We start from the raw sequence: 52,591 nt of genomic DNA, 5'->3' as shown, positions 1-52,591 counted from the left end.
CCCAACCGCTGCGCCTCGGCGAACAACGCCCCCACCTTCGCCGCACCGTCAAGCATCGAATACTCCGTGTGCACATGCAGGTGGACGAAGGGGTCAACAGGCACGGGAAAGTCCTCCTTCGCGACGGCTTCGGGGAGATTGCCAGCCTAACTCGCGCACCCGACGTGATCGCCGATTCCCCCGGCGTTGCGCGCGGTTCCCGCCGCGACGCGAGGTGCGCGGCTGCGCGCCCGCGCGCCCGCGGGCGGAAACACCGTGCCGTTTGCGCGCGGGAACCGCGGAGCGGGTAGCGTGGCACGACGTGGCTGGCCCTGATCCCGTGGACGTGCGACTGCTGAGCGTCGTCGCCGAGATGGGCCGAGCGGCGGTCCCCGAGATCGCCGGTCGGCTCGGCATGGACGTGCGCGACGTCGCCGCGCGCCTCGCTGCCCTCTCCACCACCGGTCTCCCGCTGATCGTCGGCGTCGAGTGCGATGCGCAGGCCATCCGCAACGCCGTCGCCGCGGCGCAGCACTGGGCCGCGCAGAACATGGCCAGCGGCCCCTACCCGGTGGCCGGCCCCAGCGGCGCGCACCAGGTCCCGCAGCACTCCGGCTCCTACCCGCCGCCCGGCGGCTACCCGGGCCAGACCGGCGGTTATGCCGCGCCCAACTACGGCGGTCCGAGCGGGCCGCAGCGGTTCGTCCCGACCGGCCCGCCGCCGACCTCGTTCCCGCAGCAGCAGCAAGCCGCCCCGCAGGACCCGATGAACGTCTGGGGTCCGCCGGGCTCGGCCGCGTGGGCGCGCGGTGACCAGCCCGCGCCGCAGGCCCCGCAGCCGCAGGCGCGCACCGGCAAGGTCGGCAGCAAGCTCGACGTGGACGGCCTGGAGGGCGAGCGGATCACGATCCTGCTGGTCGAGGTGGTCGACCCGGCCGACTTCCTGTTCACCGCGGCGGGCTACGAGCTCAAGGACGGCGAGCGCGCCGTGGTGGTGCACACCGAGCTGACCAACCGCGGCCAGACGCCCTTCACCTCGCTGCCCGACCTGTACCTGGAGCTGATCGCCAAGGACGGCTCGGCGATCGCGAAGTCCCCGGTCTCGCTGTCCTCCCGGCCCCCACACCGCATCGGCGTCCCGCCGGGCGAGACGGCGGGCGGGCACACCGTCTACGTGCTGCCGGAGTCCACCGAGCTGACGGCGGTGCGCTGGACGCCCCGCCCCGGCGACACCCAGCGCACCCTGCTCTGGGACATCACCGACCTGTGACCACTGGCTGTTATTACTGGGATCGCCCCCCGCCCGTACGTCTGTCCTGGTGATCTGCGGGCGTGTGCCCTTGCGGTTCGAGCCGCGTTGTGGACATCTGGAGTCATGACACCCCCTCGTGTCGACCGGAGCGCTGCTCAACCGCACCTCAAGGGACCGTGATGCAACCCAGCCACGAGGCACCTCGAAGCCCGAGCGTGGTTCCGGGTGCCACCACCGCTGGAGGTCGCGGGGCGGCGGGGCAGCCCACCAGCGTCGGTGTCCCGCGCGAGTCGGTGCCGGGTGAGCGCCGGGTCGCGCTGGTCCCCGGCGTGGTCGAGCGGCTGTGCGCGCAGGGCCTCCAGGTGGTCGTCGAGCCCGGCGCCGGGCAGGCCGCGCTCATCCCCGACGACGCCTTCACCAAGGCCGGGGCGCACCTCGGCGACCCGTGGTCGGCCGACGTGGTGGTGAAGGTCAACCCGCCGAGCGCGGCGGAGGTCGCCAAGCTGCGCCGCGGGTCGACGCTGATCGGTTTCCTCGCCCCGCTGACCGACCCGGACGTGGCGGTGCGGCTGCGCGAGGCCGGGGTGACCGGGTTCGCGCTGGAGTCGGTGCCGCGCATTTCCCGCGCCCAGTCGATGGACGCGCTGTCCTCCCAGGCCAACGTGGCCGGGTACCGCGCGGTGCTGCTCGCGGCCACCGAGTGCACCCGCTTCTTCCCGATGCTGACCACCGCGGCGGGCACCGTGAAACCCGCCTCGGTGCTGGTGCTCGGTGTCGGGGTGGCCGGGCTGCAGGCGCTGGCCACGGCCAAGCGGCTCGGGGCCCGCACCACCGGCTACGACGTGCGCCCCGAGGTCGCCGACCAGGTGCGCTCGGTTGGGGCGAAGTGGCTGGACCTGGGCATCTCGGCGGTCGGCGAGGGCGGCTACGCGCGCGAGCTGACCGAGGACGAGCGCGCCGAGCAGACCCAGCGGCTGAGCGCGGCGATCAGCGGTTTCGACGTGGTGATCACCACCGCCCTGGTCCCCGGGCGCCCGGCGCCGCGGCTCGTCCCCGCCGACGCGGTGCGCCGGATGCGGCCGGGCAGCGTGATCGTCGACCTGGCCGGATCGGCGGGCGGAAACTGCGAGCTCAGCCAGCCGGGCCGGACGGTGGTGGCGGACGAGGTCACCATCGCCGCCCCGCTGGACCTCCCGGCCACCATGCCGGAGCACGCCAGCGAGCTCTACGCCCGCAACGTCCAAGCCCTGCTGGAGCTGGTGCTGGTCGACGGCCGCCCCGCCCCGGACTTCTCCGACGAGGTCCTGGCCGCCGCCTGCGCCACCCGCACAGACCCAGGTGAGGGGGCACCCGTGACCTGACCGGGGCACGGGCGCCCCCTCACCCCGTCCCGGGAGGAGGGGCGATGTTCCTGGCTGACCTCGCGATCCTGGTGCTGGCCGGTTTCGTCGGCTTCGCGGTGATCTCCAAGGTGCCGAACACGCTGCACACCCCGCTGATGTCCGGCACCAACGCGATCCACGGCATCGTGCTGCTGGGCGGGGTGCTGGTGCTCGGGTCCGGTGTGGACGACCTCGGGTCGCAGCTGCTGGCCTTGGTGGCCATCATCTTCGGCACCATCAACGTGGTCGGCGGGTTCCTGGTCACCGACCGGATGCTGGGCATGTTCAAGGGCAAGCCGGAACCCGCGCGGAAGGACGCCGAGAAGTGATCACGCTGCGGTCGGTCCTCTACATCCTGGCGTTCGCGCTGTTCATCTACGGCTTGATGGGCCTGACCGGGCCGCGGACCGCGGTGCGCGGCAACGCGATCGCCGCCGCGGGCATGGCGGTCGCGGTCATCGCCACGCTGCTCACCCCCGGTCTCGGCAACTGGGGGCTGATCGCGCTCGGCCTGGTGGTCGGCACGGTGATCGGCGTCCCGGCCGCGCGGCAGGTGAAGATGACCGCGATGCCGCAGATGGTGGCGCTGTTCAACGGCGTCGGCGGCGGCGCGGTGGCGCTCACCGCCTGGGTCGAGTTCCGGGAGGACCCCGGGTTCCAGGGCGCGCCGCTGCACGTGCCGGTGGCCACGATGTTCGCCGCGATCATCGGCTCGATCTCGTTCTGGGGTTCGCTGGTGGCCTTCGGCAAGCTGCAGGAGCTCGTCCCCGGCCGCCCGATCACGGTCGGCCGCCTGCAGCTGCCGCTGAACGTGCTGCTGCTGGTCGGCGCGGTGGCGTGCGCCGTGGCGGTCGGGCTGGGCAGCGACGTCGAACTGCTGCTGGTGGCGGTGCTGGTGCTGGCCGGGCTGGGTGGGATCGCGGTGGTGCTGCCGATCGGCGGTGCGGACATGCCGGTGGTGGTGTCGCTGCTCAACGCCTTCACCGGGTTGTCCGCCGCGGCGGCCGGTCTCGCGCTGAGCAACACGGCGATGATCGTCGCCGGGATGCTCGTGGGCGCCTCCGGTTCGATCCTGACCGACCAGATGGCCAAGGCGATGAACCGCTCCATCCCGTCGATCATCGCCGGCGGCTTCGGCGGCACCGCCGCGTCCGCCCCGGTGACCAGCGGTGGCCCGGTGCGCTCGGTCAGCGCCGCGGACGTGGCCATCCAGCTGGCCTACGCGGGGCAGGTGATCGTGGTGCCCGGCTACGGGATGGCGGTCGCGCAGGCCCAGCACGCGGTGCAGGACATGGCGAAGCTGCTGGTGGACCGCGGCGTCGGCGTGGCCTACGCGGTCCACCCCGTGGCCGGGCGGATGCCCGGGCACATGAACGTGCTGCTCGCGGAGGCCGACGTGCCCTACGAGCAGCTCAAGGAGATGGACGAGATCAACGACGAGTTCGCCCGCACCGACGTGGCGCTGGTGATCGGCGCCAACGACGTCACCAACCCGGCGGCGCGCAGCGACCCGAGCTCGCCGATCTACGGCATGCCGATCCTCAACGTCGACCAGGCCCGGACGGTGGTCGTGCTCAAGCGCTCGATGCGCGCGGGCTTCGCCGGAGTGGACAACGCCCTCTACACCGACCCGAAGACGGCGATGCTCTTCGGCGACGCCAAGTCCTCGGTCCGGGAGATCGTCGAAGAGCTCAAAGCCCTCTGACCGCCGCGACTCCCCTGCGCGATCTCACGGGAAGTCGCGCCCGGCGACGGGGCTCAGCCTTCCTTCTTCCGGAAGAAGTCCAGCGGGCTGGAGCGCTTGGGGCGCTCCGGCTTGTTCCGGCTGCGGTACTCCAGCTTCGGCCAGTCCCCCGCCTCACCCGACGAGGGGGTGGGCTCCGGGGCGCCGAGGACCGAGGGCGCGGCCGACCCCACGTCCTCCGCGCTGATCACGTCGCCGAGGTTGGTGAACCCGCTGGGCGGGGTCTCCGCGTCAGCCCCGGGGTCGATCACCGGCATGCCGGTGGGCGGTGTCGGCGCATCCGAGCCCCCGAACGTTCCCGACTGTGCCATCAAGCCCCCTCCACGGGTAGGTCGTGCAGCAACGGTACCTGGTTCAGCGGTCCTGGTCGCGGAGCTCGTCGAGCGCGTGCTGCAGGTCGTCCGGGTACTGGCTCTCGAAGGTCACCCAGCCGCCCGAGGGGTGTTCGAAGGACAAGCTCCGGGCGTGCAGCCACTGTCTGGTGATGGCCAGCTTTCGCGCCAGGACCGGGTCCGCACCGTAGGTCAGGTCGCCGACGCACGGGTGCTTGATCGCTGAGAAGTGCACTCGGATCTGGTGCGTGCGACCGGTTTCCAGCTTCACGTCCACCAGCGAGGCGGCGCGGAACGCCTCCACCGTCTCGTAGTGCGTGATGCTCGGCTTGCCGCCGGTGACCACCGCGAACTTGTAGTCGTGGCGGGGATGCCGGTCGATCGGCGCGTCGATGGTGCCGCGGCTGGGGTCGGGGTGCCCCTGCACCACCGCGTGGTAGCGCTTGTCCACGGTGCGCTCCTTGAACGCCCGCTTGAGCACCGAGTAGGCGTGCTCGCTCTTGGCGACCACCATCACCCCGGTGGTGCCCGCGTCGAGCCGGTGCACGACGCCCTGCCGCTCGGCGGCGCCGGTGGTCGCGATGCGCACCCCGGCGGCGGCCAGCCCGCCGACCACCGTCGGGCCCTCCCAACCGGGGCTCGGGTGCACCGCGACGCCGATCGGCTTGTCCACCACCACGATGTCGTCGTCCTGGTGGAGGATCTCCAGCCCCTCCACCGGCACGGCGACGACCTGCAGCGGCTGCTGCGCGGCGGGCAGGGACACCTCCAGCCACGAACCGGCCACCAGCCGGTCGGACTTGCCCGCGGGGTTGCCGTCGAGCAGCACGTCACCGGACTCGGCGAGGGTGGCCACCGCGTTGCGGGACAGCCCCAGCAGCTTCGACAGGCCCGCGTCGACCCGCATGCCGTCCAGCCCCTCGGGCACCGGCAGAGTTCGAAGATCGCTCACGACTCGTTCCCCGCCGCCTTCTTCTTCCGGTGCACGGTGCCGTCGTAGTCACGGCCCATCAACGACAGCAGCACGACCAGCACGCCGCCGACGACGATGCAGCTGTCGGCGATGTTGAACACCGGCCACACCGCGCCACCGGGGGCGAGCAGCGACAGGAAGTCGACCACGTGGCCCTGCAGCGGGCCGGGCGCGCGGAAGATGCGGTCCACCAGGTTGCCGCACGCGCCGCCGAGCACCAGGCCGAGGCCGATCGCCCAGCCCGGCGAGCGCAGCTTCGGGGCCAGCCAGATGATCACGCCGACCACCGCGATGGCCAGCAGCGCCAGCAGCCAGGTCAGGCCGGTGGCCAGGGAGAACGCCGCGCCCGGGTTGCGCAGCACGTCGAGGTAGAGCAGTCCGCCGAGCACCTCCACCGGCGGCTCGCCCTCCAGCTCGGCGACCACGAGGACCTTGGTGAGGATGTCGAGCCCGAGCCCGACCAACGCCACCCCGAACAGCAGCGCCAGCAGCTTGCGCGGTGTGCGCGGTCGCTCACCGGGCGCTCCGCTGGACGTCCCGGCGGTCTCGGCCGGGGTCTCGGGCGCCTGCTCGACGGCTTCCCCGGGGTCGGCCGACTCCGGGGATGACTGCCTGGGTGTGGACTGGTCGCTGCTCACACCCCCATTGTCCCTGAACCGCACCGACCGGGTTCCGGCAGTCCCACTGCCCCGCCCCGCAGTTTCAATTGAAACTGCGGTCCGCCAGGGGCCCGAATCGCAGTTTCAATTGAAACTGCGACTCGACGCCGCACCGGGACCACGCCCACCCAACCCGGGAGGAGCCGCGGGGTGGGAGTGGTCAGGGGAGGAAGTCCGGGAGGGGGCGCAAGTCGTCGACCGGGGTCCAGCGGCCGTCGACCTGTTCGTAGCGCCAGGTCGGGCCGTTGGCGACCAGCTCGCGGAGGGCGCCCACCAGCCGGTCGACGTGCTCGGCCGTGGTGCCCAGGCCGATGCTGACGCGCACCGCGCGGTCCGCGTCCGCCCCAGCGCGGGACAGCAACCGCCGAGTGGCCAGGTGCGCGCAGAACAGCCCGTCGCGGACGCCGATGCCGTACTCGGCGGAGAGCGCGGCGGCGAGCAGTCCGGGGTCCTGGCCGTCGACGGTGAAGCTCACCACGCCGACCCGCTCGTGGTCGGGCCCGAACAGCCGGAGCTCGCGCAACCCCGGCACCTCGCGCAACCCGGCGCGCAACCGGCCCAGCAGCGCCTCCTCGTGCGCCACGACGTCCGACCAGTTCGCCGACAGCTCCGCGCAAGCCTTGGCCAGGGCGTGCACGCCGACCGTGTTCGGCGATCCCGCCTCGTGCCGCTCCGCTCCGCTGGTCCAGCTCACCGCGCGCTCGTGCACCTGCCGGGTCGCACCGCCTCCGGCCAGGTACGGGTCCGCGGCGTTGAGCCAGTCGGCGCGCCCGACCAGCGCGCCCGCACCGAACGGCGCGTAGAGCTTGTGCCCGGAGATGGCGACGTAGTCGATGTCGAGCTCGGCGATCCGCACCGGGCGGTGCGGGGCGAGCTGCGCGGCGTCCAGCACGGTCCGCGCACCGCGGCGGCGGGCGACCCGGGCGAGCTCAGCGACCGGCCACAGCTCGCCGGTGACGTTGGAAGCCCCGGTGATCACCGCCAGCCGCGGCCCCTCCGGGCACTCCGCCAGCGCCGCGTCCAGCGCGGCGACCACCTCGGCCGGGGTTCCCGGGGCCTCGATCCGCCGCACCCGCGGGCCGCCCCAGGGGAGCAGCGCGGCGTGGTGCTCGGTGTCGAAGACGACGACGGAAGTGCTGCGTGGCAGGGCCCTGGCCAGCAGGTTCAGCGCGTCGGTGGTGTTGCGGGTGAAGATCACCGAGTCGGTTCGGCGGGCCCCGACGAACTCGCGCAGGACGTCCCGCGCCCCCTCGTAGACCCGCGTGCACACCTGCGAGGCGAAACCCGCGCCGCGGTGCACGCTCGCGTACCACGGCAGCAGCTGGTCAACAGCCGTCCGGACGCTCTCCAGGCAGGGCGCGCTGGCGCCGTGGTCGAGGTTGGCGTAAGTGGCGCTGCCCCCGGTGACCAGCGGGACCCGCAGCGCGTTCCCGACCACGGCGGGCACGCGGTGGTCAGCAGTGGACTGCGTCGGAATGGTGACGACGGCAGACGTCATGATGCCCCTCCCAGGGCCTCATCGGACCCGTCCTGAGGGGTCCGCGCTTGCCGGGTCGCCCTGCGCGACCGGCCAGGTCCTCACCCGGGGCACCCCACCGCGGTTGGAGGGTTGCCGGCCAGCGAGCCGGGGCTTGGCGCTGGCACTCATGACCTTCGGAACAGGAGATTAGGAAAGGGCCCGCACCGCGAGCAACACCTCTTCCCGAAGCGTGGGAGAGGTCTGCGTCACAGCAACGTGGGCGGGCACCTCACGCGCGAGGTGCCCGCCCACGTCGGGGATCAGACCCGGGCGACCGAAACCTCGACCTCGGTGCCGTCCCCGACCGTGCCGGTGGAACCGCCGACCGCGGAACCGGGTTCGACCGCGTCGGCGAGGGTTTCGGCCGCGATGAACTCGCGGTGCGCAGTCACCGCCGACAGCACCTCCTCGGGCGCCGAGACGGTCACCGTGATCCGGTCGGAGACCTCGAAGCCCGCGTCCTTGCGCGCCTGCTGGACGACGCGGACCACGTCGCGGGCCACGCCCTCGGCGGCCAGCTCCGGGGTCACCTCGGTGTCCAGCACGACCAGCCCCAGGTCGCCGGGCAGCGGCGAAGCCGCACCGGAGTCGGTGGACACCAGCCGCTCGGTGAACTCGCCCTCCTGCAGCTCGATCCCGGCCGCGACGACCGCACCGCCCGGCGTGCGGCTCCACTCGCCCGCCTTGACCGCCTTGATCACCTTCTGCACGTCGCGGCCCAGCCGCGGACCGGCCGCCCGCGCGTTCACCGCGATCTCGAAGTGGCCGTGCGCGGCCACGTCGGTGGTCAGCTCCAGCTCCTTGACGTTGACCTCGTCGCGGATCAGCTCGGCGAAGGGCCGCAGCGCCTCCGCCTCCGCGGTGGCCACCACCAGCTTGGCCAGCGGCAACCGCACCCGCAGGTTGTTGGCCTTGCGCAACTTCGAGGCCGTCGAGCACACCTGGCGGACCTGGTCCATCGCGCTCACCAGCGCCGCGTCCGCGGGCAGCTCGTCGACCAGCGGCCAGTCGGCCAGGTGCACCGAGCGGCCCCCGGTCAGCCCGCGCCACACCGCCTCCGCGGTCAGCGGCAGCATCGGCGCCATCACCCGGCAGGTCACCTCCAGCACGGTGTGCAGGGTGTCGATGGCGTCGCGGTCACCGGCCCAGAAGCGGTCGCGGGAGCGCCGCACGTACCAGTTGGTCAGCACCTCCAGGAAGTCCCGGACGGTGCCGCACGCCCCGGCCAGGTCGAGCGAGTCCAGCGCGGCCTGCACGTCGCCGACCAGCTCGTGGGTCTTGGCCAGCACGTAGCGGTCCAGCACGTGCTGACTGTCCACCCTGGACTCACCGGTGACGCCCTCGGCGTTGGCGTACAGCGCCAGGAAGTACCAGGAGTTCCACAACGGCAGCACCGCCTGGCGCACCGCCTCCCGGATGCCCTGCTCGGTGACCACCAGGTCGCCGCCGCGCAGGATCGGGCTGGCCATCAGGAACCAGCGCATCGCGTCCGAGCCGTCGCGGTCGAAGACCTCGTTGACGTCCGGGTAGTTGCGCTTGGACTTCGACATCTTCAGCCCGTCGTGGCCCAGCACGATGCCGTGCGCCACCACGTTCTTGAACGCGGGCCGGTCGAACAGCGCGGTGGCCAGCACGTGCAGCGTGTAGAACCAGCCGCGGGTCTGGCCGTTGTACTCGACGATGAAGTCACCCGGGTAGTGGTGCTCGAACCACCCGGCGTTGTCGAACGGGTAGTGCACCTGCGCGAACGGCATCGAGCCGGACTCGAACCAGCAGTCCAGCACCTCCGGCACTCGGCGCATGGTGGACCTGCCGGTCGGGTCGTCCGGGTTGGGCCGGGTGAGCTCGTCGATCTCCGGGCGGTGCAGGTCCTTCGGCCGTACCCCGAAGTCGCGCTCCAGCTCGTCCAGCGAGCCGTAGACGTCGGTGCGCGGGTGGTTCGGGTCGTCGGAGACCCACACCGGGATCGGCGAACCCCAGTACCGGTTGCGGGAGATGTTCCAGTCGCGGGCGTTCTCCAGCCACTTGCCGAACTGGCCGTCCCGGATGTGCCCCGGCACCCAGTTGATCTGCTGGTTGAGCTCGACCATCCGGTCCTTGAACTTGCTGACCGCCACGAACCAGGACGACACCGCCCGCTGGATCAGCGCGTTGTCGCAGCGCCAGCAGTGCGGGTACGGGTGGTCGTAGGTCTCGTGCCGCAGCAGCAGGCCCGCGTCCTTGAGGTCGCGGGCGATCTGCTTGTTCGCCTCGAAGACCTGCAGGCCCTCGTACGGCGGCACCTCCGCGGTGAACTTGCCGTGCGCGTCGACCGGCACCACTGGCTCGATGTCGGCGGCGTCGGTGACGAGCTTGTCCTCCTCACCGAAGGCCGGTGCGATGTGCACGATCCCGGTGCCGTCGTCGGTGGTGACGTAGTCGGCGGCGAGCACCTGGTGGGCGTTCTCGCGGCCCACGAAGAAGTCGAACGGCGGTTGGTACCGGCTGCCCAGCAGGTCGGATCCCTTGAATCGCTCGACAACGTGGTCGGCGACGTCCTCGCCGAGCTCCCGCGCGTAGGCGCCCAACCGGGCCTCGGCGAGCACGTAGCGCTCGGTGCTGTTGCCCGGCGCGACGAGCACGTAGTCCACCTCGGGGTGCACCGCTGCGGCGAGGTTGGACGGCAGGGTCCACGGGGTGGTCGTCCAGACCAGGGCCAGCGCGCCGTCGAAGGCCTTGCCCGGGGCGGTGAGCCGCAGCCCGACCGTCACCGCCGGGTCCTGGCGCTGGCGGTACACGTCGTCCATGCGGGTCTCGGTGTTGGACAGCGGCGTCTCGCAGCGCCAGCAGTACCAGAGCACCCGAAAGCCCTCGTAGACCAGGCCCTTGTCCCACAGGGCCTTGAACGCCCACATGACGCTTTCCATGTAGTCCAGGTCGAGCGTCTTGTAGTCGTTGGCGAAGTCCACCCACCGCGCCTGCCGGGTGACGTAGTCCTCCCAGTCCGCGGTGTAGCGCAGCACCGAGGTGCGGCACGCGTCGTTGAACGCGGCCACGCCCATGCCCTCGATCTCGGACTTCGAGGTGATGCCGAGCTGCTTCTCCGCCTCCACCTCGGCGGGCAGGCCGTGGCAGTCCCAGCCGAACCGGCGCTCCACCCGGCGGCCGCGCATCGTCTGGTAGCGCGGCACCACGTCCTTGACGTAGCCGGTCAGCAGGTGCCCGTAGTGCGGCAGGCCGTTGGCGAACGGCGGGCCGTCGTAGAAGACGAACTCGTTGGCGCCGTCGGTCCCGGCCTCGCGGGCCTGCACCGAGGCCCGGAAGGTGTCGTCGCTCGCCCAGAAATCCAGCACCTGGCGCTCGATCTCCGGGAACGCGGGCTGGGCAGCCACGCCGCGCTCACCGGCGTCGCCGAACTGAACCTTGGGATATGACATCGCGGATGCGCTCCTCGCGGTGTGTGTCGTTGCCGCCGCACGGTCACCGAGACCTCGGTGCCCACGCGGGGACGACACCTCGTGCGCGTGCTCCGCACGAGATCCGCGGTACCACCCCGCTTGCCGCCGGCGGACGCCGACGACCCCTCGTTGCCAGCTGTGACGGGCTGGACCCGTCCGGTTCTACTGAGGTGCTGCGGGCACCCGTTCTTCCGGAGGCTCCCCGGTGATGGCCGGATCGTCGCCTGGTCGTTCCAGCGTACCGGGCCACCGCCACCAGTTTTCACCGACTCCGCCCGACCGGCTCAGGACGGCCGGACCTCGGCGGCGATGGTGGCGTTCGGCGCGCACAGGGCGCAGGGCGTGAAGCCCAGCTCCCGCGCCTCCCGCAGGCTCAGCTTGACCGTCTTGCGCGAGCCGATCCACTCGCAGGTGCGGACGTGGTAGCGCGGGCGCTCGTCGATCACCAGCACCTGCGCGTCCGGCCGCGCCGCCTCGGCCGCGTTGCTGCGCTCCTCCGCCGGTTCCTCGCCGATGTCGGCGAACGGCGGCTCGGCCGCGTCGCGCTTAACCGCCTCCCGGCGCCGCCGCACCCGGTCCGCCACCAGCAGGCCGACCGCGACCACGCTGGCCAGCACCGACAGCCACGCCAGCTCGGCGTCGCCGCCCACGACGGCGGCGACCAGCACACCCGCCGCGAGCAGGACCAGCAGCAGCACGACCAACAGCACGTGACCTCACACCCCTCGCGGTACGGGTCCCGACGCGCGCCAGCGGCGACGGGCGCGCCACCCGCCGCCGCTGGCTCACAGCGATTCCTCGATCCCGATCGCCCGCGTCACCGGTTCCACCGAGCGCGAGTCAGCACGGGTGGTCAGCCAGCTTCGGCTGCCCGCGCTCCGAAGCTGTAGCTGGCCTGCTGACCGGACGAGCGGCTGCCACTGCTCTCGGCGGGCGCCGCCGACCCCCGGTCCTGCAGTTCGCGCAGCTGCGACTCCAGGTAGGTCTGCAGTCGAGTGCGGTACTCGCGCTCGAACGTGCGCAGGGTTTCGATCTTCTTCTCGAGGGCGTTCTTCTCCGACGTGATGTTGCCCATCACTTCGGCGTGCTTGCGCTGCGCGTCGCGCTCCAGGTTGGCGGCCTTCTCGCGGGCCTGCCGCTCCAACGTCTCGGCCCGGGTGCGGGCGTCGTTGAGCATCGTCTCGGCCCGGGTCCGGGACTCGTTGACCATGCTGTCGGACTTCGAGCGCGCTTCCGAGAGCAGCTGCTCGGATTTCGTCCGGGCCTCGGCGAGCATGCCGTCGGCCTCGGCCTTGGCCTCACCGGTCAGCCGGTCGGCCATCTCCTGCGCGAGGCCCAGCACCTTGGCGGCCTGCACGTGGTGGTCGCCGCCGGGCGAGGTCTGCTCGGCAGCGGTCGGCGCCGGGACCGGGGTGAGCCGGCGCGGTTCCTCCGTCGGGGCGGCCGGGGTCGAGGAAGCGGACGCCGCCTGGCTGCGGGCGTCCTCCAAGTCGACCTGCGCGGTCTGCAGCTGGGACTCCAGCTGCTCGACCTGGCTGCGCAGATCGTTGTTCTCCTCCACCAGCCGGGCAAGCTCGGCTTCAACCAGGTCGAGGAATGCGTCCACCTCGTCCTCGTTGTAGCCCCGCTTACCGATCGGAGGTTTGCTGAACGCGACGTTATGCACGTCGGCGGGGGTCAGGCCCACAAGATCACCTCACGCACTCCTCGGCTGCGGGTAGCCCGGGTTCCCCGTCACCCGGGCTGCACCAGTCGCATCAGTATGAACACGACCAGCAGCAGCACCATAATCGATAGGTCCAGTCCGACGCCGCCGATCCGGACCGTCGGAATCACCCGACGCACCAACTTTACGGGTGGGTCGGTCACTGTGTAGATGCTCTCCAACGCGATTGCAACCCCCCCGACGGGCCGCCAATCGCGCGCGAACACTCGAACGAGTTCGATCACGATACGGGCCGTGAGCAGGAGCCAGAAGAAGAACAGAACGTAGAACAGGACGATCTGCACCGGGTTCACGCTTCAACTGTGCCACCACTCACCCGTAGTTGAAAAAGGCACCCTCGGCGAGCCGCCTCTTGTCCTCCGCCGCGACGTCCACGTTGGGCGGTGAGAGCAAGAACACGCGGTTGGTGACCTTCTCGATCGAGCCCCGCAGCGCGAACGCCAGACCAGCGGCGAAGTCGACCAGGCGCTTGGCGTCGGCCTCCTCCATCTCGGTCAGGTTCATGATCACCGGCGTGCCGTCCCGGTACTGCTCGCCGATCGTGCGGGCCTCGCTGTAGCTGCGCGGGTGCAGCGTTGTGATCTTGCTCAAGTTGAACTGGGTGCCGGTGTCGGTGACCGCCCGCAGCCGCGAGACGTTCTCGCGCGGCTGGTCGGTGGGCAGTGCACTGCTGCGCACCGGGGTGTCCGCCGCCCACTGCCGACGTGGGCGCGGTGCCGGTGGTTCCCGGTAGTCCTCGACGAAGTCCGGCTCCGCGTCGGCTTCCGCCTGGTACCCCCCGCGGGTGCCGACCCGGCGCCGCGGGGCCCGCTCGGCGGGTCCGTCGTAGGTGTCGCGGTCGGAGTCGGCGTACCGGTCGCGGTAGCCGACCTCGTCGTCGTAGTCGTCGACCTCGTCGGCCGGAACCATGCCGAAGTAGGCCTTCAACTTGTGCAAAGCGCTCATCGGCATGCCCTTCCTCTTGCGACTCCTACCACCAAGCACGAGGAGGCCGACCCTCGACCCCCTCTGTCCTGCGGCTACGGCGAGGTTAACCGCCGCCCACCGAGCAACGCGGTTCCGACACGCACCCGGGTCGAGCCGTGGGCAACGGCACTCTCCAGGTCGCCGGACATCCCCGCCGACACCTCGACAGCTTCGGGGTGATCTCCTCGTAACCGCTCGGAGATCTTGGAAAGTGTGTCAAAGGCCACATCGGGGTCGCCACCCAGGGGGGCGACTGCCATCACACCGCGCAATCGAAGATCACCCGTCAGCGTGATCATATCGGCCAGCGCGGCCACCTCGTCGGGCCGACAACCCCCGCGACCCTCCGACTCGTCCAGGCTGACCTGCACCAACACGTCCAGGGGGTGTGTTCGGTCACCCGCGTCGAGCGCGTTCGCCGCCGCCCGCCGCAGCGCCTCGACGAGCCGCTCGCTGTCCACCGACTCGACCACGTCGGCCCAACGGGCCACCGAGCGCGCCTTGTTCCGCTGCAGCTGCCCGACCATGTGCCAGCGCGCCTCCGCCGACGGCCGGAGCTCGGCGAACTCGGCGACCTTGCCGCGTGCCTCCTGCTCCCGGTTCTCCGCGAACTCGGTCAACCCCAGGTCGGCCAGCAGCGCGACGTCCGAGGCCGGGAAGGTCTTGGTCACCGCCAGCAGCTCGACCTCGCCGGGCTCGCGCCCAGCGGCCCGGCACGCCCGGTCCACCCGCTCGCGCACCTCGCGCAGCGATTCCGCCAGTTCGGCCCGGCGCAGCTCCTCGTTCACTCGGCGTCCTCCGGTTCGGCCCAGACCACCGCGGCGAACCGGCCGGTTCGCCCGTTGTCGCGGCGGTGGCTGTACAGCTCTGGCGATTCCATCGTGCAGCGCGGGTCCACCCCGATCTTGGCGATGCCCGCGGCGGCCAGCTGCTCCCAGAGCCCGGCGCGCAGGTCCAGCCCCGGGGTGCCCTTGCGCGTCCTGCACGCGCTGCCGGGCAGGTGCTGCTCCACGTCGGCCTGCATGTCGGCGGGCACCTCGTAGCACTCGCCACAGGCGGCCGGTCCCAGCAGCGCCTCGACGCGGTCGAGCCGGGCGCCCGCCTGCTGCATCGCCTTGAGCGCCGCCACGACGACCCCCACACGCGCCCCGACCCGCCCGGCGTGCACCGCCGAGACCACGCCGGTCCCCGGGTCGCCGAGCAGCACCGGCACGCAGTCCGCGGTCAGCGCGGCCAGCGCCAGGTTCGGTTGCGCGGTCACCAGCGCGTCGGTGGCCTCGACCGGTTCGGGCTGCGGGCCGTCGACGATCGTCGCGGTGCGGCCGTGGATCTGCTCCATCCACACCAGGCGTTCCTCGGGCAGGCCGATGCCGTCGGCCAGCTTGCGCTGGTTCGCGGCCAGCGCGGCCGGGTCGTCGCCGACGCGGCCCCCGAGGTTGAACGAGTCGAACGGCGGGCGGGAACTCCCGCCCTCCCGCGTGGTGATCACGCGCCGGATCCGCACTGCAGCTCAGCCTCCCTGAACATGAAGCGACACCGGGAGCGGTGGTGCTCCCGGTGTCGATTCTCGCCCATGCGCCGCCACCCCAGGCGTGCTCCGCCCGGTTCGGGCTTCAGCGGCGCATGAACGGCGGTATGTCGACGTCGTCGTCGGTGTCGTCGTTGACCGGCACGGCACCGCGGTTGCCCAGGCCGCCGGTCGGCCGCGTCGAGGTGCCGCCGTGCGCCGGGTAGCCGCCCGCCCGCGGGGTGGTGGGCACCGAGACGCCCGGCTGACCGGCCGCGGAACCGTCGCTTCCGAACAGCCCGGACCGCTGACCCATGTCCGGCCGCTGCCGCACCGGCTCCGGTTCCGGCTGCGCCGGGGGCTCCGGCTGCGCGGGCTGGGTCGCCTGCTGCGGGGCCTGCGGCGGCTGCGCGGGCGGGGTGGTCGGCTGCGCGGGCTGCTGCGGCGGCTCCGCGGTGACCGGCTGTTCCGCCTGCGGGGTCGGTGCCGGGGCCGGGGCCGACTGCGCCGGTTCGGCCCGGGACTCCACCACCTGCGGCTGGGCCTGCTTCTCGGTGCTCGCCGCGGGTTCGGCGTCCTCGGTGCGGCCGCCGACCTTGGTCGGTTCGAGCTTCTTGTGCGTCGGGGTGCCGGAGTCGAACCCGGCGGCGATCACCGTCACCCGCACCTCGTCGCCGAGCGAGTCGTCGATGACCGTGCCGAAGATGATGTTGGCCTCGGGGTGCGCGGACTCCTGGACCAGCGACGCCGACTCGTTGATCTCGAACAACCCGAGGTCGGAACCACCCGCTATGGCCAGCAGGACGCCGTGCGCGCCCTCCATGGACGCCTCCAGCAGCGGCGAGTTGATCGCCTTCTGCGCGGCCTGCACGGCTCTGCCCTCGCCGCTGGCCGAACCGATGCCCATCAGCGCGCTGCCCGCACCGGACATGACGCTCTTGACGTCGGCGAAGTCGAGGTTGATCAGACCCGGGGTGGTGATCAGGTCGGTGATGCCCTGGACACCGGAGAGCAGCACCTCGTCGGCGGAGCGGAAGGCGTCCATCAGGCTCACCCCGATGTCGCCCAGCTGCAGCAGCCGGTCGTTCGGGATGACGATCAGCGTGTCGCAGCAGTCGCGGAGCTCCTTGATGCCCTGCTCCGCCTGGGCCGCGCGGCGCTTGCCCTCGAAGGTGAACGGCCGGGTGACCACACCGATGGTCAGCGCGCCGAGCTTGCGCGCGATCGACGCGACGACGGGCGCACCACCGGTGCCGGTGCCACCACCCTCACCGGCGGTCACGAACACCATGTCGGCGCCCTTGAGGACCTCTTCGATCTCTTCCTTGTGGTCCTCGGCGGCCTTGTGGCCGACCTCCGGCGCGGCGCCTGCTCCGAGACCGCGGGTGAGCTCGCGGCCGATGTCGAGCTTGACGTCGGCATCGGACATCAGCAGGGCCTGCGCGTCGGTGTTCACCGCGATGAACTCGACGCCCTTGAGCCCGACCTCGATCATGCGGTTCACGGCATTGACGCCGCCGCCACCGATGCCGACGACCTTGATCACCGCGAGGTAGTTGTGCGGGGGCGTCATCGGATCCGCCTTCCTGATCGTGGCTGGAGTGCTCTCTGCGTCGACCGCCGGGATGGTCGCTGGCCGGTCGCCGCCGATTCCGGTCCCCCTGGTCGCCACGGCGCGGGCTCGTCCGGTGCGGCCGATCCCGTGCCTGATCCGGACCGTAGGCGGGGCGGTGACGTCGAGTCCAGCAGCCACGCCGGGATCCGTGCCAGGTGTGTTGCGCCGTGCACCTCGTCGCTTTCCGTCTCGACCGGTTCCGTCGTTGCCCAGCGGGTCCGCCGGCGGAGTCGCAGCGAGCCCAGTTCGTTCCTCCCCTTGTGGTGGTCACGTCGCGGACGCGATCACCACCGACACCGTACCTGGCCACCGCCTCACCCGGTCGAGGCAGGCAGCGGTGCGCACGGCGATTTCACCGCCAGCGGGCGCGGGACACCCGGACGCGCCGCGCGAATCCCGACCGGAGGTGTCCGGATTCGCTGGCACCGTCGGACCTCGACCAACGGAGCACCAGGAGGAAATCCAGGCATGACAGGACAACTGCACGGCAAGGTCGCGCTGGTCGCCGGGGCCACCCGGGGCGCGGGGCGCGGCATCGCCGTGGAGCTGGGGGCGGCCGGCGCGACGGTGTACGGGACCGGCCGCAGCACCCGGCAGCAGCGCTCGGACTACGACCGGCCGGAGACCATTGAGGACACTGCCGAGCTGGTGACCGCGGCGGGCGGCACCGGCATCCCGGTGCGGGTCGACCACACCGAGCCCGACCAGGTGCGCGACCTGGTGCGGCGGATCGAGGCGGAGCAGGGGCGGTTGGACGTCCTGGTCAACGACCTCGGCGGGGAGCACCTGATCCACTGGGGCAAGCGGCTCTGGGAGCACGACCTGGACATGGGCCTGCAGCGGTTGCGGGTCGGCGTCGAGGCGCACATGATCACCGCGCACTTCGCGCTGCAGCTGCTGAGCAAGCGGCCGGGTGGGCTGGTCGTGGAGCTCACCGACGGCACCGCCGAGGTGCACGAGCAGTACTACCGGAGCGACTGCGGGGCGTTCTTCGACGTCGCGAAGACGGCCATGCACCGGTTGGCGCGCGCGGAGGGCGAGGAGCTGCGGGAGTTCGGCGGCACCGCGGTGTCGCTGACCCCGGGGTGGCTGCGGTCGGAGATGATGCTCGACCACTTCGGCGTCTCCGAGGAGAACTGGCGGGAGTCCACCACCGCGCCGGAGGGCTTCGGGATCTCGGAGTCACCCGCCTTCACCGGTCGCGCGGTGGTCGCCCTGGCCGCGGACCCGGGCGTGGCGCGGTGGAATACGCAGTCGCTGTCCAGCGGGTACCTGGCGAAGGTCTACGGCTTCACCGACGTCGACGGCTCGCAGCCGGACGCCTGGCGCTACATCCAGGAGGTCGAGTGGCCCGGGAACCCGGGGGACCCGGCGGACTACCGGTGAGGTCGTGAGCGGCGGTGGTCGTTCCCACCACCATCGCCGCTCACGACTCGTAGAGCTCGGTGGCGCGGCGGGCGGCGCGGGCGAAGCGGGCGCGGAGCTCCGGCGGCGCGAGGACTTCCAGCTCGGGGCCCAGGCCGAGGAGCTGGTCGTAGGCGATGTCGAGGGACTCGACCGGGAGCCGGGTGCTGACCCAACCGGCGGCGTCCGGTTCGCCCGCCGCCGCTTCGGCCGCCTGCGCCCCCGCGGGATCCGCGACCGAGTGCAGCTTGCGCAGGCCGGACGGGCTGACCCGGATCTCGACGGTCTCGCGCAGCAGGGACCGGGCGAACTCCTCGGACTTCTCCTCCCAGAACGCCGCGAGGTCGAAGTCGGCGGCCCGGTCGAACGGTTCGCCGAGCACCTCGACGGCGCGGAAGCGGTCCACCCGGTAGGTCAGGAACCGCTGCTCGCGGCGCGCGATCAGGTACCAGACACCGGCCTTGAGCACGAGGCCGTGCGGTTCGAGCTCGCGCCGCACCTCCCGCCCGTCGCGCCCGTAGCACGCCGTGACCTTGAGGTCGGACCACACCGCGCGGCTCAGCTCGGCCAGTCCCGCCGGGGTTTCGGCCTCGCGGAACCAGCGCGGCGCGTCGAGGTGGAAGCGCTGCCCGACGCGCTCCGGTGCGTCCCGGAACGGTGGCGGCAGGGCCGCCGAGGCCTTGCGCCGGGCCGCTGCCACCGCCTCCCCCAGACCCATCTCGGCCGCCGCGGTGGGGACCCCGAACAGGAACAGGGCTTCGGCCTCGGCCTGGTGCAGCCCGGTGAGCTTCGACCGGTAGCCGCCGAGCAGCCGGTACCCGCCAGCCCGCCCGCGCTCGGCGTAGACCGGCACCCCGGCCTCGGCCAGCGCCAGCACGTCCCGGGCCACCGTGCGCTCGGAGACCTCCAGCTCGCGGGCGAGTTCCGGGCCGGTCATCGACCCCCGCGCCTGGAGCAGGGACAGCAACGAGACCAACCGCGACGCCCGCACCTCGCGAGGATATCGAGCGTTCCCTGTTTGATTCGGTTCGCCCCGGTCTGCGAAGGTTCAGCGCGTGTCAGTCACCGCACCTCCCGGATCCCAGCTGGCCCCGCGGTGGCGACGCGGCCGCCTGCTGCTGCTCCTCGCCCTCACCGTGGTCCCGCTGCTGGTCACCGGCTGCTGCGCGGCGATGGCCGCGATCGCGATGGCGGGCGGCAGCGGGCCGTGGGCCCTGCTCCCCGCCGCCGGGGCGCTGGTCCTGGTCGCGGTCCAGACCGGCTGGCTGGTGCACAGCGGTAGCAGCGACCCGTCGAACGCGCTGAAGGTCGCGTTCCTCGCCGGGGGCGCGACCGTCCTGGTCGGGCTGATCCCGTCGTTCGGCCTGGCTGGCACCGGGCTCGCCGGTGCGCTGCTCGGCCTTGGCTTGGTGCTGGTCGTGGTGAGCTGCGTCCTGGCCTCCCGCGGCCACCGCACGATGCTGCAACCGCTGGTGCCCGAGCTCGGTTCGGTGCCCGTGCGGCTGCGCTTGGCCGCGCGCTTCGCGCTCGACGGGCCGGACCTGGTCAGCGCCAGCCTGCTCATCGACGTGGACCGGGTGGGGTGGACGGCGCGGCGGCACCGCGCCAAGGGCGGCCCGCAGGTCGACGTGTCGGTGCCGTTCCAGCAGCTGCGCGGGGCGCGCCCGATCACCCTGCCGACACCGCAACCGTGGCTCTCGCTGCCCGACGGCACCGTGCTGCACGCGCCCGCCGGTCCCGCGGTCGTGCTGACCACGGTGACCGGTGAGCGGATGGTGCCGGTGCACGAAGCCGCCCTGGTGGTGGCCCTGCTGGAGCGGCGGGTCGGGCGCTGGCGACGAACCACACCAATGTGACGTGCAACTCAATTCGCCCACGAGTGGAACTCAGCGGGCCAGTCACCCACCCAAACTCGACGCCGAGCACTGACACCCCGGAGGAAGAGCATGATCAGCCAGGATCCGCTGAAGGCGGCGGAAGAGCTGGAGAAGTGGGCGCAGGGCTTGGAGCAGCGCGCCCAGCAGTACAACGAGCTGCAGGACCGGCTCAACGCCACCACCGCGCGGGCCACCTCCCCGGACGGGGCGGTCGCGGTGACCGTGGACTCCAACGGGGTGCCCACCGAACTCAAGCTCAACGAGCAGGCCCGCGGCATGGACCCGGCCCGCGTCTCCGAGCTCCTCATGTCCTGCCTCCGGCAAGCCCAGGCGCAGCTGCGCTCCGAGGTGACCGAACTGGTGCAGAGCACGGTGCCGGGCGAGGACGCGCCCGCGCTGAACATCATCGCCCAGTACGAATCCCGCTTCCCGGCCGCCGAGACCACCGAGCCCTCTGCGCCCTCCGCGCCGCCGGCCGACGACGACGAGGACTGGGGCAACCAGTCCTTCATGCGCTGAGGAGGCACCGATGAACGGATTCCGGATGGACCCGGACCGCGTCCGCCAGCACGCGGCGGAGGTGGCGGAGGTGGCCGGGAACGCCGACACCGCCGCCCAGGCCGCTGCCCACCTCGCCGACCTCAACGACGCGTACGGCCTGTTCTGCCAACCGTTCGCCATGATGCTCAAGGGACCGCAGGAGATCGGCGCCCAATTCCTGCAGATCTCGGCGGACGAGCTGCACCGGATGAACCGCGACCTCGAGGAGTCCGCCAAGACGACCGAGGAGATCGACCGGGACCAGGCGTCCAAGATCGAAAAGCTGTTCTCGCAGTTCCAGTGATTCGACCGCGACCGGAATGGGGAGTCCGCTGATGGTTCTGGGGATCGACGACTCGTCGAACAACCCGCTGATCGAGGACAGCACCGACGTCCGCAACAACTACCTCCAGGACGCCAACCCGCTGGAGAACATGGGCGCTCCTAGCCAGGACTCGGGCACCGGGTTCATGACCGGCGTGACCGCGTTCGAGGCGGGCTGGGCGATCGCCGAAGGCGTCGACAAGGGCGACTACAAGATCGCGGTCAGCGGCATGGTGGCGCTCGGCCTGGACGTGGCCGGTGCGGCGATCGACCCGATCGCCTACGTCGCGGGCCAGCTGTTCTCCTGGATGCTGGAGCACATCGAACCGGCCCGCGCCGCGCTCCACGCGCTGTCCGGCAACCCGGACATGGTCAAGGGCTACGCCGCGTCCTGGACCAACGTCGAAGAGCAGATGAAGAAGGTCAGCGGCCAGTACGAGGACGCGGCGGCGGGCACCAGCGAGCACTGGGAGGGCGAGGCCTCGGACGCCTACCGCCACCAGGCCACGACGCTGTCCAAGCTGTGCGAGGAGGCGGCTGGTGGCGCGCACGCGATCGCGAGCCTGACCACCGGCATGGCCGAGGTCGTCAACGGCGTGCGCACGGCGGTCCGCGACCTGCTGTCGGGCATCGCGGGCGCCCTGGTGAGCTGGGCCATCGAGCTCGCCTGCACCGTCGGCGCGGCGGCCCCGCTGGTCGTGGCCCAGGCGACGAGCAAGATCGCCCAGGTGGTCCGCATCGCGGGCCAGCTGATGAAGGCGCTCGGCAAGGCCCTCAGTGACGCCACCCTGTGGCTGGTGGTGATCCGCGACCTCTTCGACGGCCTGATCCGAGCGGTGAACGCGCTCCGGGGTTGATCGGGGTCAGCGCAGGCCGGTGGTCTTGAGCGAAGCCACCAGCCAGCGCTGCCCGAGGAGGAAGACCAGGACCGTGGGGAGGGCCGCCAGGACCGCTGCGGCGATCACGTAGTGCTGCTTGGAGGCGTACTGGCCCTGCAGGGAGGCGATGCCGACCTGGACCACGCGCAGCGACTCGTCCTGGGCCACCGCCAGCGGCCACAGGAACGAGTTCCAGTTCGCCAGGAAGAACAGGACCGCCAGCGCCGCCAGCACCGGGCGGCTCAGCGGCAGGACCACGTGCCAGTAGATCCGCCAGTGGCCGCAGCCGTCGAGGTGCGCCGCCTCCTCCAGCTCGCGCGGCACGCCCAGGTAGAACTGGCGCAGCAGGAAGATGCCGAAGGCGTTGAACAGGCCCGGCACGATCAGCCCCGCGTAGGTGTCGACCATGCCCAGCCCGCGCACCACGATGAACAGCGGGACCAGGATCACCGGCAACGAGATCAGCAGCGTGGCCACCACCGAGGCGAACGCCAGCCCCCGGCCGCGGAACGACATCCGGGCCAGCGCGTAGGCCGCCATCGAGTGCAGGAACAGGGCGATCACGGTCACCGTCACCGCGACGAACGCGCTGTTGGCCAGGTAGCGCAGGAACGGCACCTCGGTCAGCACGTAGAGCACGTTGGCCAGCGTCAGCTCGCTGGGCCAGCCCAGGTCGTAGAGCTCGGACTCCGGGCGGAACGCGCTCAACGAGAACCACAGCAGCGGGGAGACCACCAGGAACGCCAGCAGGTAGGCCGCGACCGCTCGCCCGCGCACCCTACGCATCGAACCGACCTCCCCTGGTCAGGGCGAACATCGCCGCGGTGACCGCGCCGAGCGCGACCACCAGCAGCGCGCAGATCGCCGCGGCGTAGCCGAACCGGCCGAACTGGAAGGCCTGCTGGTAGGCGTAGTACACGACGGTGGTGGTGGCGTTGGCCGGTCCACCGGAGGTGGTGACGAAGACCAGGTCGAACACCTGCATCCCGGTGACCGCGTTGATCGTCGAGGTGACCAGCACGAAGAAGCTGGTCGGGCGCAGCATCGGCCACGTCACGTGCCGGAACCGCTGCCACGGCCCGCCACCGTCCACAGTGGCCGCGTCGTGGTACTCGCGCGGGATGTCCTGCAGGCCACCGAGGAAGATCAGCATCTGGTAGCCCATCAGGAACCACACGCTGATCAGCACCAGGGTGAGCAGCGCCAGGTTCGGATCACCGAGCCAGGACACCCCGTCCAACCCGGTCAGCCGCGCCAGCACCCCGGTCTTGTCGGTGAGCAGGAACTGCCAGAGCAGGCCGATCACCACCAGGCTCACCGCGTTCGGCAGGAACAGCGCCGCGCGCACCGCACCCACTCCCGGGAAGTGGTCCTTCACCAGCAGCGCCAGCCCCAGCGCGGCGAAGAACGCCAGCGGCACGAACAACGCCGCGTACAGCGCGGTGGTGCCGAAGCTGCGCCACAGCAAGCCGTCCCCGGCCATCAGGCGGAAGTTGTCCAGCCCGGCCCACTCGACGTTGCCGAACCCGTCGACGTCGAACAGGCCCACCACCAGGGCCATCGCGGTCGGGACGAGGATGAACAGCAGCAGGCCGATGCCATCGGGGGCCAGGAACGCGAAGGCCGCCCCGGCGTCGGATCGTCGTCGGTCGCTCAATTGATCGGCGCTCCGTCGTAGGTGGACAAGAACGTGTCGATCTGCGCGGCCGCGGCCTCCGCCGCCGCCACCGGGTCACCGCCGTCGAGCTGGCAGGACTGCACCGCGTCGGAGATCGCCCGGTAGACCTCCGGTGGGTAGCGGGGTTCCGGCCGGGCCCGGGCCATCACCTCCTCGTTGAACACCCGCATCGGCCCGCTGTCGAACGCCCCGTGCTGCTCCGCGGCGCGCTGGACCGAGTAGCGCGGCGGCAGGTTGGTCTTGGCGACGGTGTTCCAGCGGCGCATCCGCTCGATGCACGCCGGGTCGGTGGAACCCAGCGCCCACACCACGAACTCGGCCGCGGCCCGCGGGTTCGCGCTGTGCGCGTTGGCCACCATCGCCCAGCTGCCCAGGGCCGTGGTGTAGCCGCCGCCGGACGGGGTGGGCATAGGGATGACGCCGTAGCGGAACTCCGGTGCCTGCTCGGCGAGCTCGGCGATGCCCCAGACGCCGAGCTGCTGCATGGCGCAGTAGCCACCGGCGATGTTGGAGATCGAGTCGTTGCCGCCCGCGCCCTTCACCCGGCGCGGGGCGACCCCGCTGGTGACGGTGTCCTGCCAGAACCGCAGCGCCGCGTGCACCCCCGGTCCGTTGACCGCCGCCCGCCGCAGGTCCGGGGTGAACACCTCTCCCCCGGCCATCCACATCGCCTGGTAGAAGGTGAAGTTCTGGTAGTAGCCGGGATTGGTCTCCAGCAGCAGCCCGAACCGGTCCGGGGTGGTCAGCCGCTCGGCGACCGCGATCAGCTGGTCCCAGGTGCGCGGCAGGTCGCCCTCGGCGAGCCGGGCCTGCTCGAAGGCGGCTTCGCTGTAGAAGAGCGCGAGCGGCTCGATCTCCATCGGCAGGCCGTAGACCCGGTCGCCGACCAGGCGGGTTTCCAGCACCTGCGGCAGGAAGTCCGCGCGCACCTCGGGGCTCAGGTGCGGCGTGAGGTCGAGCAGCGCGCCGCCGTTGTGGTAGCGCAGGAAGTCGCCGGGGCTGAGCAGGAACACGTCCGGTCCGGCGCCCGCGCTGAACGAGGTCTGCAGCGTCGGGCCGGAGGTGTAGTCCTTGGTGGGCACGTAGCGCAGCCGGACTTTGGTGTCGTGGGTGGCGTTCCACTCCTCGGCCAGCTGCACGAACCAGTCGCTCTGCGACTTCTGCTGCCCGCCGGGCCCGTAGAAGTTCCAGAAGGTGATCTCGTCCGGGTTCCGCGAGGGACCGCACCCGACCAGCGCCGGAGCGGCCAATGCCGCGGCACCGCCCAGGAACGAGCGTCGGCTGATCCTCCCGCGTGGACGATCCACCCCGATCACCCCCCGCCCTGGTAAACGATTGCTGAGGACGCTATTGAGCACGCCCCGCCAGGGTCAATGGGCCATTCGTGGCCATTCCTCGTGAGCGGCGACGGTCGCTCCTACCACCACCGCCACTCACGAGGTCGTGAGTGCATAACAGTGTTCCAACACCGTTTCGCACTCACGAGGGGAGGAAGGCCGTCTGGATCACCTGCGGACCGCCCCGCAGACCGCGGCTCACCAGGGTGCCGCGGCCCGCCGGGAGTCGGCGGGACTTGACGTTGCCCACGAGTCGGCCTTCGTCCTCGTTCGCGCTCATCGCCAGAGCCGGGGCCGACGTCTCGCGCAGCCTGCTGATCAGCGGCTCGTACAACGCACGCCCCGCGCCCCCGGAGCTGCGGGCCAGCACGATGTGCAGACCCACGTCGCTGGCCACCGGAACCAACTCCGCCAGCGGCGCCAGCGGATTGCCGCCCTGCGCTGCGACCAGCTCGTAGTCGTCCACCACCACGAACAGCTCCGGACCCTTCCACCAGGAGCGGTCCTTCAGCTGCTCCTGTGTCACGTCCGGACCCGGCAGGCGCTTCTTCAGCGACCCGACCACGTCCCTGACGTTGCCCTTGAGCTGGTCGGCACCCACCGAGTACTCCATCAGGTGGCCGGTGTTGAGGAAGCCCAGCATCGTGCGCCGGAAGTCCACCAGCAGGATGAGCGCTTCCTTCGGCGTGTACCGCTCGGTGATGCCCTTGACGATCGTGCGCAGCAGGGCCGTCTTGCCGGACTCCCGCTCGCCGAACGCGTAGAAGTTCGGCTCGGCGGCGAAGTCCAGGTACACCGGGTGCAGGCCGTCCTCGTTGATGCCGATCGGCACCAGCTTCGGGGTCGGCTGCTGCTCCGGCCGCGGCAACTGCTGGTAGGGCAGCAGCTCCGGCAGCAGGCGGACCTGCGGCGCCGGACGGCCCTTCCACGATTCCTTGACCCGGTTCACCAGGTCCGCGGCCCCGTCGCCCGCCTGCGGAAGCGCGAGCATGAAGTGCAGCTTCGACGGGTGCAAGCCGCGCCCCGGCCGCCCCTGCGGCACCCTCGCCGCCATCCTGCGGTCGATCTCCGACTCGCTCGGATCACCCAGCCGCAGCTCGATGCGGGTCTGCACCAGGTCCCGCACCGCCGGGCGGATCTCCGCCCAGCGCGCGGCCGTGACGAACACGTGGATCCCGAACGCCAAGCCGTTGGCGACCAGGTTCAGCACGTCCGACTCGAGGGCCTCGAACTCCTCGCGGAACGCCCGCCAGCCGTCGATGACCAGGAACACGTCGCCGTACGCGTCGTCGGAGAACTCGCCGCGCCGCCGACGGCTCCGGTAGTCGTCCATGCCGTCGACGCCGTGCTGCTGGAAGGCGACTTCCCGCTCGGCGAGCAGCGACTTGAGCTCGGCGACCGTCCGCCGCACCACGTCCGCGTCGCGGCGCCCGGCGACGCTGCCGACGTGCGGCAGGTCCTGCACCGCGAAGAGCCCGCCACCGCCCAGGTCGACGCAGTAGAACTGCACCTCCCGCGGGGTGTGGGTGAGCGCGGCCGAGGTGATCAATGTGCGCAGCGCGCTCGACTTGCCGGAACCGACTCCGCCGACGACCACGCCGTGGCCGCCCTGACCGCTCAGGTCCAGCACCATCCGGTCCTGGCGCTGGTGGTACGGCTCGTCGACCAGCCCCACGGGCACCCGCAACCAGCCCCTGTCCGGGAGGCCGTCGGCCGAGTAACCCCACTCGTCGTGGTGCCGCAACCGCGGCAGCACGGCGTCCAGGGTGGGTGGTTCGGCCAACGGCGGCAGCCAGACCTCCCGCGCTGGCGGCCCCTGGTCGCGGAATTCGGCCACCAACGAGGCCAGCAAGCTGGTGCTGGACCCCCCGCGGGGGCCGGACACGTACCCGGCGCGGAACCGCGTCATCCCGCCGGGCTGCTTGAGGTACCCGACGCCGGGCTGCTGCGGCAGCTCGTACGCATCCGGCACACCGAGCACGCTCCGGCTCTCCGCGGCGGAGAAGGTGCGCAGGCTGATCCGGTACGACAGGTGGGCGTCCAGGCCGCGCAGCCTGCCGTCCTCCAGCCGCTGCGACGCGAGCAGCAGGTGCACCTGCAGCGACCGCCCCACCCTGCCGATCATCAGGAACAGGTCGATGAAGTTTGGTTGCTGGGCCAGCAGTTCGGTGAACTCGTCGACGATGACCAGCAGGGCCGGCAGCGGTTCGCGGCACCGCTCGTCGCCGGACTCCCACAACTTGCGGTAGTCCGAGGCGTTCCTGGCCCCCGACCGGGTCAGCAGTTCCTGCCGGCGGTACATCTCGCCGGACAGCGCGTCGTGCATCCGGTCGATCAGCGACGCGTCCTCCTCGAGGTTGGACACCACCGCGGACACGTGCGGCGCCGCCGCGAACTCGGTGAACGTCGCGCCGCCCTTGAAGTCGACCAGCACGAAGTTCAGGTCGGTCGTGGGATGCGTGGCCATCAACCCGAGCAGGATCGTGCGCAGCAGCTCCGACTTGCCGGAGCCGGTCGCGCCGACGCACAGCCCGTGCGGGCCCATCCCGCCTTGGGCCGCCTCCTTGATGTCCAGCTCCACCGGTCGCCCCGACTCGTCGACGCCGAAGACGACCTTGTACCGCTCCTCGACGGGACGCCGCGCCCAGGCGCGCTGCACGTCGTAACCACCGCTGAGGCCCCACAGCGCGACGGGATCAACCGGGCTGTCCGCGGTGCTCTGCGGCGCCTCGATCGCGATCGGCGCGTGGCGCAGGTTCTCCAGGATCGCGGCGATGTCGCCGGGTTCGTCCGCCAGCTGCGGCAGTGCGACGCGGAACCGCTGGTTGCCGGACAGCGCCCAGCCCGGCTCGTCCGGCAGGGTCGCCGACAGCTCCGGGTCGATCCGCGAGCTCGCCGGGTCGTCCAGGGCCAGTTCGATGCAGCCCCGGAACAGGACCGCCACCGGGTGCGGGAGGTTCTCCCACTGCCGCGCGGTCAGGATGACGTGCACGCCGAAGCGAACCCCGCGCTCGGCGATCCGCCGGACCGCCTCGCCGAACTCCCGGCTGTCCTCGCTGAAGGCCTCCCAGCCGTCGACGACCAGGAAGACGTCGGCGTGGTCGTCGCCCGGCAGCAGGTCGGAGTGGCCGCGGCGCAGCAGCCGGTAGGTCTCCAGGTCAGCGATGCCCAGCCGGTGGAACAGGTTCTTTCGCCGGGCCACCAGCTGCTCGACGTCGCGCAGGACTCCCCGGGCGCTGTCGGTGTCGATCACGTGGGCCGCGACGTGCTCCTTGTGCGTCAGGCCCACCAGCGCGCCATCGCCGTCGAGGCAGTGGAACTGGACCTCGGTGGCCGACTGCTTCTCGCAGTGGCCCAGGATGAGCGTCCGCAGCAGCGTCGACTTGCCGGACCGGAACCGGCCGACCACGGCGAGGTGCCCGTGGTGGCCGAACGGGTCGACGTGCACCACCTCACCGCGGTGCCGGTCGACCTCGTGCGCCAGCCCGACCGGGACGAAGCTCCCGCCCCTGGCGATCAGCTCCTTCAGCTGCGGAGCGACGGCCTCACCGGAGAGCTGGCGCTGCGCGGCCCGGGCGATGCGGATCGACCCGTGCCCGGCCCCGCTGCTGGTCGGCGTCTGCTGCCCCTCCGCGCTCAACCTGCGGAAGGCGAACTGGTAGAGCTCCTCGGCGGTGATGATTCCGTCGCGGTCAGCGTCGGCGGCCCCGGTCCGCAGCGCCTCGATGAGCGTGGCGGTGAACGCGCTGGAGCTCACCGGCTTGTCGAGGACGAGCTTCTCCTGCTCGTAGGCGTACTCGATCTCGTTGGTCGCGGTCATCACGTACACCCCGGCGCCGAGCTGCTCCTCGATGTCGATCGCCGTGCCGCTGCGCGCGATGACATTGCTGGTGAAGGCCCCGCTGTAGCAGCAGTCGAGGATGACCGCGATCGACCGCGCCGGGCTCTGCTGGATCATCCGCTGCACCGCGTAGGCCGGGACCGCGGTGGAGTACGGCAACCCCATGTCGGTGGTGGAGGCGGCGAAGAACAGCTCGTTGTGGTCGTTCTTGATGCCGTGCCCGGAGATGAACAGCAGCACCTCGTCCTCCGGCCCGCAGTCCCGGAAGAACGACTCCAGCTGCCGCTCGACCTCGGCCTTGGACTGGTTGAGCACCGGCAGCACCGAGTCGAAGGCCCCGATGGCCTCGTTCTCCAGCAGCCGCCCGAAGTCGTGGGCTTCCTTCACCGGCGAGCGCAGCCGCCGGAGGCGGGCATCGGCGTAGAGGGAGGTGGCGACCAGCAGCGCGCGGCGGGTCCCCATCGCCTCAGCGCTCTGCGGCGGAGCTGGTCTCCCCGTCGGCGGCGAAGAACTCCGCCAGCTGGCGCTGGATGTCGGGCGAGGCGCCGTCGACGGTGATCTCGGCGCCGTCGGGCCGCTTGACCGTCACCGAGCGCTTCGCCGAGCGGTTGACCAGCGCGATGAGGACGCGGGTGACGGCGGCGGCCGTGCCACCGGAGAGCAGGCCGGTGATGATCAGCTCCGCCAGCTGGGCGCCCACGCCCGCCTTGCTGTCCTGCGGTGCTTCCTCCCGCGCACGCCGGATCTCGATCCCCGGCACCGCGCGGAGGTCCCGCATCAGCTGGTCGTGCAGCTGGTGCAGCCGCTGCGGCGGAAGTGCCGACTCGTGGATGCTGATCCTCGCCTCGGCCATGACCCGCCCCCGGAACACTTCTGCACGATTGGACGAGCCATGTATATCAAAACCCCGCTGCGGGGGGTGTGGGTTCGGTGACGGTCGCGGTCAGGAGACGGTGGGCAGGGCTGGGGTGGTCACGTCGAAAACCTTGCCCGGGCGGGTCAGGAGCGGCAGGAGGATCGCCGCCTTCTTCTCCGATTCCTCCTGGGAACCCCACTCGATCTCCCGGTCCCCCCCGAGGAGGAGGCGGATGTCGTTGGGGTTCTCGGCCAGGACCGCGGTGACCTCTGCTCGCACCTGTTCGGGGATCGCCGTGAGGACGTGCATCCCGGCCCGGGTCGCCGGGTCCGCCTGGGAAGCTTCCCGGACCTTGAGCTCGGGGAGGCCCGGTGGGGGTTGCGGGACCGTTTCGAACGGCATGCCCGTCCCGTCCACCAGCTGGATCCCGTTGCGGGCCACCAGGAACGCCGCCGGGGCCCGTTCGGTGATGCGGACCTGGACCGCCGAGGGCCAGGACAGCTCCACCTCGGCCGCCGCGACCTTCGGGACCTGCCGCAGGCGGTCCTGGACCTCGGCCGCGTCGACCTGCAGCATCGGGGTCCCGGTCTCGATGCCCGAGGCGCGCACCACCTCTTCGTGGTCGAGCGAGGTGGTGCCCACGACCTCCACCGAGCGGACGCCCAGCAGCGGGGTGAAGTAGAGGACCAGGGCCAGCACCGTCACCACGGCCAGCACGAGCGGCAGCGCCCAGCGGCGCCACTTCGGCGGCACCGGCGCGCCGCCCCGCACCGGGCGGCCCCGGGTGCTGCGCACCCCAGGTCGTTCCGCCGCGCGACGGCGCGTCGAGGTCACCCGCGGACCTCCGCGGCGTCCCGGTCGATCTCGGCGAGGATCTCCGCGCCGAGCATGGTCACGTCACCGGCGCCCATGGTCAGCACCAGGTCACCGGAGCGGGCCAGACCCGCGACCAGCGGCGTCACCTCGGTGAAGGACGGCTGGTAGTGCACCTTGCCCGCGGGCAGCGGCACCTGGTCGGCGATCAGCTTGCCGGAGACACCCGGCTGCGGGTCCTCGCGCGCGCCGTAGACGTCGAGCACCACCACCTCGTCGGCCAGCGCCAGCGCGTTCGCGAACTCCGCGGCGAAGGCCGCCGTGCGGGAGAACAGGTGCGGCTGGAACACCACGACCAGCCGACCGTCCGCGGCCACCGGGCGGGCCGCGCGCAGCTGGGCGTCCACCTCCGTCGGGTGGTGCGCGTAGTCGTCGTAGACGCGGACCCCGCGCGCCCGGCCGCGGAACTCGAACCGGCGCCGCACGCCGCCGAAGGCGGCCAGCCCGTCGAGCAGCCCGCCCAGCGGCGCACCGAGCTCCAACCCGGCCAGCAGCGCGGCGGTCGCGTTGCCCGCCATGTGCTCGCCCGGCACCGACACCCGCACGTCGATGCGCTCGCCGCCGAGCTCCACGGTCGCCACGCCGGTGCCCTGCTCGGCCCGGTAGTCCACCAGCCGCGCGTCGTCGGCGCCGGTCACGGTCCTGCCGTAGCGGCGCACCCGCACCCCGGCGGCTTCCGCCCGGTCGGCCAGCGCCGCCGAACCGGCGTCGTCGGCGCAGGCGATCAGCACCCCGCCGGGTTCGATGCGCTGCACGAAGTCCTCGAAGACCTGGGTGTAGGCCTCGGCGGTGCCGTGGTGGTCCAGGTGGTCGGGCTCCACGTTGGTCACCACCGCCACCGACGGGGAGAACACCAGGAACGAGCCGTCGCTCTCGTCGGCTTCGGCGACGAAGATGCTGCCGTCGCCGTGGTGCGCGTTCGCGCCCGACTCGTTGAGGTCACCGCCGATCGCGAACGACGGGTCGAACCGGCAGTGCTGCAGCGCCACGGTGAGCATCGACGTGGTCGAGGTCTTGCCGTGGGTGCCCGCCACGCAGGCGACCCGGTGCCCGGCCATCAGCGCGGCCAGCGCCTCGGCGCGGCGCAGCACCGTGATGCCGCGCTCCTGGGCGGCGACGAGCTCGGGGTTGTCCGGCCGGATCGCGGTGGACACCACGACCGCGGTCGGGTCGGCGTCGAACTGGTCCAGGTTCTCCGCCCGGTGCCCGACGCCGATGTGCGCGCCCTGCGCCCGCAGCGCGAGCACGGTCCGCGAGTCGCGGGCGTCCGAGCCCGACACCTGGTGCCCGCGGGCCAGCAGGATGCGGGCGATGCCGCTCATCCCGGCCCCGCCGATACCGACCAGGTGCACCCTGGCCAGCGCTGCCTCTGACGTCCCGGTCACTGGCCGGCCACCTCCAGCACGATCTGCGCCAACACGTGGTCGGCCTCCCGGTGCCCGCTGCCCAGCGTCGCGCGGCTCATCTCCTGCAGCCGCTGCGGGTCCAGCGCCAGCGGCAGGACCTCGTCGATCACCTTCTGCGAGGTCATGTCCGCGTCGGCCACCAGCCGCGCACCGCCCTGGGCCACCACCGGCTGCGCGTTGAGCGCCTGCTCGCCGTTGCCGTGCGGCAGCGGCACGAACACCGCGGGCAGCCCGAGCGCGGAAACCTCGGCCACGGTCATCGCCCCGGACCGGCACACCACCAGGTCCGCCGCGGCGTAGGCCAGGTCCATCCGCTCCAGGTAGGGCACCGCGTTGTAGACCGGCGCACCCGGCACCTGCTGCACCGCGATGGTGTTCTTCGGGCCGTGCGCGTGCAGGACGCCGACCCCGGCCCGGCCCAGCGCTTGCGCCGCGCCGGAGAACGCCGAGTTCAGCGTGCGCGCGCCCTGTGAACCGCCGAACACCAGGATCGTCGGCGCGTGCGGGTGCAGTCCGAAGTGCTGGCGGGCCTGCGCCCGCAGCGCCCAGCGGTCCAGCCGGGTGATGGACTCCCGCAGCGGGATCCCGATGGTCTGCGCGCCGGGCAGCCCGCTGTCCGGGGTCGCCGCCAGCACGCGCTCGGCGAACTTCGCGCCGACCTTGTTCGCCAGGCCCGCGCGCGCGTTCGCCTCGTGCACCACGATCGGCACCCGGCCGCGGGCGGCCAGGTAGGCGGGCAGCGACACGTAGCCGCCGAAGCCGACCACCACGTCCGCGCCGACCCGGTCGAGCACCGCGCGGGTCTGCTTCACCGACTCCCGCACCTTCAGCGGCAGCTTCAGCAGGTCGGCGTTGGGCTTGCGGGGCATCGGCACCGGCGGGATCAGCTCCAGCGGGTAGCCGCGCGCGGGCACCAGCCGGTTCTCCAGGCCGCGCTCGGTGCCCAGGGCCGTCACCCGGGCGTCCGGGCGCAGCCGGCGCACCGCGTCGGCCAGCGCCAGCGCGGGCTCGACGTGCCCGGCGGTGCCGCCACCGGCGACCACGACCGACAGCGGGCGCCGCGCCGCGGCAGCACCCCTGGGGTCGCCCAGCGCGCCCTGGTCGATGCGGGCCGTCTGCTCGCCGCTCAACGGTGTCCTCCTCGTGTCTGCGCCCGGGATCCGGGGCCGCTGCGCGCGCCGCGCGCGCGGGTGTCCCCGCCTCCCCGGCGTGTTGCCGCCGCGCCGGAACCCTTCGCTCCCGGTCGGCTTCGTGGGGTGGGTCGTGCCGGACGCCGCTTGGCGGGCGGCCGGTACGGCGCCGGGGTGGGCAGCCGCAGCAGCTTGCCGACCCGGCCCGGTCCCAAAGACCGTAGCGCGGCGATCGCCTCGGGTTCGTGCCGGGCGAAGTTCGCCAGCAGCCCGAACACCAGCATGCTGGTCACCACCGAGGACCCACCGGAGGAGATCAGCGGCAGCGGCAGCCCGGTGGTGGGCAGCAGGCCCACCACGTAGCCGATGTTGATGACCGCCTGGCCGACCAGGAACGTGGTCAGCGTCGCCGAGACCAGCCGGATGTAGGGGTCGGTGTTGCGGAACGCGATGCGCATGCCGACGTAGGCGGTGGTGCCGTAGAGCGCCAGCACGATCGCGCAGCCGACGAAGCCCAGCTCCTCACCGATCACCGCGAAGATGAAGTCGTTGTGCACGTTGGGCAGGTACTGCCACTTCGACCAGCCCTGCCCCAGGCCGCGGCCGAACAGCCCGCCGTCGGCGAGCGCGAACAGCGCCTGCCGGGCCTGGAAGCCGTTGCCGGTCGGGTCCGACATCGGGTCCAGGAACGCGGTGATCCGCGCCACCCGGTAGTCGGCGACCATGGCCAGCGTCAGCCCGGCGGTCAGCGCGCCCAGCAGCGCCATCAGGAACAACCGCAGCGGCGCCCCGGCGAACCACAGCAGCGCCAGCAGCACCAGGAACAGCGTGATCGTCGAACCGAGGTCGGGCTGCAGCATCACCAGTGTGAACATCAGCAGCGCGGCGGGCACCACCGGCACCAGCAGGTGGCGGTACTGGTTCATCAGGCCGCGCTTGGTGACCAACACGTGCGCGCCCCACAGCGCGAAGGAGACCTTGGCGAACTCGACCGGCTGGAACGACACCCCGGCGACCACGAACCAGCTCTGGGCGCCGTTGAGCTTGGTGCCCAGCGGGGTGAGCACCAGCGCCAGCAGCCCGAGGCAGATGGTGAGCAGGACCAGGCTGTACCGGCGCATCAGCTTCACCGGCACCCGCAGCGCCGCGTAGAACAGCACCAGCCCGGCGATGCAGTACATCACCTGCTTGGTGAAGACGGTGTAGGACGAACCGTCCTTGTTGAACGAGTCGACGCTGGAGGCCGAGAGCACCATCACCAGGCCGAAGACCGTCAGCAGGCCGAAGACGGCCAGCAGCAGGTGGAACGAGGCCAGCGGCCGGGTCAGCCACGCGGTCAGCGGGGACAGCACGGTCAGCCCGGCCCGCTTCGGGGTGCCGCGCGCGGTCTTGGTGGCGGTGGGCACTGCGGATCACCCGCCGTGGGCGGGCGCCGTCGGCGTGCCGGTCAGGACCTCGCGGACCGCGTCGGCGAAAGCGCGGCCCCGGTGGGCGTAATCGGTGAACATGTCCATCGAGGCGGCGGCCGGGGCGAGCAGCACCACCGAACCGGGACTTGCGAACTCGTGGGCCAACCGGACAGCTTGCAGCATGCCCGCATCGTCCCCCGCCGAGACCTCGCGGACCGGCACATCCGGGGCGTGTCGGGCCAGTGCGGCGGCGAACTGCGCCCGGTCCTGGCCGATCAGCACCGCGGCGGCGAGCCGCTCGGCGTTGGCCGCGACGAGCTCGTCCACCTCCGCGCCCTTGAGCAGGCCCCCGGCGATCCACACCACCTCCGGGTGGGCGCGCAGCGCCGCGTCGGCCGCGTGCGGGTTGGTCGCCTTCGAATCATCCACATAGGACACACCGGCGGATTCGGCCACCATGACCGACCGGTGCGCTCCGGGCTGAAACGCCCGCAGCCCCTCGGCCACCGCATCCGGCGGCACGCCGTGGGCGCGCGCCAGCGCCGCCGCGGCCAGCGCGTTGGCGACGTTGTGCGGGCCCGCGGGGTGGACGTCGGCCAGCGAGGCGAGCACCACCCGGTCGCCGAAGGCCCGGTCGACCAGCTGCCCGTCCTCGACGCCGAGCTGACCGGCCTCCGGCGCGCCGAGCGTGAACGGGACCGTCCGCCCGGTGGCCGCGCCGACCAGGCGGGTCGACCACTCGTCGTCGGCGTTGGCGACCGACACCTCGTTGCCCGCGTAGACCTTGGCCTTGGCCGCGCCGTAGGAGTCCAGGTCGCCGTGCCAGTCCAGGTGGTCGGCGGCGAGGTTCAGCACGACGGCGGCGCGCGGCGCGAGCGACTCCGACCAGTGCAGCTGGAAGCTGGACAGCTCCACCGCCAGCACACCGTGCCCGGCGCGGACCGCGTCCACCACGGGCAGCCCGACGTTGCCGCAGGCCACCACGTCGACCCCGGCGGCGCGCAGCACCGACTCCAGCATGCTGACCGTGGTGGTCTTGCCGTTGGTGCCGGTGACCGCGAGCCAGGTGGCCGGGGACTCCGCCTCCCGGTCCAGCCGCCACGCCAGCTCGACCTCACCGACCACCTCGACGCCCGCCGCGGCCGACGCCGCCAGCAGCGGCGCGTCCGGCCGCCAGCCGGGGCTGGTGACCACCAGGTCGGTGCCGGCCGGCGGCTCGACCAGGCCTGCCACCAGCTCCGCGCCCTGCGACTGCAGCGAGGCCAGGGCGGCGAGCCGGTCCGCCGAGCCGTCGGTCACGGTCACCGCCGCGCCCGCCGCGAGCAGCGCCTCGGCCGCCGAGCGGCCGGACACCCCGGCCCCGGCCACCAGCACCTGCAATCCCTGGAACCGGCTTGCCACGCCGTCCTCCTCATCGTCTCGTGAGCGGCAACGGTCGCCCTGACCACCATCGCCACTCACGACCCCACGCAACCAGCTCGTGAGCGGCAACGGTCGCCCCAACCACCATCGCCACTCACGACGTCACCGCGTCAGGGCCGCGGAGAGCCAGTCCGCGTAGAACAGGCCCACGCCGAACATGCAGCTGATCCCGGCCAGCACCCAGAAGCGGATGATCACCGTGGTCTCGGCCCACCCGGCCAGCTCGAAGTGGTGGTGGAACGGCGCCATCCGGAACAACCGGCGCCGGGTGGTCCGGAACACCACGATCTGCAGCACCACCGACAGCGCCTCGACCACGAACACCCCACCGATGATGATCATCAGCAGCTCGGTGCGGGTGACCATCGACAGCCCGGCGAGCAGACCGCCGAGCGCCAGCGAGCCGGTGTCGCCCATGAAGATCTTCGCCGGTGCGGCGTTCCACCACAGGAACCCGACGCAGGCCGCCATCGCCGCCGCCGCGACCACCGCGATGTCCAGCGGGTCGCGCACCGTGTAGCAGCCCGGGGCCGGGCCGGAGACGGCGAAGCAGTCGTTGCGCAGCTGCCAGAACGCCACCAGCACGTAGGTGGCCAGCACCATCGCCGCGGTGCCACCGGCCAGGCCGTCCATGCCGTCGGTGAAGTTGACCGCGTTGGACCAGCCGCTGATCGCGACGTAGGCGAAGATCACGAACCCGATCGCGCCGAAGGAGATCACCGAGATGTCGCGCAGGAACGACAGCTCCGTCGACGCGGGCATCACGCCGTGCTCGTTCGGGAACCGGATGGCCAGAACCGCGAACAGCACCGAGGCCACCAGCTGGCCGACCAGCTTCGCGGTCTTGTTCAGCCCGAGGTTGCGCTGCTTGCGGATCTTGATGAAGTCGTCCAGGAAGCCGACGATGCCCAGCGCGGTGGTCAGGCCCAGCACCAGCAACCCGGTGACGGTCGGCTGGTCGCCCAGGATCAGGTGGGTGGCCAGGTAGCCGCACCACATGGCGACCAGGATCGCCACCCCGCCCATGGTCGGGGTGCCGCGCTTGGCGGCGTGCTGGCTCTGCACCTCCTCGCGAATCTCCTGGCCGAAGCCCTGCTTGGAGAACACGCGGATCAGGTACGGGGTGAACAGGATCGAGACAACGAGGGCGACCGCGGCCGCCACCAGGATCGGCTTCACGCCGTCTGCCCTCCCGCCGTCAGCAACGCGTCGGCGACCCGCCACAGCCCGGCGGAGTTCGACGCCTTGGTCAGGACAACGTCACCGGGACGCAGCTCGGCGCGCAGCAGCGCGACAGCCGCATCGACGTCCGGCACCAGAACCGACTCCTCTCCCCACGACCCCTCCAGCGATGCCGCCTGGTGCACCACCTGGGCCTGTTCGCCGACCACCACCAGCCGGTCGATGTTCAGCCGGACGGCCAACCGCCCGATCTCGTCGTGCGCCTCCGCATCGGCCTCGCCGAGCTCGGCCATCGGCCCGAGCACCGCCCAGGCCCGGCCGGGGCGACCGCGGGTCATCGCGGCCAGCGTCTTCAACGCGGCGCGCACCGACTCCGGGTTGGCGTTGTAGGCGTCGTTGACGACCGTGACACCGTCCGGGGTCTCGCTGACCTCCATGCGCCGCGCCGAGACCCGCCGCACCGAGCTCAACCGCTCGGCGACCTCCTGGAGGGTCGCGCCGAGCTCCAGCGCGACCGCTGCGGCGGCCAGCGCGTTGCCGACGTGGTGCTCGCCGAACAGCGGCAGCACCACCCACGCCGAGCCCTCGGCGGTGACCAGCGTGAACGTGGGTCGCGCCTGCTCGTCGACGTCGATGTCCTCGGCCCGCACGTGCGCGTCGGGGCGTTCCCCGACCAGCACCACGCGCGCCCGCGTCCGCTCGGCCATCGCCGCGACCAGCGGGTCGTCGCCGTTGAGCACCGCCACGCCGTCCTCGGGCAGCGACTCGGGCAGCTCGCCCTTGGCTTGCGCCACCGCCTCCTGCGAGCCGAACTCGCCGAGGTGCGCGTGCCCGACGTTGAGCACCACGCCGATGCGCGGCGGGGCGACCTGGCACAGGTTCTCGATGTGCCCGACGCCGCGCGCGGAGAGCTCCAGCACCAGGTGCTTGGTGCGCTCGTCGGCGCGCAGCACCGTCCACGGGTGCCCGAGCTCGTTGTTGAACGAGCCGGGCGGCGCGACCGTCGGCCCCATCGGCTCGAGCAGCTGCGCGATCAGGTCCTTGGTGGACGTCTTGCCGGACGAGCCGGTCACACCGACCACGGTGAGCTGCGGCAGCCGGTCCACCACGTACCGGGCCAGCTTCGCCAGCCCGACCAGCACGGCTTCGCCGGAACCGTCGGCGTCCCCGGCGAGGGCCAGGGCGCCCGAGCGCTCCGCAGCGGGGATCGGGGGCACCACGACCGCCGGGGCGTCGACCTCGCGCGCGGCGAGCACGCCCACCGCTCCGTCGGCCACCGCCCGCGCGGCGAAGTCGTGCCCGTCGACCCGTTCGCCCGGCACGGCCACGAACAGCCCACCGGACTCGATCTCGCGGGAGTCGAACTCGACGCCCGCGCTGACGATCTCCGAGCCTTCCGCACGATGAAGCCCGCCGCCCACCGCACGCGCGATGTCAGCGAGGCTGAGCCGGATCAACTTGCCTCCACTCCGTCTTGCGGGTCACCCGCATCCGATCGGCATCCACGAGCGCGACGCGCGCACCCGATCGGCGGCGTTGAGCGGGTAGCTCACGTCGCCTCCTCGTTGACCTGCCCCCGACGAACATCGGTCCCTTCTGGGTCCCTAAGCCTATGGCGCAGCGCGGCGGCCAGTTCCTCCCGGTCGGAGAACGGGTGCACCACCCCGGCGACCTCCTGCCCCGTCTCGTGGCCCTTGCCTGCGACGACCACGATGTCGCCGGTCCCGGCGCGGTCCACCGCGGCCGCGATGGCAGCGCGCCGGTCGCCGATCTCGACGACCTCGCCGCGCTCGGCGGCCGGGACCTCCTCGGCACCGGCCAGCATGGCGGCCCGGATCTCGGCGGGGTCCTCACTGCGCGGGTTGTCGTCGGTGACGATCAGCAGCTCGGAACGGCGGGCGGCGGCCTCGCCCATCAGCGGCCGCTTCGCCACGTCCCGGTCGCCGCCGCAGCCCAGCACGACGATGACCTTCCCGTCGACCTGGGCGCGGGCCGCGTCGAGCACCGCGGCGACCGCGCCGGGCTTGTGCGAGTAGTCCACGACGGCGGTGAAGTCCTGCCCCATCGCGACCCGCTCCATCCGGCCGGGCACGTCGACCTCGGCCAGCCCGCGCTCGATCGCCCAGGTGGGCACCCCGGCTGCGTGCAGCGCGCCGATGGCCAGCAGCGCGTTGGCGACGTTGAACGGTCCGGGCAGCCGCAGCCGGACGTGCAGCTTGAGGTCGTCGGGCCCGTGCGCGGTGAAGGTCTGCTCGCCGGTGGCGAAGGCCTGCACGTCGGTGGCCGACCAGGTCGCGTCGCCCGTGGTGGACACGGTGGCGGTGCCGTCCTTGACGAGCCGGCGGCCCCAGTCGGAGTCGACGCAGACCACCTCGTGCTCGGCCCGGCCGTCGAACAGCAGCGCCTTGGCCTGGAAGTAGTCCTCCATGTCCCGGTGGAAGTCCAGGTGGTCCTGGGAGAGGTTGGTGAACGCCCCGACGGCGAACCGGGTGCCGGACACCCGGCCCATGGCCAGCGCGTGGCTGGAGACCTCCATCGGCACGAACGTGACCCCGTGCTCGACCATGACCGCGAGCAGCGCCTGCAGGTCGGGGGCCTCGGGGGTGGTGAACGCGCTGTCCAGCCGCTCCCCGGCGATGCGGGTCTCCACGGTGCCGACCAGCCCGGTGCAGAACCCGGCCGCCTGCAGCGCGGATTCCAGCAGGTAGGAGGTGGTGGTCTTGCCGGAGGTGCCGGTCACGCCGAGGATCTTCAGCTTCCGCGACGGGTCGCCGTAGATCAGCGCCGAAGCAGCCCCGAGCACGCCGCGCGGGTCCTCGTGCACCAGCACGGACACGCTGCCGTCGCGCACCGCCGGGTGCTCGCCGAGCTCGGCCCGGTCCACCCCGCCCTGGTCGGTGAGCACGGCCACAGCCCCGGCGTCGAGCGCGTGCTGGGCGAAGTCCGCACCGTGCACGCGGGTGCCAGGCAACGCGGCGAACAGGTCCCCGGGGCGAACGTGCTGAGCGCGCAGCGTCGCCCCGGTCACGGGCGCGGCATTGGCGCTGCGACCAGGGACGCGAAGCACTCGCGCACCGATGAGTTCGGCGAGTTTCTCGATCTCCACCGGCTCCACGTGGGACGGGCGCGGCGGAGCTGTGGCAACCGCGGAAGGCACGTCGCGACAGGCTACCGGTACCCCCCGAGCCCGCATCCCGATGGTCACCCCGGCACCCGGCCCAACATGCCTGGACCGACCGGCGCAATCGCCGTTCATCCGCACCTGCGTGCTCGGCGGGTGCAGTAGAACTCCCCTGGCTCGGAATTCCAGGGGGAGGAATGACGCAGGACTTCGGCACGGACCCGGCCCAGGCGGACCGCGCGGTCCGGGCGTGGGCGGAGGGGTTGCAGGAGAAGGCAAACCGCGTGGCGGCGATGCAGCAGGAGATCAGCCGCATCCGCATCACGGAGCGCAGCCGGTCGGTGACCGTGACCGTGGACGCCGAGGGCCTCCCGGTCGACGTGCGGTTCAACGATCGCCGAGCCACCGGAGCGGAGCTGAGCGCGGAGTTCATGGCCGTGCTGCGACGAGCCCAGTCGCGCATCCCGGACCAGGTGACCGAAGCCACCCGGACCACGCTCGGCGACCAGGACCCGACGACGGCGAACGCGGTGACCAGCAACTACCGGCAGCGGTTCCCGGCCGAACCACCGCCGCCGGGGCCCGGTTCGCCACAGGGCGCCGCCCCGCTGCCCACCACCGCTGCGCCTGGTGCCGCTCCGCCGCCCGGGCCCACTCCGCCGCCTGGCGCCACCGCGTCGCCCGACGCCGCTTCGCCACCCGGGCCAACCGCGCCGCCTCCGTCGCGCCCCGAGCCGACCACACCGCCCGGAACGTCCGCCCCGCCAACGCAGGACGGCCCGGAGCAGCCGCACGGCCCGCACGACGACGGCGACTTCAGCGACGAAACGTTCCTGCAGTGAGGGGGACCGATGGCGGAGGGGTTCCAGCTTTCGCCCGACCAGCTGCGCGCGCACGCGGGTCGGCTCGACGGCCACGCGGCAGCGCTCGGCCAAGCTGCCGACGCCGGGCGCAGCGTGCAACTGGGCACGGACGCCTACGGGGTGATCTGCCAGTTCCTGCCGCCGGTGCTGAACGGCGCTGGCGACGTGGTCCTGCAGACCACCTCAGCAGCGCACGACGCGGTGGCGGCGCTGTCGACCGCGCTCCGCGATGCCGTCGCGGACCACGAGGCGACCGACGCCGAGATCGCGGTGGCCCTGGACCGCATCGCCGACGAGCTCGGCGGGTGAGCGGGTGAGCCACAACCCGCTGATCGCCGAACCGCAGGACTCCTCCGAGTGGTACACCGGCATCGGCATCGTCGAAGCTGTCGCCGACGTGGGCGAGGCCATCGCGTCGGGCAACTGGGTCGAAGCCGGGTACGCCCTGCTCGGCGCGGGACTGGAGGCCCTGTCCGCGGTGCTGGACCCGATCGGCACCGGCATCTCCTGGGCCGTCGCCTGGCTGATCGAGTACGTCCAACCGCTCACCGACATCCTCGACTGGCTGGCGGGCAACGCGGACGCGGTGGCGGCCCACGCCCAGACGTGGCGCAACGTCGGCGATTCGCTGCAGGCCACCGCAGACGCGATGCAGGGCGACGTCAACCGCGACACGGCGGGCTGGACCGGCGCAGCTGCGGACGCCTACCGCGCCCGCCTGGCGACGACGACGGAACTCATCCGCGCCCAGTCCGAAGCGGCGAAGGCACTCGCCGCGGGGACCGAGATGTCCGGCATGCTCGTCGGGACGATCCGCGAGGTGGTCCGCGACCTGATCGCCGACTGCATCGGCAGGCTCGTCGCCTGGGCCATCGAAGCCAGCACCGGGATCGGCATCGCAGCGGTGGCAGTCCAGGCCACGGCCCGAGTGGCCCGCTGGGGCGCCCGGATCATGCAGGTGGTCCAGAAGCTCCTGACCAGCCTGAAGAACCTCCTCCCCCTCATCGACAGGCTCGCGGACCTGCTCACCCGGATCCGCAGGATCCTCAACAAGATCACCCAGGACAGCCCCCACCCCACCCCACCCGGAAAACCCCCGAACAACCCGAGCAACCCGGGAAACCCACCACCACGAGACCCCAACAACCCGAACGACCCACCAGACGACCCGCCGGACGATGACGACATCGGCCCAGCGGACACCCCGGAGGACCGCCAGCGACTGATCGAGGAAGCCTTGGCGCAAGGCCACAAGATCAGCCCGGACAAGGTCGTCGAAATCGGCAAGGACCCCAACGGGAGAATAGTCTGGCTGGAGGAGGGCAAAGGCGGAGAAGGAGGAAGGGGGCTGGAACACATCCACGAACGACACGACAAAGACTTCGCAAAATTCGAAGTTCCCCCCGAAGACATCGCCTCGCTTTCACACCGAGCCGCGACAGAAGGAGTTTACACCGGCTACCGGCTCGGCAAGGGAAAAACTCCGAGACCGATCTTCGAGGTAGACTATAATGGAAAGACCATACCTGTAGCAGTGACTGTGGGGTCTAACGGATTCATCGTTTCCGCGCAGCCCGTTTTCGACGACATGCTCAAACGTGCACGCCCAGATCCTGGATTTCACACGAATCCGCACAGCAGAGGATGGTAGGCATGGAACCTGAGATCACTTACCTCCGACTAGCTCCAGAATGGCAAGGGTTCCCAATTTCAATTCACAAGACCACCAGCGAATACCCGGACTACCTCTCACCCGAATCACTTTCCGAAGAGTTTGGGATATCCGCAATTCTAGCCAAGGAGATCGACGAATGGGATGATGAGTTCCAGGACATCTGGGACCCCGCCGACCCGGCATCGGCCGAATTTCCCAGCCCCGAGGCGAGGAAGCGATGGATCGCCCGCGGAAGGCAGCTAGCACACCAATTAGCAGGGGAACTGGGTCACACAGCCCAGGTGGACTACTTCCGGGAAACCATCCAGCCCGGCACGGCCAGCGAAGAACAGGACGATGACTGAATCAGGCGCGGACTTCATCAAGGCACGCCACGGAGCCGACTTCCAGCGGTTCGGGGTCGGCAGCGAGCAGATCAGCAAGCTGATCATGCGCACGGCGACCGGCGGTGGTGACGTGGCGGCAGTCGTCGGGCACAACCGACCGACCCGGCTGGTCAAGTTCGGGGGTCAGCGGATCCCGGTCGCGCTCAGCGTCGCCACCAGCGGTTACATCGTCTCCGCCCACCCCGAGCCACTGGCTCGTCTCGACGGCTCGCAGTGGCCGCCCGCCAACAGCCGCCCGGCCCGGGTGCGCCTCGCCGCCGAATGGGGCGCTGGCCCGCTCTGGATCTCCTTCGGCGAAGGTGCGGCAACTGCCGCGAACTACCTCCCCGAGGAAGTTCGGCAGTTCTTGCCCCTCCCACCTGACCTCCTGCTCGACATCGCCCGCTGGGACCACGGCTACCAGCGCATCCTCGACGAGAACTACCCGCCGGACTCGAAGTTCCCGTCCGAGCAGGCCGCCCTCCAGTTCCGACGCACGGGTTACGCCCTCGCGAAGCAGCTCCGAGCCGCGCTCCCACCCGAGATCACGGTTGAGTACGCGGAGAACTTCAGCGACCGCATCCTCACCCTGGAGGTGCCACGCCCGGCCGTGGTCGTGCACGAAGTCCGCCCGGACCGGCTCCCCGGACTCGCCCCCGCGCACGGCGCGATCCACGTGGACCTGCCGCACTCGCAGGTGAACAACTGGTTCCAGCAGCTCGGCCGGGCGCCGGGGCAAGCCATCGAGGTCGACGTCCGGAACGTCCCGTCCACCCGCGCTCTCGTCCACCAGATCTCCCCCACCGCGAGCACCCTCGCCGAAGCGATTGCCCAGGTCCCCGCGAAAGCGCTGCTGTTCACCAAGGTCGAGCAACTGGGCGTCAAGAACCGAGCGGTCCTGGTCGAGCTGCTGCACGCGCTGCCGATCGCCCTGACCACCCGCAGGGCCAACAACGCGCCGCTCCACATCGGACTCGTCGACCTCTCCTCGAGCAAGGCCGACACGGTCCTCGCGGAACTCCAGAACGCCCCAGCCGAAAACCTCGAGGAGCCGGTCACCGTCCACGACTACCCACCCATGCCGTGAGCGGTGGTTCCGAGCCCTGCACTGGCGCAGAGGACTGCGCGATCGACTACTTCAACTCCGACCCGAGGAGCAGTCCGCGCAACTCCGCCCAGATGCTTCACGACGAGTCCGTCCGCAAGTTCCTGGCCAACCACGCCGGGCTCCCACTCGGATCAAGATCGACTGTGCGGAACGCACCGAGGCGATCGCGGAAACCCACACCGAGATCGGCGGCGACCCCGCTGATGGTGGCTGAATCAGGCGCGACCACCGACCTGACGAACGGGTTGGCACATCGGTGCTGGTGGGCCGCCCAAGAACCGGCGGTGAGTGGAACTACCTGATTTCGCACCACCTCTCCCGAAGCGGTTGATGACCTCGGGAACTTTCGCCAGGGTTGGCGGGTCTCGTCCTTCGACTCTGGGGGGAACATCGATGGGGGCCACTGGGTTCCTCTTGTGCTCTGACTGCCGGGTGCTGATCTCGCTCGGGAAGCCGTTGCGGCGGCCCGATGGCAGCGTCAGCTGCTTCCACATCGCGTCCGGGCCGCCGCGGAACCCCGCGCGGCCGCTGTTGAACGACGCCATCTGGAAGTTCTTCGCCGACCACTACGGGCACCCGATCCGGGTGCTCGACGACCACGACGACGCGGACGGCGAACTCGACGGGTACGCGTGGATCGGCGAGGACGACATGGACAGCACCTCCTTCGAGGACTACCTCCGGGGCTGGGAAGGCCTCCGGGTCGGCACCGAGCTCACCGTCGAGCAGCTCGAAGCGCCTCCGACGCGGATCGCACCAGCCGTCGACGCAGCCGAGCAGCAGGACGTCGCCGTGCACGTCGCCTTCCCTCCTCGGATGCTCAACCGCTGGTCCGTGGAATTCGAGACGGGCAAGCTCCGCGTTGTGAGCGCTCGCGGCATGCGGAATTCCGACGGGCTCCTGCGCTTGATCGACGACCACCTGCTGCTCAGCGAATACCACGGGTTCGGCCAAGTGCGCGCCGAGCGCGTGGTGCTGCGGGACTTCGGGCGGTTGTGGGCGTCGAACCGGCCTTCGGCTGTCGAAATCCTGCGGGTCCTCCCCTGCTCCCTCGCCCACGCCCGCGACGAGCAGCGCAGCCTGCACTACGCCCTGATGGACCTCAACCCGTCCATCGTGGACGCGGTGCTCGCCGAGCTCCGCAGTGCGCCCGCCGAGGGGATGACCACGCCGATCGCGGTGTTCGACCACCGCTCCTCGCAAGCCCCCGCCGGGGACGCGCGTTTCGACTGGCACCCCCGCCGGTGGCCGGAGGACCCCGCGGTGGCTGAGGCGCTCAAGAAGTGGCTGGGCGGCGGAGGCGAGGACCTCTTCTACGCGCTCGTTGCGGACTTGAGCGGCTCGGACTTCACCGGTGGGCAGCTGGACCACGCGTGGTTCCTGTACAGCGACCTCAGCGGCGCAGTGCTGCGCGATGCGTCGCTTCGCGAGGCGGAGTGCACGGAAGCTCGATTCGTCCAGTGCGACCTCACCGACACCGACGCGACCGGAGCAAACTTCGACCAGGCGGACTTCACCCGCGCCCGGTTGGCCTGGGCAGACCTCACTGCGGCCTCGGCCGACGACGCGAAGTTCCGCGACGCCAGCCTCGCCGGAGCGCTGCTGACGAACACGTCCTTGGTACGAGCGGATCTGACGAACGCGGACCTGCGCGACTGCAGGTTCGACATGACCCGGTTGACCGGCGCCAGCCTCCACACCGCGAGGGTTTCCGGAGCGACGGGGTCGGTCATCGGACCAGCCATCGTCCGCGACGATGACCGGACCGCGCTGCTGGACGGCCCCGACCTCGCCGACTGGTTCCGACGGCGCGGCGCGCGCGTCCGCGCCGTGTCGGCCGAGGCTCCCGCAGCGGCACCGGAGAACCTCATCAGCCCCGCGCTCCGCCGCAAGCGGAAGCAGAACTCGGTCGTGAAGATCCGAATGATGATCGACTGGAACATGGACCCGTTCTGGATCAGGGAGCGGTGCGATTCGGTCTCCTACCCGGTTTCGGCGGCCGACCTGCGCGAGTACTGCGACATCCCGGACGACCTCGTCGCGGGGATCGACCGCTGGCACGCCGAGTGGGTCGCGCTCCTCGACTGGGGATGCCCGCCCGACACCGAGTTCCCCAGCCCCGAAGCCGAAGCGGACTGGTCCCGGCGCGGCCGGGAGTTCGCCGAACGCGTCGCCGCGCTCCTCCCACGGCACATCCGGTTCGAGCACTCGGGTGAGGTCCTGTGCAGCGGGCTCCCCGGCCTGGAGGACGCGGTCTCGGAGCGCTTCCGGCTCGCCCACGGATTCGGCTGAATGTCGAGGTTCATCGGCTGTTCAGGGCAACTTCCTGGTGTTCGGGCGGTGGTGATCGCTAGCGTGTGCCCCCTGGATGTTGCCGACCAACATTCTCCAGGAGGTTCTCGTGAACATTCGACGGATTGCTCGATTAGCCGGCGCCTGCGGTGTGGGTGCGGCGCTGGCACTCGCCCCACTCGCCGTCCCGACCGTGGTCGCCGAGCCCGCTCCGCAGGCAGTTCAGGTCGCCGCGGCACCCGGCGACGGCACCCCGGCGGGTGCCATCGAGTGGTACAAGGCGCGCATCGGCGACAGTTCCCTGGAGGGCTACTGCGAGATGGCCGCCGAGAACGCCTACGGCACCACCGGCATCTGGCCCTCCGCCATCGCCCACTGGAACGGCGCGATCAGCGCGGGCAAGGCCCACACCGACGGCTCCACCCCACCCAAGGGCGCGTTCGTCTACTGGAACACCAGCCAGTACGGCCACGTCGGCATCGCCGACGGTAAGGGTGGCTTCTACGCCACCAGCGTCGGCGGCGCGATCGGCCACGGCGACGACGTCTCCTACTACAACAACTACCTCGGCTGGAGCGACCCCCAGGTCCCCGGCCGGGGCTGACCACCGCGACTGGGCGGAGTCCCGACCGACGCCGGGACTCCCACCCCCACCAGTGGAGGTGCCGACGCGCCTCCGCTGCGAACCGCGGCAGTTCGCAGCGGGCCCCATTCGACGGCGTGCTCATCGACCGCCTCACTGCCCGGAGCGTGATTCCAATGAGAACCGCACGTGCGATTCCCATCGAAGGTGCGCTTCGACAACAGCGCACCGCCCAGGGCAACATTCCTCGGCAACGGCCTCAGCAGGAACCCGGGGCGGTCCGGGTCAGTGGCCGTCCCTGGGGACGTAGCTGCCGGAGCCGCCGACCAGGAAGTCCAGGTCCGCTCCTTCGGAGGCCTGCAGGACGTGGTCGTAGTAGAGGCGTTGGTAGCCGCGCGGGTGCGGGTTGAGCGGGGCCTGCCACGCGGCTCGGCGGCGTTGCAGCTCCTCCTCCGGGACCTCCAGGTCGAGGCGGCGGTTGGGGACGTCGATGCTGATCAGGTCGCCGGTGCGGACGAAGGCCAGCGGGCCGCCCGCCGCCGCTTCCGGGGTGACGTGCAGGACCACCGTGCCGTAGGCGGTTCCGCTCATCCGGCCGTCGGAGATGCGCACGATGTCGTCGAAACCGCGGTCCTGGACCTTCTTCGGCACCGGCACGTTGGCCACCTCCGGCATGCCGGGGTAACCCTTCGGGCCCGCGTTGCGGACCACCAGCACGGTGTTCTCGTCGACGTCCAGGTCGTCGTCCTGGCACACCGCGTAGTACTCGTCGACGTCCTCGAACACCACCGCCGGGCCGCGGTGCACCAGCAGCCGCTGCGAGGCCGCCGACTGCTTGACCACCGCCCCGTCCGGCGCCAACGAGCCGCGCAGCACCGCGGTTCCGGTGCCCACGGGCTGGAACGGCTCGTCGAACGGGGTGATCACCTCGCGGTTGTGCACCTCCGCGTCGGCGATGTTCTCACCCACCGAACGCCCGGTGACCGTGATCGCGGAGCGCACCACGAGGTCGCCGAGCTCCTTCAGGACCGCCGGGAGCCCGCCCGCGTAGCAGAAGTCCTCCATCAGGAACTTCCCGCTGGGCTGCAGGTTCACCAGCGTCGGCACGTCGCGGGTGTCGGTGTCGAAGTCGTCGACGGTCAGCTCCACCCCGACCCGCTTGGCGATCGCGATCAGGTGCACCACGGCGTTGGTCGACCCGCCGATGGCCGCGTTGGCGCGGATGGCGTTGCGGAACGCGTCGCGGGTGAGCACGTCGGACGGCTTGAGGTCCTCCGCCACCATCTCGACGATGCGCTGGCCGGTCTGCTGCGCGGCGGCGTAGCGGCGGGCGTCGACCGCGGGCCAGGACGCCGCGTGCGGCAGCTGCATGCCCAGCGCCTCCACGATGCACGCCATGGTGGAGGCGGTGCCCATGGTCATGCAGTGCCCGTTGGAGCGGGACATGCAGCCCTCGATGAAGTAGCACTCGTCCTGCGTGATGCGCCCGGCCACCAGGTCGGCCTCCGCCTGCCACACGGCAGTTCCGGACCCGATGTCGGCGCCCCGGTACTTGCCGTTGAGCATCGGGCCGCCGGTGAGCATCGCGGCGGGCAGGTCGACGCTGGCCGCGGCCATCAGCAGGCCGGGCGTGGTCTTGTCGCAGCCGGACAGCAGCACGACGCCGTCCAGCGGGTTGGCGCGGATGGTCTCCTCGGCCTGCATCGCCAGCAGGTTGCGGTAGAGCATCGTGGTCGGGCGCATCAGCGTCTCGCCCAGCGCCATGTTGGGGAACTCCAGCGGGAACCCGCCTGCCTGCCACACCCCGCGCTTGACCGCCTCGGCGATCCGCTGCTGGTGGGCGTTGCAGGGCGCCAGCTCCGACCAGGTGGTGCCGATGCCGATCACCGGCCTGCCGTCGAACACCTCGTCGCTGTAGCCCTGGTTCTTGACCCAGGACCGGGCGGTCATCCCGGCCCTGCCGTGCGCTCCGAACCAACTCGCGCTGCGCCGCGGCATGCGCCCTCCTCAATGAGTGCCTGGCCCGACGCTGCGACGAAACCAGTTCGACCACCACGGCGCAACAGTCCATCCGCGATGTCGAACAGCGGTTGCGATGCCGAACGGACGATCAGCTCCCGCCGCGCACCCCTCCGGGGCTCGTGACCCATATCACGGGCACAGTTCGGGGTATCGGACGCCAGGAGCCAGGGAGCACACCGGCCACCACAAGCCTCGCCCGCGCCCCGGAAGAGCTGCCGTGACCGACCTCGGCTGGGAGGTCAGGGCGTCGGGAGCTGGAGAACCTGGACCGGTGCTTCCTCCTTGGACAGGTCGAGCTGGTAGCGCTGGGTCAGGAAGGCCGCGATGTTGTGGAACAGCGGGGCCGCCGAGCTGCCCTCCTGGGTCCCGTAGGCCGGGCGGTCCAGCATCAGGCCGATCACGAAGCGGGGGCTGTCCGCCGGGACGACGCCCGCGAAGGTGATCCAGTGCTTGGAGTTGCTGTAGCACTTGCAGGCCGGGTCGTACTGCTGGGCCGTGCCCGTCTTGCCCGAGACCTGGTAGCCGGGCAGCGCCGCGCCCGGGCCGGTACCGCGGTTGGGCTGCGGGGCGTCCTGCACCACCGAGCGCAGCATGTCCTTCACCGTGTGCGCGGTTTCCGGGCTGACCACGCGGATGCCCTCCGGTCGGGGGCGCTCCACCCGCTTGCCGTCCGGGCCGATCTCGGCGGAGATGATCCGCGGCGGCACCCGGACCCCGTCGTTGGCGATCGCCTGGTACATGCTGGCCATCTGCAGCACGGTCATCGAGAAGCCCTGGCCGATCGGCAGGTTGCCGAACGACGACCCGGACCACTGGTCGGGCGGCGGCAGGACGCCCGCGCTCTCACCCGGCAACCCGACGCCGGTGCGCTGGCCCAGCCCGAAGGCGCGGGCGAAGTCGTACCACTGCTGCTCGCCGAGCTGCTGCGCGACCATCAGGGTGCCGACGTTGGAGGACTTGCCCATCACGCCGGTGAACGTCATCGGCACCGTGCCGTGCGGCCAGGCGTCGCCCACCGTGCGGTCCGCGACCTTGATGCTGCCCGGCACCTGCAGGACCGTGTCGGGCTTGACGACGCCCTTCTCGATCGCGCCCGCCGCGGTGATCAGCTTGGCCACCGAGCCAGGCTCGTACGGGGTGGTCACCGCCGGGTTGCCGGTGTTCTCCCCCCACGAGCCGTTCGGGTCGAAGGTCTTGTCGTTGGCCAGCGCGTAGACCTCACCGGTCCTGGCGTCCAGCACCACGGCGCTGGCGTTCTTGGCGCCCGCCTCGCGGGCGTAGTCGGCGAGCTCGCGCTGCAGCATGAACTGCACGTCGGAGTCGATGGTCAGCTCCACATCGGACCCCGGGACGGCCGGTTCCAACTCCCGGGTGCCGGGGATGACCAGGTCCGAGTTCAGCGCGGTGTCGGAGACCTGCTGGCCGTCCTTGCCGGCCAGCACCGAGTCCATCGAGGACTCCAGCCCGATCTGGCCACGCAGCTTGCCCGGCACCTCGTCCTTGCGCCAGTTCGCCGCACCGATGATGTTGGCGGCCAGGTCCCCGCCGGGGTACTCGCGGGTGGCCTGGTACTCGGCGCCGATCTGCGGGTACTCCTCGTTGATCTGCCGCGCCTTGCTCGGGTCGATCTTGGGGCCGAAGTAGGTGAACCCGACGTCGCGGAACAGCGCGTCGAGCACCTCCTGCTCGCTGATCACCCCCGGCAGCTCCTTGGCGATGTAGCGGGCGATCTCCTGCTTGTACTCCGCCGAGGTGGGCTTGCTGGGGTCCTTGGCGTGCTGCTCGTCGATGGTCTGGGTGAGCTGGCGCGGGTTGGCGTAGAGCTGCCGCGCCTCGCTGCTGAAGGCGAGCACGTTCCCGCCGCGGTCGGTGATGGCGCCGCGCTCGGCCCGGATGACCGAGCGGTCCAGCCGCTGCTTCACCGCCTTCTCGGACAGCGCGCTGGCTTGGAAGCCCTGCACCTGGATCAACTTCGCGCTGCTGAGCACGAGTGCGATCACCATGAGCAGCCGCCCGATACGCAGCCGCCGGTTGCTGCCCGCGACGTTGGTGCGCGCCGTGCGACCACGCATGATCTTGGTCGACCTGCGCGCCATCAACGTCCCCCTGCGGCAGCCTCGGTCGGCTGCTCAGCGGGCGGTTGCTCCCCTGCGGGCGGCTGCTGGTCGGCTGGCGCCTGGTCCGGCGGCTGCTCCACGGACGGCGGCGCGGCGGGCGGCGGAGGTGGCGGGGGTGGCGGGGGCGCGGTTGCCTTCTCCGGCTCGCCGACCACGAGCACAGTGCCGTCCGGCTGCGGCACCAGGTGCGCCGGTGCCGGACCCGGGACCATGCCGAGCTCCTCCACCGCGCGCCGCTGGATCACCGGCGGCGAGTCCAGCGTGCTGACCTCGCGCAGCAGCCGTTCCCGCTGCTCGTTCAGGGCCGCGATCTCGGCCTCCCCCTGCTGCAGCTGGTAGCTGCCGCTGACCGCCGCGATGGACAGCCACAGCGTGGCGGCGAGGCCGACGGCCAGCACCGACATCACCACGACCACCAGCGGCAGCCGCGCGGTGGCCACCCGCTCCTGCAGCTGCCTCGCCCGGGTCTTCGGCTTCGCCGAGGTGGGCCGCCGCTCCTCCGAGCCGGTGCGGATCTGCCGCGGTCGCCGAACCGACGGCTCCCGGGTGGACCGCTCCCGCCGCTCCTCGCGGCGCGCGTAGGCGCGTTCGGCCGCAGCCGACCGAGTTCGCGGCTTGTCCGACTTCGCCGTGGACTTGGTGCCGGTCTTCTTGGCGGCCGACTGCGCCCGCTCCGCGGAACCTGACCGCGCAGCGGACTTCTTGGACCGTGCGGGTGCTGTCATGCCGCCTCCCGTTCCTCGAAGTCCTCGTCGGTGGTCCCGTTCCGCGCGTGGTCGCTCACGTCTGCCCCCCACCGATCCGCTCCGCGGCGCGCAGCCGGACCGACGCGGCCCGCGGGTTCGCCTCCACCTCCCGCTCGTCGGCGACCTCGGCGCCGCGGGTGAGCAGGCGGAACTCCGGCCCGTGGCCGGGCAGTTCCACCGGCAGGTCGACCGGGGTGCGCGACTTGGCCCGCTCGGCGAGGGCGCGCTTGACCATCCGGTCCTCCAGCGAGTGGTAGGACATCACCACGACCCGGCCGCCCACCGCCAGCGAGTCCAGCGCCGCGGGCAGCGCGCGCTCCAGCACGTCGAGCTCGGCGTTGACCTCGATGCGCAACGCCTGGAAGGTGCGCTTGGCCGGGTGACCACCGGTGCGCCGACTGGCCGCGGGCACCGTGTCATAGAGCAGCTGCACCAGCCGCGCGCTGTTGGT

At 71.5% G+C, this 52,591-nt stretch carries 47 protein-coding genes and 1 riboswitch (1 of these 48 running past the window's edge); of the genes, 16 read left to right on the top strand and 31 right to left on the bottom strand.

Features of this window, described 5'->3' with window-relative positions; translation table 11 throughout:
• Window positions 1–104: PHP domain-containing protein (locus ABT324_RS07645; RefSeq protein ID WP_502949710.1), on the bottom strand; the 104-nt coding region annotated here is incomplete at its 3' end.
• A 197-nt stretch (window positions 105–301) separates the two neighbouring features.
• Between ABT324_RS07645 and ABT324_RS07640 the strand changes: the two genes are divergently transcribed.
• From ABT324_RS07640 to ABT324_RS07625, 4 genes are all read left to right on the top strand, one after another.
• On the top strand, window positions 302–1,249 hold the full coding sequence (locus ABT324_RS07640; protein WP_351173287.1) for an Lrp/AsnC family transcriptional regulator: 948 nt from the start codon (window positions 302–304) through the stop codon (window positions 1,247–1,249).
• A gap of 197 nt (window positions 1,250–1,446) precedes the next feature.
• The gene (locus ABT324_RS07635) at window positions 1,447–2,592 is read left to right on the top strand and encodes a Re/Si-specific NAD(P)(+) transhydrogenase subunit alpha (protein ID WP_351173284.1); all 1,146 of its coding nucleotides are present in this window, start codon (window positions 1,447–1,449) and stop codon (window positions 2,590–2,592) included.
• 44 nt (window positions 2,593–2,636) lie between these two features.
• Window positions 2,637–2,942 carry an NAD(P) transhydrogenase subunit alpha part 2 gene (locus ABT324_RS07630; protein WP_351173281.1) on the top strand — a complete coding sequence of 102 codons (306 nt, stop codon included), beginning with the start codon at window positions 2,637–2,639 and terminating at the stop codon, window positions 2,940–2,942.
• Window positions 2,939–4,318, top strand: coding sequence for an NAD(P)(+) transhydrogenase (Re/Si-specific) subunit beta (locus ABT324_RS07625; protein ID WP_351173278.1), 1,380 nt, complete (start codon window positions 2,939–2,941; stop codon window positions 4,316–4,318). Before ABT324_RS07630 ends, ABT324_RS07625 begins: the two co-directional genes overlap by 4 nt.
• A gap of 53 nt (window positions 4,319–4,371) precedes the next feature.
• On the opposite strand, the gene ABT324_RS07620 is transcribed toward ABT324_RS07625, so the two are convergent.
• From ABT324_RS07620 to ftsZ, 12 genes are all read right to left on the bottom strand, one after another.
• Window positions 4,372–4,668: a hypothetical protein gene (locus ABT324_RS07620; RefSeq protein WP_351173275.1), complete on the bottom strand. Its 297-nt coding sequence runs from the start codon at window positions 4,666–4,668 to the stop codon at window positions 4,372–4,374.
• A 43-nt stretch (window positions 4,669–4,711) separates the two neighbouring features.
• On the bottom strand, window positions 4,712–5,596 hold the full coding sequence (locus ABT324_RS07615; protein ID WP_351173315.1) for an RluA family pseudouridine synthase: 885 nt from the start codon (window positions 5,594–5,596) through the stop codon (window positions 4,712–4,714).
• A 41-nt stretch (window positions 5,597–5,637) separates the two neighbouring features.
• Window positions 5,638–6,300 (bottom strand): signal peptidase II, encoded by a 663-nt coding sequence (lspA, locus tag ABT324_RS07610; RefSeq protein ID WP_502949707.1) that lies wholly within the window; start codon window positions 6,298–6,300, stop codon window positions 5,638–5,640.
• A gap of 181 nt (window positions 6,301–6,481) precedes the next feature.
• Window positions 6,482–7,819 (bottom strand): aminotransferase class V-fold PLP-dependent enzyme, encoded by a 1,338-nt coding sequence (locus ABT324_RS07605; protein ID WP_351173272.1) that lies wholly within the window; start codon window positions 7,817–7,819, stop codon window positions 6,482–6,484.
• A gap of 38 nt (window positions 7,820–7,857) precedes the next feature.
• A riboswitch (SAM riboswitch) is annotated at window positions 7,858–7,973 on the bottom strand.
• A 127-nt stretch (window positions 7,974–8,100) separates the two neighbouring features.
• Window positions 8,101–11,256, bottom strand: coding sequence for an isoleucine--tRNA ligase (ileS, locus tag ABT324_RS07600; RefSeq protein ID WP_351173269.1), 3,156 nt, complete (start codon window positions 11,254–11,256; stop codon window positions 8,101–8,103).
• Window positions 11,257–11,561: 305 nt separating this feature from the next.
• The gene (locus ABT324_RS07595; RefSeq protein ID WP_351173266.1) at window positions 11,562–11,987 is read right to left on the bottom strand and encodes a hypothetical protein; all 426 of its coding nucleotides are present in this window, start codon (window positions 11,985–11,987) and stop codon (window positions 11,562–11,564) included.
• 143 nt (window positions 11,988–12,130) lie between these two features.
• Window positions 12,131–12,964 carry a DivIVA-like cell division protein Wag31 gene (wag31, locus tag ABT324_RS07590; protein WP_351173263.1) on the bottom strand — a complete coding sequence of 278 codons (834 nt, stop codon included), beginning with the start codon at window positions 12,962–12,964 and terminating at the stop codon, window positions 12,131–12,133.
• A 47-nt stretch (window positions 12,965–13,011) separates the two neighbouring features.
• Complete coding sequence (locus ABT324_RS07585; protein ID WP_093160639.1) at window positions 13,012–13,296, bottom strand: YggT family protein; 285 nt, start codon at window positions 13,294–13,296, stop codon at window positions 13,012–13,014.
• A 19-nt stretch (window positions 13,297–13,315) separates the two neighbouring features.
• A complete protein-coding gene (locus ABT324_RS07580) occupies window positions 13,316–13,948 on the bottom strand; it encodes a cell division protein SepF (RefSeq protein ID WP_351173260.1) in 633 nt (210 codons plus the stop codon).
• A 74-nt stretch (window positions 13,949–14,022) separates the two neighbouring features.
• Window positions 14,023–14,757, bottom strand: a complete 735-nt coding sequence (locus ABT324_RS07575) for a YggS family pyridoxal phosphate-dependent enzyme (RefSeq protein WP_351173257.1) — start codon at window positions 14,755–14,757, stop codon at window positions 14,023–14,025.
• The gene (pgeF, locus tag ABT324_RS07570; protein WP_351173254.1) at window positions 14,754–15,458 is read right to left on the bottom strand and encodes a peptidoglycan editing factor PgeF; all 705 of its coding nucleotides are present in this window, start codon (window positions 15,456–15,458) and stop codon (window positions 14,754–14,756) included. The genes ABT324_RS07575 and pgeF overlap by 4 nt, the downstream gene beginning before the upstream one ends.
• A 124-nt stretch (window positions 15,459–15,582) precedes the next feature.
• On the bottom strand, window positions 15,583–17,049 hold the full coding sequence (ftsZ, locus tag ABT324_RS07565) for a cell division protein FtsZ (protein WP_351173251.1): 1,467 nt from the start codon (window positions 17,047–17,049) through the stop codon (window positions 15,583–15,585).
• A gap of 510 nt (window positions 17,050–17,559) precedes the next feature.
• On the opposite strand from ftsZ, the gene ABT324_RS07560 reads away from it, so the two are divergent.
• Entirely contained in the window at window positions 17,560–18,477 is a 918-nt protein-coding gene (locus ABT324_RS07560) for an SDR family oxidoreductase (protein WP_351173248.1), read from the top strand.
• A 40-nt stretch (window positions 18,478–18,517) separates the two neighbouring features.
• On the opposite strand, the gene ABT324_RS07555 is transcribed toward ABT324_RS07560, so the two are convergent.
• Window positions 18,518–19,486, bottom strand: coding sequence for a helix-turn-helix transcriptional regulator (locus tag ABT324_RS07555; RefSeq protein ID WP_351173245.1), 969 nt, complete (start codon window positions 19,484–19,486; stop codon window positions 18,518–18,520).
• 64 nt (window positions 19,487–19,550) lie between these two features.
• Here ABT324_RS07555 and ABT324_RS07550 point away from each other — a divergent pair, with 64 nt between their 5' ends.
• From ABT324_RS07550 to ABT324_RS07535, 4 genes are all read left to right on the top strand, one after another.
• On the top strand, window positions 19,551–20,351 hold the full coding sequence (locus tag ABT324_RS07550; RefSeq protein WP_351173243.1) for a hypothetical protein: 801 nt from the start codon (window positions 19,551–19,553) through the stop codon (window positions 20,349–20,351).
• A gap of 90 nt (window positions 20,352–20,441) precedes the next feature.
• Complete coding sequence (locus ABT324_RS07545; RefSeq protein ID WP_351173240.1) at window positions 20,442–20,891, top strand: YbaB/EbfC family nucleoid-associated protein; 450 nt, start codon at window positions 20,442–20,444, stop codon at window positions 20,889–20,891.
• A 10-nt stretch (window positions 20,892–20,901) separates the two neighbouring features.
• Window positions 20,902–21,216, top strand: a complete 315-nt coding sequence (locus ABT324_RS07540) for a type VII secretion target (protein ID WP_351173237.1) — start codon at window positions 20,902–20,904, stop codon at window positions 21,214–21,216.
• Window positions 21,217–21,247: 31 nt separating this feature from the next.
• Window positions 21,248–22,093 carry a WXG100 family type VII secretion target gene (locus ABT324_RS07535; RefSeq protein WP_351173234.1) on the top strand — a complete coding sequence of 282 codons (846 nt, stop codon included), beginning with the start codon at window positions 21,248–21,250 and terminating at the stop codon, window positions 22,091–22,093.
• 6 nt (window positions 22,094–22,099) lie between these two features.
• Here ABT324_RS07535 and ABT324_RS07530 read toward each other — a convergent pair whose 3' ends face one another.
• From ABT324_RS07530 to ABT324_RS07470, 13 genes are all read right to left on the bottom strand, one after another.
• Window positions 22,100–22,900: a carbohydrate ABC transporter permease gene (locus ABT324_RS07530; protein ID WP_351173231.1), complete on the bottom strand. Its 801-nt coding sequence runs from the start codon at window positions 22,898–22,900 to the stop codon at window positions 22,100–22,102.
• A complete protein-coding gene (locus tag ABT324_RS07525; protein WP_351173228.1) occupies window positions 22,893–23,771 on the bottom strand; it encodes a carbohydrate ABC transporter permease in 879 nt (292 codons plus the stop codon). The genes ABT324_RS07530 and ABT324_RS07525 overlap by 8 nt, the downstream gene beginning before the upstream one ends.
• Window positions 23,768–25,099 carry an ABC transporter substrate-binding protein gene (locus ABT324_RS07520; RefSeq protein ID WP_351173225.1) on the bottom strand — a complete coding sequence of 444 codons (1,332 nt, stop codon included), beginning with the start codon at window positions 25,097–25,099 and terminating at the stop codon, window positions 23,768–23,770. Before ABT324_RS07520 ends, ABT324_RS07525 begins: the two co-directional genes overlap by 4 nt.
• Window positions 25,100–25,271: 172 nt before the next feature.
• Window positions 25,272–29,432, bottom strand: coding sequence for a type VII secretion protein EccCb (gene eccCb, locus ABT324_RS07515; RefSeq protein ID WP_351173222.1), 4,161 nt, complete (start codon window positions 29,430–29,432; stop codon window positions 25,272–25,274).
• A gap of 4 nt (window positions 29,433–29,436) precedes the next feature.
• On the bottom strand, window positions 29,437–29,823 hold the full coding sequence (locus ABT324_RS07510; protein ID WP_351173219.1) for an effector-associated constant component EACC1: 387 nt from the start codon (window positions 29,821–29,823) through the stop codon (window positions 29,437–29,439).
• 90 nt (window positions 29,824–29,913) lie between these two features.
• Complete coding sequence (locus ABT324_RS07505; RefSeq protein WP_351173216.1) at window positions 29,914–30,660, bottom strand: cell division protein FtsQ/DivIB; 747 nt, start codon at window positions 30,658–30,660, stop codon at window positions 29,914–29,916.
• Window positions 30,657–32,084 (bottom strand): UDP-N-acetylmuramate--L-alanine ligase, encoded by a 1,428-nt coding sequence (gene murC / locus ABT324_RS07500; protein ID WP_351173213.1) that lies wholly within the window; start codon window positions 32,082–32,084, stop codon window positions 30,657–30,659. The genes ABT324_RS07505 and murC overlap by 4 nt, the downstream gene beginning before the upstream one ends.
• Window positions 32,081–33,211 (bottom strand): undecaprenyldiphospho-muramoylpentapeptide beta-N-acetylglucosaminyltransferase, encoded by a 1,131-nt coding sequence (gene murG / locus ABT324_RS07495; protein ID WP_351173310.1) that lies wholly within the window; start codon window positions 33,209–33,211, stop codon window positions 32,081–32,083. Before murG ends, murC begins: the two co-directional genes overlap by 4 nt.
• A gap of 20 nt (window positions 33,212–33,231) precedes the next feature.
• Window positions 33,232–34,641, bottom strand: a complete 1,410-nt coding sequence (gene ftsW / locus ABT324_RS07490; protein ID WP_351173210.1) for a putative lipid II flippase FtsW — start codon at window positions 34,639–34,641, stop codon at window positions 33,232–33,234.
• 6 nt (window positions 34,642–34,647) lie between these two features.
• Window positions 34,648–36,045: a UDP-N-acetylmuramoyl-L-alanine--D-glutamate ligase gene (gene murD, locus ABT324_RS07485; RefSeq protein WP_351173207.1), complete on the bottom strand. Its 1,398-nt coding sequence runs from the start codon at window positions 36,043–36,045 to the stop codon at window positions 34,648–34,650.
• 123 nt (window positions 36,046–36,168) lie between these two features.
• Window positions 36,169–37,245 (bottom strand): phospho-N-acetylmuramoyl-pentapeptide-transferase, encoded by a 1,077-nt coding sequence (gene mraY, locus ABT324_RS07480; protein ID WP_351173204.1) that lies wholly within the window; start codon window positions 37,243–37,245, stop codon window positions 36,169–36,171.
• Window positions 37,242–38,705 (bottom strand): UDP-N-acetylmuramoyl-tripeptide--D-alanyl-D-alanine ligase, encoded by a 1,464-nt coding sequence (locus ABT324_RS07475; protein ID WP_351173202.1) that lies wholly within the window; start codon window positions 38,703–38,705, stop codon window positions 37,242–37,244. The genes mraY and ABT324_RS07475 overlap by 4 nt, the downstream gene beginning before the upstream one ends.
• A gap of 92 nt (window positions 38,706–38,797) precedes the next feature.
• Window positions 38,798–40,441, bottom strand: coding sequence for a UDP-N-acetylmuramoyl-L-alanyl-D-glutamate--2,6-diaminopimelate ligase (locus ABT324_RS07470; protein WP_502949709.1), 1,644 nt, complete (start codon window positions 40,439–40,441; stop codon window positions 38,798–38,800).
• A 125-nt stretch (window positions 40,442–40,566) separates the two neighbouring features.
• Between ABT324_RS07470 and ABT324_RS07465 the strand changes: the two genes are divergently transcribed.
• The 7 genes from ABT324_RS07465 to ABT324_RS07435 all read left to right on the top strand — a co-directional run bounded on the left by ABT324_RS07465 (window position 40,567) and on the right by ABT324_RS07435 (window position 47,276).
• Entirely contained in the window at window positions 40,567–41,211 is a 645-nt protein-coding gene (locus tag ABT324_RS07465; protein ID WP_351173196.1) for a YbaB/EbfC family nucleoid-associated protein, read from the top strand.
• Window positions 41,212–41,220: 9 nt separating this feature from the next.
• On the top strand, window positions 41,221–41,541 hold the full coding sequence (locus tag ABT324_RS07460) for a type VII secretion target (RefSeq protein WP_351173193.1): 321 nt from the start codon (window positions 41,221–41,223) through the stop codon (window positions 41,539–41,541).
• A gap of 4 nt (window positions 41,542–41,545) precedes the next feature.
• A complete protein-coding gene (locus ABT324_RS07455; RefSeq protein WP_351173190.1) occupies window positions 41,546–42,883 on the top strand; it encodes a WXG100 family type VII secretion target in 1,338 nt (445 codons plus the stop codon).
• 2 nt (window positions 42,884–42,885) lie between these two features.
• A complete protein-coding gene (locus ABT324_RS07450) occupies window positions 42,886–43,251 on the top strand; it encodes an immunity protein CdiI family protein (RefSeq protein WP_351173188.1) in 366 nt (121 codons plus the stop codon).
• Window positions 43,244–44,359 (top strand): immunity protein CdiI family protein, encoded by a 1,116-nt coding sequence (locus ABT324_RS07445; RefSeq protein WP_351173185.1) that lies wholly within the window; start codon window positions 43,244–43,246, stop codon window positions 44,357–44,359. The genes ABT324_RS07450 and ABT324_RS07445 overlap by 8 nt, the downstream gene beginning before the upstream one ends.
• A 453-nt stretch (window positions 44,360–44,812) precedes the next feature.
• Window positions 44,813–46,672: a pentapeptide repeat-containing protein gene (locus tag ABT324_RS07440; RefSeq protein WP_351173182.1), complete on the top strand. Its 1,860-nt coding sequence runs from the start codon at window positions 44,813–44,815 to the stop codon at window positions 46,670–46,672.
• A 109-nt stretch (window positions 46,673–46,781) separates the two neighbouring features.
• Window positions 46,782–47,276 (top strand): CHAP domain-containing protein, encoded by a 495-nt coding sequence (locus ABT324_RS07435; protein ID WP_351173179.1) that lies wholly within the window; start codon window positions 46,782–46,784, stop codon window positions 47,274–47,276.
• A gap of 264 nt (window positions 47,277–47,540) precedes the next feature.
• On the opposite strand, the gene ABT324_RS07430 is transcribed toward ABT324_RS07435, so the two are convergent.
• The 4 genes from ABT324_RS07430 to rsmH form a co-directional block, all read right to left on the bottom strand.
• The gene (locus tag ABT324_RS07430) at window positions 47,541–49,253 is read right to left on the bottom strand and encodes an IlvD/Edd family dehydratase (protein WP_351173176.1); all 1,713 of its coding nucleotides are present in this window, start codon (window positions 49,251–49,253) and stop codon (window positions 47,541–47,543) included.
• Between the two features lie 263 nt (window positions 49,254–49,516).
• The gene (locus tag ABT324_RS07425) at window positions 49,517–51,373 is read right to left on the bottom strand and encodes a peptidoglycan D,D-transpeptidase FtsI family protein (RefSeq protein ID WP_351173173.1); all 1,857 of its coding nucleotides are present in this window, start codon (window positions 51,371–51,373) and stop codon (window positions 49,517–49,519) included.
• Window positions 51,373–52,119, bottom strand: a complete 747-nt coding sequence (gene ftsL / locus ABT324_RS07420; protein ID WP_351173170.1) for a cell division protein FtsL — start codon at window positions 52,117–52,119, stop codon at window positions 51,373–51,375. The genes ABT324_RS07425 and ftsL overlap by 1 nt, the downstream gene beginning before the upstream one ends.
• Before the next feature lie 55 nt (window positions 52,120–52,174).
• On the bottom strand, window positions 52,175–52,591 hold the final stretch of the coding sequence (gene rsmH, locus ABT324_RS07415; RefSeq protein WP_351173167.1) for a 16S rRNA (cytosine(1402)-N(4))-methyltransferase RsmH. It continues 570 nt past the right edge of the window; the window shows 417 of its 987 coding nt (coding positions 571–987); its start codon lies beyond the right edge, outside the window; its stop codon occupies window positions 52,175–52,177.

This window comes from Saccharopolyspora sp. NPDC000359, from assembly GCF_040300525.1.
Classification (GTDB): domain Bacteria; phylum Actinomycetota; class Actinomycetes; order Mycobacteriales; family Pseudonocardiaceae; genus Saccharopolyspora.
Note: the sequence above shows the minus strand (reverse complement) of the source record. Positions and strands in the feature narration are given on the sequence as shown.

Bases quoted from the DNA above. Each gene is read 5' to 3' on its own strand.
- ABT324_RS07630 (WP_351173281.1), top strand. From the start codon at position 2,637: ATGTTCCTGGCTGACCTCGCGATCCTGGTGCTGGCCGGTTTCGTCGGC.
- ABT324_RS07620 (WP_351173275.1), bottom strand. From the start codon at position 4,668: ATGGCACAGTCGGGAACGTTCGGGGGCTCGGATGCGCCGACACCGCCC.
- ABT324_RS07615 (WP_351173315.1), bottom strand. From the start codon at position 5,596: ATGCGGGTCGACGCGGGCCTGTCGAAGCTGCTGGGGCTGTCCCGCAAC.
- ABT324_RS07605 (WP_351173272.1), bottom strand. From the start codon at position 7,819: ATGACGTCTGCCGTCGTCACCATTCCGACGCAGTCCACTGCTGACCAC.
- ileS (WP_351173269.1), bottom strand. From the start codon at position 11,256: ATGTCATATCCCAAGGTTCAGTTCGGCGACGCCGGTGAGCGCGGCGTG.
- ABT324_RS07580 (WP_351173260.1), bottom strand. From the start codon at position 13,948: ATGAGCGCTTTGCACAAGTTGAAGGCCTACTTCGGCATGGTTCCGGCC.
- ftsZ (WP_351173251.1), bottom strand. From the start codon at position 17,049: ATGACGCCCCCGCACAACTACCTCGCGGTGATCAAGGTCGTCGGCATC.
- ABT324_RS07560 (WP_351173248.1), top strand. From the start codon at position 17,560: ATGACAGGACAACTGCACGGCAAGGTCGCGCTGGTCGCCGGGGCCACC.
- ABT324_RS07545 (WP_351173240.1), top strand. From the start codon at position 20,442: ATGATCAGCCAGGATCCGCTGAAGGCGGCGGAAGAGCTGGAGAAGTGG.
- ABT324_RS07540 (WP_351173237.1), top strand. From the start codon at position 20,902: ATGAACGGATTCCGGATGGACCCGGACCGCGTCCGCCAGCACGCGGCG.
- ABT324_RS07535 (WP_351173234.1), top strand. From the start codon at position 21,248: ATGGTTCTGGGGATCGACGACTCGTCGAACAACCCGCTGATCGAGGAC.
- ABT324_RS07530 (WP_351173231.1), bottom strand. From the start codon at position 22,900: ATGCGTAGGGTGCGCGGGCGAGCGGTCGCGGCCTACCTGCTGGCGTTC.
- eccCb (WP_351173222.1), bottom strand. From the start codon at position 29,432: ATGGGGACCCGCCGCGCGCTGCTGGTCGCCACCTCCCTCTACGCCGAT.
- ABT324_RS07510 (WP_351173219.1), bottom strand. From the start codon at position 29,823: ATGGCCGAGGCGAGGATCAGCATCCACGAGTCGGCACTTCCGCCGCAG.
- ABT324_RS07470 (WP_502949709.1), bottom strand. From the start codon at position 40,441: ATGCGGGCTCGGGGGGTACCGGTAGCCTGTCGCGACGTGCCTTCCGCG.
- ABT324_RS07465 (WP_351173196.1), top strand. From the start codon at position 40,567: ATGACGCAGGACTTCGGCACGGACCCGGCCCAGGCGGACCGCGCGGTC.
- ABT324_RS07460 (WP_351173193.1), top strand. From the start codon at position 41,221: ATGGCGGAGGGGTTCCAGCTTTCGCCCGACCAGCTGCGCGCGCACGCG.
- ABT324_RS07450 (WP_351173188.1), top strand. From the start codon at position 42,886: ATGGAACCTGAGATCACTTACCTCCGACTAGCTCCAGAATGGCAAGGG.
- ABT324_RS07445 (WP_351173185.1), top strand. From the start codon at position 43,244: ATGACTGAATCAGGCGCGGACTTCATCAAGGCACGCCACGGAGCCGAC.
- ABT324_RS07430 (WP_351173176.1), bottom strand. From the start codon at position 49,253: ATGCCGCGGCGCAGCGCGAGTTGGTTCGGAGCGCACGGCAGGGCCGGG.
- ABT324_RS07425 (WP_351173173.1), bottom strand. From the start codon at position 51,373: ATGGCGCGCAGGTCGACCAAGATCATGCGTGGTCGCACGGCGCGCACC.
- ftsL (WP_351173170.1), bottom strand. From the start codon at position 52,119: ATGACAGCACCCGCACGGTCCAAGAAGTCCGCTGCGCGGTCAGGTTCC.